Origin of the sequence: Corynebacterium spheniscorum (genome assembly GCF_900113445.1) — a bacterium.
Lineage (GTDB): Bacteria > Actinomycetota > Actinomycetes > Mycobacteriales > Mycobacteriaceae > Corynebacterium > Corynebacterium spheniscorum.
In genome coordinates this window covers 40,782-94,909 of the sequence record NZ_FOPJ01000010.1, presented here as the reverse complement: position 1 = coordinate 94,909, position 54,128 = coordinate 40,782, and the positions used below count along the sequence as shown (strand labels likewise).

Genomic DNA, 54,128 nt, shown 5'->3' with positions numbered 1-54,128 from the left:
AGGAGTGGAACGCCTGAAAATAATGGGCGTTAGTGGAGTCGGTGCGGTTGCGTGTGGTGGAGACACCACAGTTGGGGTCTTTGCACCGCCAGCGGGTGGTGCCTTTAGTGGTGGTGCCATTTCTTCTCATTTGCCCAGCGCATAGGGGGCATTGCGGTCGGTTTTTGATCACTGGGAAAGCACACCAAACCGCGCTTAGCACATGTGGGTGCCATTCCGGTGGATTTAACGTTGAAGTTGCGGATATAAGCCCCGGAACCTAATAAAACCCGGATTTACATACCCTGACCAGCTACAACGCCGAAATTTGAGCACACATTTTGCTACTTAACCCTATGCCGCGCCTTCTTTCACACTATGCGGGGGTAGCTAGGGGTACACCCAGCTGAATAACTCCTAAACCCACGTGGTCGAACTCTCATGCAATCCTCAAGCTTCAGCCCCAAACCCCGGGGTTTCTAGGCAAAACTCGTACTACCACACTACTTTTCCTAAGGGTTCGCTAAACGGCCCAGAATAGTGCTGCTGACCTGGGGTAACCTGAACAGGCATTTCCTAAACGCCCCTCATCACCATCCCGGAGTGTCGTAGCCCATGGATAACCAGAGTTTCCTCAACCCGCCGGAAGATTCCCACCTCCAAGATCCCCAGCATATCAGCGAACTTGCTGAGGATTTCGCTTACTCCGGCAGCGAGGAAGCACTGAGCGAACTCGTAGAAGCCCAACTTCAGGCCGGCTACTTTGATGCCGCCCGCGAGGCGATCGATAGCTACCTCGCCAACCACCCGGATTCAGCTTATTGGGCAGGGCGTCGCGCCATGACCTACGACTATGAAGGCCGCGGCCGCCAAGCCCTGGGGGCTGCCCGCCAGCTGCTTCGTGATTACCCCAACCACCCCGATGCAGAACACGCTGCCTCGGTGATTGTGCTGCGCGATATTCAGCACAACGCCAGCCGCAATGCGGCCGGCGAGTTGGCCTTTACCAACCAGCACCAGTGGAATTACGCCATGCGTCAACTTCAGATCGTGCAAAATATTCGCTGCGAACAAGATGACATTATCGATGGCTTCCGCAATATCAGGGCAGCCCTGGAATGGTCCCAACAAAAAGTCTGGCGCGGCCCCAAGGGAATCGCAGGTGTTATTAGCGCCATCCTGCTGTTAGCCATTGCCGGTGCCGCACTCTATTTCGCCTGGGACTACTACGAGTACATCGGTGTCGCCGTGGTCGCACTGGTGCTCATCTGGGCACTATGGGTAGCTATCGAGCATTTCTACCCCAAGGGCATGACGCTTGATGCCTACCGCTTCGGCGCCCAGGGCAGGGCCACCGGCATGCAAAGCGCCACACCACTTACGGCGTAATAGCCAACTAAAAAACCCGCAGCGCGGCTGGCGCACCAACCACGCGTGCCGCGCTGCGGGGGTTTTCTGCTTTCTACCCAGCTCTGATTAGTAGTCCAGATGCAATTCGCTCAAGCGAATCTCACCGGCCTCATCACTGGCATCCAAATCAATAATGCCGCTTAAGGCAAAGCCACGCTCATCCTTCGGGTCCTTCATAATCTGACGAACCTCCCAATGGCGCTTATCCGGGGTGTTCTGCTTCAAGATGAAGTACTCGGGGCCACGAGCAGCCGGGCCAGTATCCATATCGTCATACTCATCAAAATAAGCATCCATGGCCGCCGGGAAGTCCGGGATGTCCTCCAGGTATGCCAGCTCTTCTTCTAAGGTTTCTTCCTTCTCATAGGCAAAGAGCTGTACCAAACGGAACATGTAATTGCGGATCATGATGATAAAGGCACGGCGGTTCGCCGTTAGCGCATTCGGGTCTTCCACCCCGAAGGCCAATTCGCGTTCCACAATGTCCTTGGATACCGGGGCATCCGGGTCGGCCATGCGCATCCACTCATCCACCAAGGAGGAGTCCACCTGCTGGATAAGCTCACCGAGCCAGATGATAATGTCCTCAATCTCATCATTGAGGTACTCCGGGGGAATTGAGTGCCCCAGCGTGCGCCACGCATCCGTTAAGTAGCGCAGCACCACACCTTCAGAGCGCGAAAGCTTATAGGTGGCAATCAAATCCGAGAAGGTCATGCCATGTTCGATCATGTCGCGCACAACCGACTTCGGCGAAAGCTCAAATTCTTGTGCCCAAGGATGCCCCTCCACATAGGTTTCGTAGGCAGCTTCTAGCTCCTCGCGAAGCGGCATCGGCCAGGTGACTTCCTCAATCAGCGCCATCCGCTCGGTGTACTCCACACCATCAGCTTTTAAGGCCGCCAATTCCTCACCACGAGCATGGGACTGCTGGGCTAACAGTACTTGGCGTGGGTCATCCAAAATCGCCTCAAACACACTGACCACATCAAGGGCATAAGTATCAGATTCTTGATCCAATAGGCTCAACGCCGCCAAGGCAAAAGGCGCAAGCGGTTGGTTCAAAGCGAAGTCACGCTGCAGCTCCTCGGTCAGGTGATAGCTACCTTGGTCACTATCTTCATCGCGGGCAATAATCCCGGCGTTTAAAAGCCCGCGTACGAGCTCTAGGGTGCGCAGAATATCCTTATTCTGCTTCGCACGGGGATCATGATTGCTGCGCAGCAAATGCTTGAAATGCTCATAGGCATCCCCACCACGGGCCACCACATTAAGCACCATGGAGTTCGACACCTCAAAGTGAGATTTCAACGCCTCCGGTTCCTGGGTGGTGAGCTTTTCATAGGTCTTCTCACCCCAGGACACATCCCCAGGCCGTGCTGATTTCAGGCGTAACTTCTTCAGCCTCTTCGGATCCGTGCCGGCGCGTTCACGCAGCCGCCAATTCTCAATCTCATGTTCTGGGGCTTGAATCACCACCGTGCCCTTGGTGTCATAGCCAGCACGCCCAGCGCGCCCGGCGATCTGGTGGAACTCCCGGGAACGCAAAATACGTTGGCGGGTGCCATCGTATTTCGCCAAGCTCGTCATCAACACGGTACGAATCGGCACATTAATACCCACACCCAGGGTGTCGGTACCGCAAATAACCTTCAGCAACCCAGTCTGGGAAAGCTTTTCCACTAGCCGTCGATACTTCGGAAGCAGCCCCGCATGGTGCACACCGATGCCGCGACGCAGCAGCTTTGATAATTCCTTGCCGAAGGTGGTGCTAAACCGGAAATCCCCAATCTCCTCAGCAATCCGCGCCTTTTCTTCCTTGCTAATCAGCTTCAGCGAAGCCACCCCCGCAAGGGCTTGTGCCCGCTCAATGGCTTGGCGCTGGGAAGGATGCACCACATATACCGGGGCAAGATCCTTTTCCACTAATTCTTTAATGGTCTCTTCCACCGGGGTGTACACATAGGAAAACTCCAGTGGCACCGGGCGTTCACTACCAGCCACCAAGTTCGTCTCTCGGCCCGTGCGCTCACTTAAGTCCCGGGATAACGCAGTGGTATCACCCAAGGTGGCGGACATCAGCAGGAACTGTGCCTTGGGAAGTTCTAGTAGTGGTACCTGCCAGGCCCAGCCGCGGCTGGGATCAGAGTAGTAGTGGAACTCATCCATAATCACCTGATTAATATCGGCATCCGCCCCATTGCGAAGCGCAATATTGGCCACCACCTCAGCGGTAGCGCAAATAATCGGAGCCCCGCCATTGACGGTGGCATCACCGGTCATCATGCCCACGGATTCAGGGCCGAAGATATCGCAGAGCGCGAAAAACTTTTCGCTCACCAACGCCTTAATCGGCGCGGTATAGAAGCTGCGCTGGCCCCTGGCCATCGCAATAAAGTGCGCCGCAATGGCCACCATGGACTTACCTGAGCCGGTGGGGGTGGCGAGGATGACATTATCGCCGGCAAGGATTCCCAGCGCTGCTTCTTCCTGTGCTGGGTAGAGCTGGATACCTTTGGTTTTGGTCCAGTTCAGGAAGGAATCGAAGATGGATTCATCGAAGTAGTCTTCCGGTACTTCACTTAGGTCAGGCAGCATCTGGGTGAGGTTCACACCACCCGAGGGTACTAGGGCAGAAAGAAAAAAGGGCGGGGTGCCCCGTTCAAGGGCAACCCGCCTAGAACCTAGCTATCTTGGTTCGAGCCATTGTGATCATCGGAAGCTCCAGGATCCTCAGCATCACGAGGGCTATGCGCAGAAGACTCTGCTTCCGCATCATCCGCGGAGGTGGACTCCACATCAGATTTCTCAAAGCTCATCGTGGGATCCTCAGAGTCCACACCGGCGAGGAACTCCTCGAAAGCCTTACCAATCTCTTCTGCATCCGGAACATTGCGGTCCTCTGCAGCCAAAGCCTGCTGGCGGCGGTGGCGTTCGGCTTCCTCGTCATATTGCTGCTCTAAGGCATGCACCACATGTTGGATCTCGCGGGAGTCTTCCATTTGCTCCTGCATTTGCTGCGCCACGCTCTGGCAATCAACCTCCAGCACACTCAAAGGCAGGTTCAGGCCTGTGTGCTCCTTGACTGCCTCTAAGAGCCGCAGCGTGGCTTCTGGGTAGGGAGAAGCCGATACATAGTGCGGTACGTGCGCGGTATAGCCGGCAACCGAACGTTTCCGGTCATTGAGCCACTTCTCAATAAATAGCGAAGCCGAACCCGGCACCGTGAAATGCGAATCGAAGGTCGTTAGATCCTTCATCAACGCCGGATCGTTGCCGTGGGCGGAAATCACCATCGGACGGGTATGCGGCACCGTCATCGGTGCGGAGTACAAGCAGATCGTGCGCTGAACATTAAAACGCTCAATCAGATCACCCACCGCATCGGTAAAAGCCGACCAACGCAGGTCCGGTTCCGGGCCTGCCAGTAGCAGGAAGGGGGCACCATCAACATCGCGGACCACATGCAGCTCAAGGGAAATGGGGGAGATGTGCTTAACTCCGCCGATCTCCACCTGGGTGGCGGGGCGGCGCGAACGATAATCCACTAATTCGTCGTGGTTGAATACCGCCAGCGGACTATTATCCAGAGCCGCCAAAAGGTGGCTGCTACCTAAGTCAATGGCCTGCCCAGCATCTGCATAGCCTTGCATAGCGATAACTAGGGTAGGGCCCTGGGGCTTCGAGTCTTCGTGACCGTTAGCGGCTAGTGAGCGCACTTCGGGGACGGGGTACTCGAGTTCATACATGTTCCGGTGGTGGTCCTGCATGTCATCTCCTCCTGTCTCCATCAATCGGTGCAACAACGTTGGACTTCTAAATAATCCCACTCGAACGTGCCATAGCTACAACTTTCTTCACCACCCGCATAGCGAGCACTACGCTAAGCGGCGACCGCCTGCACACTGCAGTGTGCAAGTTGTATAAGATTGCTGGAGACCATAGCCGTAGGGGCCAAGTCTATCCTGTTTGCTCCACCAGGTTGTGAATAAAACAGTGTTGGCGAGCCAAAACACTGGTTTTATCCACAGGTGAGGCGGATTCTGGCGCCTAGGGCTGGTCCGAATCACCGATGTCCATAACTGTGGAGGTATGACAACAGCACAGATTTGTTCACCGGGTGGGGTGCTGGCCAATATTCCAGGAATATTGGGTTTTTACCCCACAGATTCCGTTTTGCTCGCAAGCTTCGCTAAGTTCCGCGGCTCTGAGGACAACCACGCCCTCACCTCCGTGGTTCGAGTAGATACTGGAGACATTCCGCGACTCGATCTCGCCTATGAATCCATTAGCTCTCAGCGGACCCCCGACTTGGTGCTCATTTATTTAATCTGCCCCACCTCGGAGCGGGATGCCTTGGCGAAGAGTCTTTGGCAGAAGCTACAAAGCTTGGATCTGCCTTCTCCAGCGATGTGGCATGTCGAAGAAATTAAATACGAGGAGCGTTATCAACTAATGCTCCCGCCCAATGAATCCTATGAGGCCTATTCCGACATTTGGCGTGGGGGAATACTTCCCCGAATCACTGAGTCGGCGACGATGAGGAACCTGATTATGGAAGACGAACTACCTGCAGTCAGCCGCGAAGAATTGCTTAAGATCTACTCCCAAGACCGCAGCATCGAAGGCTTTGATGAAGAACAAGCCGAGATGCGCGCCTATACCCTCGGGTGTTTGGTGGAGAACTTCCCGGAAGCCTTCTCAGTGCTGGACTATCTCATCCCGGTACCGGGCATCGGCATGGCGGTCAGCGCACCGCTGGATTGGGATGAAAAGAAAGACCGCAAACCAGATTTCGGGCCGCGGGCTAAAGAAGATGCCCATGTGCTCGCCCACGATATTTTCTCGGCTATTGATCGCGCCGAAAACGAAGACTTCGATAAATTCTGTGGCGATATCCAAGCCATGACGCTCGGCGCGCTGTGCTGCATGGACCATCGCTTAAGCAATGTGGTTCTCTTCGCCACGGATAATCACATTCGCGGTGTCGGGGATTGGATGCTGGCAGTAGCCAAAACCACCGGTGGGGCGATCCGCGCCCGCGCGCTGACCCTTTACGCGCATTCCTGCATTGGTCGTGGTCTTTCTTCCTTCGCGCTGTTTACGGTCAAACTGGCCTTGGAGTTAAACCCAGACGATATGTTGGCGCGTACCCTATGGAAGCTGCTCAACTTGGAAGATCGTGGCCAAACCATTGATCCTCGTTACCTAGGCGACTTCTAGTACGCGCCCTAGGAAAACGAGAAGCATCCTCGCTGCGGTGCCATGTGGGGGCATCGCGGTGAGGGTGCTTTTATTGTGCCTTACTTAAATACCCACAGCTTCTGAAGCAGGAAATTCACCACTGTTGCGACACCCTGTGACACCACCCAGGAGATTTGCAGATAGTACGCCCCGGTGTAGGTAGATCGGCAGGCCCAGTCAACGATCACGGCCAGGGTGAAGCACAGGGAATAAACAATAGACGCGCGGATGATCTCCCTACGTGACCTATTGCCATTAAAGGTGAACTTGCTATTGAGGATGTAGGCGAAGGTGCTGCCGGCGATATAGCTGCCTGCCCTACTGAGGCTGGGAAGTACGCCCAAGGAGAGCAAGACCCAGCGCGTCCCATAATCGACGATGGCGCCGCCTATGCCGATGAGGAAAAATCTTTTAATTTCTTCCAAGGCAGTCTAGAACCAACGAGTTTGATACCACCACTTGCCATCGTTATGGCGCTCGCAGGGAACCTTTAAGTTTATAAACATGAATGGATTGTCTTGGCCGGAAGCAAATGCGCAGGCAGGATAACTGTCGTACGGACCATGCCAGGAGCCGGCGGCGCTAGCAGTCGGCGAAGACATGGCGGATGTTGCAATAGCTGCAGCCACTATGATTGGTAGGTATAGTTTACGATTTTTCATCGTAGGCTCTCCTTGTCTTGGGAACTCAATACAGACGTGAGCATATCAAGCCACGGGCTCTTATACGATTCCGCACGGTCGCTGTTAGAGCAGCGAGGGGCAAGACACGGACGGGCAGGTGTGGCGGGAGCGCAGGAAAGGTGGCGCGGAATGCGCAATTGGCCGGGCAAGGGTGCTAAGACCGAGTGCGGAATGCGCCCAACCGCCTCCCCAACCAGGCCACCAACCAAAAACATCGCAACACCCCTTAGGCCTTAAGAAGTGTTGCGATGTTAAAGAAAGGTCAAGCCCTAGGCTTTGGCGGAATGTGCCTTATCGCCGAGGTTCTTGGTGAACTCCCAGGCATCAGCCACGATGGTGCTCAAATCGGTGCGCTCCGGGTTCCAACCCAGCTCCTTGATGGCTTTCTCACAAGAAGCAATCAACTGTGCTGGGTCACCGGCACGGCGCGGAGCGATCTCGGCCGGAATCTCATGGCCGGTGACCTTGCGGCAGGTATCCACCACTTCCTTCACGGAGTAGCCATCCCCGGAGCCAAGGTTGAAGATGCGGTGCGTGCCAGGCTTATTGCTTTCCAGGGCGAGGATATGTGCTTCGGCGAGATCCACAATGTGGATGTAGTCGCGAATGCAGGTGCCATCTGGGGTGGGCCAGTCATCGCCGTAGATGGAGATCTTCTCGCGGTGGCCTAAAGCCACCTGCAAGATAATCGGGATGAGGTGCGTTTCAATAACGCGGTTTTCACCTACCTGGCCATAGGCGCCGGCCACATTGAAATAGCGCAAGCTGGTGGCCCCAAAATCATGGGCCACGCAGTAGGAGCGGATAGCGTGGTCGATGGCAAGCTTGGTTGCCCCATAAGGGTTAGTCGGGGCAGTGGGGTGGGTCTCGGTGATCGGAACCTCATCGGGTTCCCCATAGGTGGCGGCGGTGGAGGAGAACACCAGGTTCTTCACCCCATGGGTGCGCATGGCTTCCAGGAGTGCCAAGGTGGCGCCCACATTATCGCGCCAATACTCTTCGGGCTTTTCTACGGATTCGCCGACCAGGGAGCGTGCGGCGAAGTGGATGACTGCATCAAACCCCCCTTCACCAAGAACCGTGCTGGCATCGGTGGCCACTTCACCTTCAATAAAGCGGGCTTGGGCAGGGACGGCGTCGCGATTACCGGTGGACAGGTTGTCCAAGATAGTGACGTCGTGGCCTCGTTCGATCAGGATGGTAGAGCACACGCTGCCGACATAGCCGGCACCGCCCGTTACGAGGAGTTTCACGATAGTCCTTCCAGGGCCGCTACTGCGGACCTGCGTCAGAGCAGCCCCATAAGTTGTGGGTGTAAAAGGGGGGTGGAACTATTTAGTTTTCAGGCGCAACGCGCACTGCGTGGCAGAGGTCGTAGCAGAGCTGGACCTCTTGATCGCCGCGGCGGAGCGCGATGCGGCCGTCATCATTAATCACGGTCACGGTTTCACCGACGGTCATCCCGGCGGCATAAAGCTCACGGAATTGTTCGGCGTCTACCTGAAGAATTTCATTAAGCTGCACGATGCGTGCCGGGGTTTCTCCCTCGGGAAGGTCAATCACACGCACACCGATCTCACCATCGGGGCGCTGGTCCACACCAAGTTCATCTAAGGCCGGAATCGGGTTACCGAAAGGCGAACGGGTGGCATCGCCTAAGAGCGCAACAACACGCTTTTCTACCGCATCGCTCATCACATGCTCCCAGCGGCAGGCTTCATCGTGAACCTGGTGGATATCCAGCTTCAGGATGTCGGTAAGCAGGCGCTCAGCCAGGCGGTGCTTGCGCATCACGGCGGTGGCTAGGTGGCGGCCCTGCGGAGTCATCTCGAGGCTACGATCTGGGCGCACGATAACAAGGCCATCGCGTTCCATCCGGGCTACGGTTTGGCTCACGGTAGGGCCCGACTGCTCCAGACGCTCAGCAATGCGGGCGCGCAGCGGAGTAATGCCTTCTTCTTCGAGCTCATAGATGGTACGGAGGTACATCTCCGTAGTATCGACCAGATCTTTCACGTGGGATCAACCTTTCATCCGAGATTCCGTGACCCCAGGTGGGCAAACCACCCAGGGGGTAAAACAACCGCGCGCAGTCCCTACTGCGCCAGCCGCCGATACCGCAGAATTGTATACGGTCGGCGGCTGCTTAGTGGCGAAAAACAATATCAATAGTCAGGGTGAGTGTTAGGTGAGTCCCAGGTCATGCTTGGGTACTGCTTCATGCGTGGCTAGTGCAGAGTATAGGCCCTAGAGGGCGTACTCACGAAGTTTATCTGCGCGAGCCCCGTCACGAAGCTTCGCCATCACTTCCCGTTCTATTTGGCGCACACGTTCACGGGAGAGCCCGAACTTACGGCCAATCTGATCCAAGGTGCGCGGCACCCCATCATCAAGGCCATAGCGCAAGCGGATGACATCCTGTTCGCGCTGCTCCAACGTCGCGAGCACCGCACGGATATCGGAGTGGCGAAGCGAAGCAACCACCGCGGTTTCCGCGTCGGTGGCTTCGGCATCTTCAATGAAGTCACCCAAGGGAGCTTCTTCATCCGCACCGACCGGCATATCCAAGCTCACCGGGTCGCGGGATTGGCGAAGGAGTAGCTCAATCTTGGATTCTTCGATCCCGGATTCTTCGGCGAGTTCCTCATTGGTGGCTTCGCGGCCGAGGTGTTGGTACATCTCGCGTTTAATGCGGGAAAGCTTATTGACCTGCTCCACCAGGTGCACAGGCAGGCGGATGGTGCGGGATTGATCCGCCATGCCGCGGGTAATGGCCTGCCGGATCCACCAGGTGGCGTAGGTGGAGAATTTAAAGCCCTTGGAGTAATCAAATTTCTCCATGGCGCGAATCAGCCCCAAGTTGCCTTCTTGGATAAGGTCCAAAAGCGGCATGCCGCGCCCGGTATAACGCTTCGCCAGGCTCACCACCAGGCGCAGGTTGGCTTCCAGTAGGTGCGAGCGGGCTTTGCGGCCCTGCTTGGCGAGGATCTTCAGGTCGCGTTTCTTAGCGCGGGTGAGTTTCACCTCGGGGTCTTCGAGCAGGTGGGCGGCGTATAACCCAACCTCAATTTGTTGGGCCAGTTCGACCTCGTCCTCAGCGCTTAGAAGCGCGGTTTTGCCGATCCCATTGAGATACACCCGCACCAAGTCGGCAGCGGGATTATCATTCGTGTGCCCACGGCGGGAGCCACGGTCACGTTCCTGGTCATCGGCGTCGAACTCTCGCGGGGACGGATTCGTCATGCTGGCCTCCTGGCTTGGGTTTCTCGCCTCTATCTACTGCTGCAACGCCGCATCTTGGCGATAAGTTCCCCAACCCCCACAGACCCCCACACCATCTCACCCCGAAAAGGGGGATTGGCTTAGCTCACTCGAGACCCTGGGCCCCACGGCGGGCACAAAAGCTTAAAGGTAAGCAGTGTGGGCCACGGTATGCCGCACCTGGTTTAGCACTCCACGAGTACCGTAAACGGACCCTCATTCACGCTCGCCACCTTCATCATGGCGCCGAATCGGCCCTGTTCCACCGGAATGCCGCGGGCTTTCAGCCCTTCGGCGATTTTCTGGATCACTGGTTCCGCAACCTCACCGGGAGCAGCATCCGACCAAGAGGGGCGTCGCCCCTTCGCGGTGCGCCCGTGCAAGGTGAACTGGCTTACCAACAGCACCGGGGCGTTAAGGTCGCTGACGGATTTTTCATCTTCCAAGACCCGCAGCTCGGCGATCTTCCGCACCATGGTCTCCCAGGCTTCCGGGGAGTCTTCGCGGCCAACCCCAACTAAGGCGAGTAGTCCATCGTGGATCTCGCCGACGATTTCTCCTTCTACTTCTACGGAAGCGGAACTCACGCGGGTTAAAACGGCCTTCATGCTTATCCTTCTAGTAGCTCGGCGGGGATGATCATGCCGTGGCGTAGTAAATCGGTGGCGGCGGCGCGCACCTGATCAGCCACGGCGTCTTCATCTGCCTTATGGCTTAGGCAGTACATGGAGACAATATCGCGCAGCGGTAGGCCCTGCGGGTGCATAGCGCTCAAGATGTCCTTTAAGGGGCGATCAATCTCGTGGCTAAAGCGTGGGCCTTCGGTGCGGGTAATCCGCAGCAGGGTTTCGCCAAAGCCCATGTGTTCGGGGTCGAATTCGCTAGATGGGGGATTGGCCATAAAGATTTCTTCTAAGGCCAGGCCGGGGCGAAGCTGGTAGGTGGCATCAAGGGGATCGTGGGTGCTCAGCCATTCGGAGCGTAGGAAGTACTCCTCGATTTCGGGGCCGAGTTCATCGGTGAAAGATTGGGGGAGTTCCTCGGCAAGTACGCGGGAGGGTTCATCATCGGCGAGGCGTTTCAGTGCCACATAGCCAAAACCAATGCCGCGGACCTCGGAGTTGTGGAAGTGCTCCAGCCAGCTTTGGGTGCGCACATCGGATTCGCCGGTGCGCGGGTCGAGGGATTCATCGCGTAACCAGGTGCCTACGTAGTGGGCGGGATCAGCGATATCGCGTTGCAGGATCCAGGCATCCACGCCGTGGTCCGGGATCCAGGAGGCAACGCGTTGGCGCCAGGGCTCATCGGTGTGGATCCAGGCGGCTAACAGGTGTGCGGTGCCGCCTTCGCGGAGGTGTTTCGGGGCTTGGGAGACCACCAGGCGGGACGCTTCATCGAGGTTAAGGCCGGAATCGCGGTAGATATGGCCGACTTCGGGAAGGCCCACCACAAAAGGTGGGTTGGCGAGGATGCGTTCGAAGGTGCGGTGTTGAACAGGTTCGAACCAGGGGCCACTGAGGATCTCAAGATCCGGGGGAGTATCGGCGGCAGCGAAGGTGGCGCGGGCTAGGGCTAGGGCACGTGGGTGAATATCGGTGGCTGTGATGTGCTGGGCGTTAGTCCATTGGCCAAGGGCTTGTACCCCAGAGCCGGTACCGAGATCCAGGACGGAGTCCACCTCGGAGGTGGGGGTGGAGCGCAGCAGGGATAGGCTGGCGGCCCCTACGCCAAGGACGTGGTCTGGGCCAGGGACGTGGCCGGCGACCATGGCGGCATCGGCGTCGGAGAAGATGAGGCGATCATGGCCATTAATAATGTGCGGGCGGATATCTAGGCGGACGCGGTATTCCTGGTCCACGCAGCGGCCACAGACGTGGTTGTCATCGCCGAGGGGTTCATCGGGGTTAATGGCGGCAGAAAGTAAAGCCTCGGCGAGCTCGTTGCCGAGGACGCGCTCAAAGTCGGCTTTGGGGGCCGGGTCGCGGATGAGGAAAAGCCGGATGAGGATATCTAGGTCGCTATCACCGGAGGCACCCCAGCGCACGGCAGCGGGTTCGCCGCGGTGAAGGGCACGGGTGAGTTCTGGGCCGAGGTGTTCGCGGATGGCATCGGAGGTGAAGTTGAGTTCTTTAAGGCGGGTGGCAAGGGGGCGGGCGAGGGCGGCGATATAGGTGGGTTTAGTCATCTTCTTCGTCGATAATTTCGGGTTCAGGGGAGGCAGAAATTACCCCGGCTACTCCCGATTCGAGCTGCTGGGTCATGCTCTCCTGCCATTCGCGATAAGCCGCAGGTTTGTAGACCGCTGGGGTACGCCGATCTCGGGGTTTGCCATGGCCATTGGCAATCACCACGGAAATCCAGGGCAAGGGGATGGAGATGATAAAGAAAATCATGGACAGCAGCCAGTTTTCCATCCACACATAAGCAATGGCGGAAAGCGCAAGGAAGGGAAGACGCAGCCCCTGGAGGATGGCGTAGACCTTCTCGCGGTGGTGGCGATCCTGGGCGGCGGTGACAGGAGCGTCCGTGATGAGGGCAGCGTTGCGGCGCTTTGACCCTGGTAACCAGTGACGTTCCTTACTCATGACTAACAAGGGTAGACCCCTAAGTGGTCGAGGTTCTATGTGTGGTGCATGATGGGGGGCGTGAATACGAGTACGAAGACTATCGAACGCCCCGATGTCCGCGAGGACCAAAGCACAGACAACGATGCCCCGAAGTTCTTCCACTACGTAAAGAAAGACAAGATCGTGGACTCCGCGATCTCCGGGAAAATGGTGGTGGCGCTTTGCGGCGAAACCTTCCCGGTGCGCAAGCAGGCGAAGCCGGGTTCGCCGGTGTGCCCGGATTGTGAGCGGCTGTATCGGAGCCTGCGCCGCAAGTGAGTAATCAACTTCGTGCGTGGCAGCGCAAAGCACTCACGAAGTTCTTGGTGAATAAACCGCAGGACTTCCTGGCCGTGGCTACCCCGGGTGCGGGTAAAACAACCTTCGCCCTGCGGGTAGCCACTGAACTGTGTGCCACCCGCACCGTGGATCGCGTGATTGTTGTCGTACCCACCGAGCACCTCAAAGTGCAGTGGGCGGAAGCCGCCGCGCGGGTGGGTTTGGCGCTGGACCACAATTTTTCTAACTCCTCGGCTTTTAATCCGGCCTATGACGGGATCGTGGTGACCTATGCGCAGGTGTCGCTGCATCCGTGGAAGCATCGGCAGGTAACGGATGCCAAACGCAGCCTGGTGATCTTGGATGAGATTCACCACGGTGGGGATACCAAGAGTTGGGGTGATGGGATTCGGGAAGCCTATGGGGATGCCACGCATCGCTTGGCCTTGACCGGTACCCCCTTTAGGTCTGATGATTCGGCGATTCCCTTTGTTCGCTATGAAGAAGATGGCGAAGGGCACCTGGTCAGCAAAGCCGATCACACCTATGGCTATGCCGATGCTTTAGCTGATGGTGTGGTGCGCCCGGTGGTGTTCTTGGCGTATTCCGGGGAGGCGCGGTGGCGCGATAGTGCCGGGGAGGAATATGCGGCACGCCTTGGGGAGCCGCTGAATGCGGAGCAAACCACGCGCGCCTGGAAAACCGCGTTGGATCCTCAGGGTGAGTGGATTCCGGCGGTGCTGGAAGCGGCGCATACGCGCTTGTTGCAACTACGGCGCAATATCCCGGATGCCGGTGGGCTGGTGATTGCGACTGATACCAAGACGGCGCGGGCCTATGCGCGGATTCTAAAGGAGCTTTCTTCCACCCCGGTGGCGGTGATCTTGTCTGATGAGCCGGGATCCTCGGAGCGGATTAAGGAGTTTTCTGCCTCCAAGGATGAGTGGATGGTGGCAGTCCGCATGGTGTCTGAAGGTGTGGACGTGCCGCGCTTGGCGGTAGGTGTGTATGCCACGAGTGCCTCGACGCCGCTGTTTTTTGCGCAAGCCATTGGGCGTTTTGTGCGTTCGCGGATGCCGGGGGAGACCGCGAGTGTGTTTTTGCCTTCGGTGCCGGTGCTTTTGGATTTGGCGGCGAAGTTGGAGACCAGCCGCGACCATGTGTTGGGGAAGCCGCATCGCGAAAAAGAAGGGTGGGATGATGAGGCGCTCGCAGAGGCGAATCGGGAGAAGAATGAGCCGGAGCTAGAGCGCGGCTATGAGTCTTTGGGGGCTGAGGCCGAGCTGGATTCGCTGATTTATGATGGCTCGACCTATGGGACCGCGACGATTGCGGGTTCTGAAGAAGAGGCGGACTATTTGGGGTTGCCGGGGCTGTTGGATGCCGAGCAGATGCGGGCGCTATTGAAGCGGCGGCAGACCGAGCAGCTGAATGCCCGCGAGGCGGAAGAGAAGAAGCGCCGGGAGGAAGAAGAGGCGCGGCGCAAATCTGAGGGGAATCAGGCTGCGGCGGCGCGCGTGGCCAGTGAAGAGATTCCGCAGTTGCGCAAAGAGCTCAATGCCTTGGTGTCGATTAATGCTTCGCGGACGGGGCGGCCGCATGGGGCGGTGCATATTGAGGTGCGCCAGGCCTGTGGGGGACCGCCGACGGCGCTATGTAGTGCGGAGCAGTTGCGCGAGCGGATTAATTATTTGCGGAAGTGGTAGGTGCGGGGTGCCGTGGTGCTGAGGCTGTGCGGGTGCGGGGTGCTGGGGCCTTGGGGTGCTGGGGTGCTGGGGCCCTGGGGCCTTGGGGCCTTGGAGCTAAGCGGCTGGGCTGTGAATCTGGGGCTGAAGCAGGTGGCTTGAACTATAAAGTGTTCAAAGTCACCTTTCTTAGTTTCAGGTTTGCGCGTTGCCCTAGCGCGGCGTGAAAACTATTTAGGGGAAATATAAGAATTTACTTTAGGTGCGAGCATGCTGCGGGTGGGTCAACGCCAGGGAGTATAAGAAAAGATGCCTCGGCTGGCCGCGCGATACTGAGGTTTTCTGTAAATAGGCCTGTGGCCTGGGAAAATATAGGCACTTTCGGGGGTTGAGGGGTGTCTAGTTGAGGTGCCTTGGAACGTGGTTGACCTTTATGCTTGCGCAGTGGGTTGAACTTTTGGTTGAGCTTTAAGTGCGAAATTCTGCTGTGTGTTTGAGCACATGGCTAAGAATATGAAGGCGCAATGTGCCCGGAAAATTACTCGCACTATTCGACCAAATGGCAACCCTGTGAATTTTATGACGCTACTGAAAGCAGATGTGTTCCTTGAATGCGAAGAAGAGGCCCCGGGAGTAGATGAGAAAGTCGAGAGACAACGAGTTAGAAGAGCTCGGGCGTTTCGAACCCGGGCAATTACCCAGTGATAACCCCAATCCGGATCTGCGCGGTCCCTTTAAGTTCGGTAGCCGTAGGCTCAAAGAGCCCAAGAACAGCGACCTGATGGGCGGTGTAGCCATCAGTGGCGCAGCGAATGGTGCTGGTGCTGCCGGTGCCGCCGGCGTTGGCGCTATGGGTAGTTACCCCGTAGGAACCGATGGTGTGGATGCCTCGGGAATGGCTGTTGATCCCATGGCGATGCAGCCTGGCTTTGACCCAGCTGCCGCAGGTTTTGATCAGCAAGCTCTAGCTCAAGCGGGTTTTGTTAACCAAGAGAACTTTGGGGCAGAGGGCGTTGATCCGCAGGCCGCAGGTGCGATGCCGCAAAGCTTTGATGCCCAAGCAGCAGCTGCGCAAGGTCTTGATCCGCAGTTCCTTGCGCCGCAAGGCATTGATCCGAATGCCTTCGCTGCGCAAAATCCTGCCGGCTTCGACCCGAATATGGCTGGGTATGACCCGAGCGTGGCTGGGTACGACCCGAATATGGCCGCCGCGATGATGAACCAGAACTTCGATCCCAGCATGTCTGGGTTTGATCCCGCTATGGCTGCTGCTGCCGCCCAAGGCATTAACCCAGATGGCGTTGACCCCAATGCTTGGGATGCATCAAATGCGGAGACGACTTCCTTTGAAGCTCCGGATCCGAACCTGGGTGAGGCTCCAGAGTCCAGTACTGAAACTGGCGCCGCAACTATCGAGGAAGATAGTGGGCTTAATGAAACCAACGTGGAGCTCCCCGTCGACGCGGCTGCAGAACACAACCCACCTAGTGAAACTTCAAACCCAGAACCACTTGAGGATTCTTCATCGCCGGAGATCATGCCGGAAGAGATGAATAACCCCACGGCAGGAATGCCGATTGACGCAATGTTGGAAGGACAGGACATGTCGGAGCAGAATACGGACCAAAATAATGAGACTACGCCTGCTGGCATGTCCGACCAGGCCATGGCAGATCCGAACCTCATGCAAGCCAATATGCCCAACGCCGGGATGATGCAGCCGAATATGCAGAACCCCGCGATGATGCAACAAGTCATGGCACAGCCGGGCATGGCACAGCCAGGCGTGACCAACCCCGGCATGATGCAGGCCGGTATGGTGCAGCCCGGGATGGCCCAGCCTGGGATGGCTCAGCCAAATATGGCACAAGCTGGCATGATGCAACCTGGCATGACGGGTGCCACCGGGATGCCGGGGGAAAAGAAGACTCAGAATATCTTCGGCCAATTAACTGAAGGCCTGAAGCGTTCCATCGGCAATAGCGAGGAGAACCAACAAGCAGAACCCTTCCTGGGTGGTCTGGCAACCCCTGGCTTCAATTCACTGCGGGTGTATATCGCCATCGGTCTTAGCCTTCTGATGTACGGCTACGCGTTCTATGCGGTCTTGTACGACGACTACGTCTCCCTGCGGTGGGGTGTGGCTACCTGGTTCTGCCTCGCGGCCTTCTTGGTGAATGCATATACGGCTTATCAGGTGCGCCAGCGCCACGAGTCACAGTTCGTACAAGGACTTGGCATCGCAGTCACGGTAATAGCAGCGGTCATCTTCATCCTCGTTTTGAATTCATACATGGCACTTGAAACCGACGAGGTCCTTTTGGAACGGATCCGAGCGACTCAGCGAGATATTGAGGATAGTTCCACTCTAAAACTCAAGCTGAAGTAGTCGCCGCGAACTAGGCCTGCAGGAACTCCACGATCTTCCGCTAAATCTTTCATAACCCTCAGTTTGACCATCACCGTGGTTGAGCTGAGGGTTTTCCCTATTTCCCCAACCACCACAAAAGAGGGTAGGGAAGTAGCCGCGCATTCCCATAGAGCGCACTGAAGAAACCCTGGTTTATCTCATAGCGCTGGCTCCGGGTAGTCCCTGAGAAGGACAAGAAACCAGGTGATCATCCAGCGCACAAAGAGGAATAATTTTCTACGACCTCAAGCAGGGTTACCCAAGCTCAAGCACAGGATTCTAAGGCCGGAGCGAAAGCCGATAGACCCCACTGAGGTACCCCTGAGATGGAGAGCTATTTCTAAAGGTCAGAGCGTAAAAAGTGCGAGTAAGCCGGTCGGTGAAGGCCATACAGTAGAGCACAGATGCTTAAGCGCAATCGCGCAACCTAAGCGCAATCGCGCAACCTGAAGATTTGAAAGAAGGTTCTTCGCCGTGACCACCTCCGGAGCTGCCGACACCTCTGGTTTCTCTCACACCCCTGGTGCAGATGCCTACGACTACAAGCCCAGCACCGCCGCCTTCCCACCGGTTACCGCCCCGAATCACTTCAACGCCGCCGGTGTCAATACCGGCTACCTGGTAACCACCAATGGTGAGGGCAATGGATACGCCATCAATACTGTCGAGGACAACAACTCCTGGGCTGTCTGGTCTTTCGGGCTGGCGCTAGTTGGTGCCGTTGCAGTTATCTCCCTTGGCTACGCTTACGTGGGCATTGCCTTGGCTGTGCTGGGAGCATTCGCTGGGTTCGGCGGATTGGTGAAGGGCGTGGCGATGCACTCTGGAAAACCCCGCTTCGGCCGATCAATGGCCGGACTTTTCCTCAGCATGATCGTCTTCTTCCTAGGCGTCGTGCTCATGCTCGTGGTCGACCAGATTTAAACACAATCACAATTGCTAAAAATCGTTTCTAGGTGGTCGTACATAACAAATCCGATACGATTCTAAGGCCTGACATGCAGCTGGGTGTAGATCACAGGTAGCCTGAACGCAGACTATTTTCAGCTTTTCCTGAGATTTCAGATAAGGACTACTTCTGTATGACGACTCCTGAAGGCCGGAACCCTTCCAACTCCAACCCCTTCGACAAGGACAACGGAAGCCTAAACAACAGCGACGCCTACCAGGGCGGTGCCCATGAGGCAGCACCGGAAGGGCACCTGCCCACTGAGGGCGTTCAGCCTACCGAACCTGGCTTCGATAGCCCGCGCTATGAAGAGCCGGTCTACCCGCAGTCCGAAGGCCCCGAGTACCCAAGTGCTAGCAGTGAGATCCCCGGTCGCCCCGGTGAAGGTGGCGCGCCGGGAAGTGCTGCCCCCTATACGGGTGCCGCTGCTGGTGCACCCGCAGCTGATGGTGCATACCCCGGTGGTGCTTACCCGGGTGGGGCATACCCTGAAGATGGCTACCCAGAGGGCGGTTACCCAGGTGCTGCTCCCGCTGGTGGTGGCTGGGGTCAACCCGAAGAAATCAATAAGGTTGCCCCCTGGGCTCTTGGTTTCGCCGTGGTCTCGGTTGTGGCCATGTTCTTGCTTGGGCCCCTGGTTGTGCCCTTCGCTATTGTCGGCGTGATTCTGGGCATCATTGGCGTGGTCAAGGCCCGCAAGATTGAGTTCGGTAAACGCCGCATGGGGATGTCGGTGGCCGCGATCATCATTGGTTTGATCACGGCAATTCTCATGGCTATCGGCGCAGCCGGCCTGTACTACTTCTTCAATGACGCTGACCTCCAAGAGTGCACGAAGCTTGAAGATAAAGAGGCTGTCCAAAAGTGCATCGAAGAAAAGGTTCAGGGCACCCTCGAGGAGAAGACCGGCGCCAACTAACTTCTTGTCTCCGCGGAAAGTGCCGGATGCATGGCTAGCTAGCGCTCATGGCGCAGCCACCCTCGCCCCCGGCACTTCTTTGTATCTTTTCGCTTTTCACCCACATATCCCATCAAAAAGTTAAGAGAACCCCACACTGCTATGAGCTATGCACAACAGGCGGAAAGAACTAACGCACGCCGCCGCCTCATCGCCCCGGACGCCGCCCGCGGCCTCACGCTTTTAGGCATTGCCTGCGCCAACGGCGTGACCACCTGGTTATCAGCAGACGGAGGTATCGGCGACCACGGCTACACCTCAACCTCAGTCTTAGGTGCGGTCGTCAACGACTCCATCATCGACAAAATCGCGATCGCTCTCACCGCGTTTTTCTTCAATGTTCGCGGCCTGCCGATGTTCACCACTTTGCTGGGCTATGGCTTAGGCATGATCAGCTTGTCGCTCATGCGGCGCTACTATCCGCGGTCCGCAGCGATGAAGACCATCGCCAAACGCTATGGCCTGCTTGCGGTGTTCGGCATTCTGCACATGGTCTTCCTCTATTTCGGCGACATCATGTTCTTCTACGGTGTCTTCGGCATGCTTTTGGCCCTTTTGATTGGGCTGAGAGATAAATGGCTGCTGTGGATCGCCGCCGGGTTGGCGGCACTATCGGTTGTGATCATGGTGGTGCTACCGATTGTCGGGATCTGGTTCGCCACGCAATCCGGTGAGGCCGGTGGCTTCGCTATGAGCGTGAATGCCAACGGCCCGAGCTTCTCAGCGAAAACCTACGGGGAACAGTTAGCGTGGTCGCCCCTAGTTGTGGCCTCGCAAGGTCTCGGAGTGTTCTTCGCTGCACCACAACTCTTCCCGCTAGTGCTTATCGGTTTTGTGGCAGCACGCCGCCGCATCATGGACAACGTTGACCAATACCGCAAGGTGCTCTGGGGTGCAGTCATTATCGCTGTGATTATCGGCATCGCCACCGGCGCAGCCGCGACCGCACTGTCGCTTAGCGGTGAAAACCTCATGGATCGGATGGCTTCCGGGGGTGCTGAGGCCTTCGTGCCTATGTCTCTTTTCTTCGTGGTGGAATGGGCAGGAACCTGGACCGGCCCCGGTATCCTCGCGGCTATTGTTCTTGCCGCCGAGCCTTTCCAGCGTCGCCTCAATCGCGCTGCCGAAGAAGGTGTTGATCCCCAAACTCTGATTCCCGGCTGGCTCAAACCCATTTGCGCTTTAGGGCGCCGCTCAATGACCGGCTATATTGCGCAGTCGATTCTCTTTAGCATCCTGGTCACCCGCTTTGGCCTCGGGCTTGGCCGCGACCAAGGTGCCGCGGTGGCATTGGCTTGGTCTGCGGGAGTGTGGGTGCTTACCTTGATTATTTGCTACGGCTTGGAGCTCGCGGGCAAGCCAGGGCCTTTCGAAGCACTGCATCGTCGCTTGTCCTATGGTAAGAAGGGACTCCAACAACGCTGGGAGCCCACCGAAAAGCAGTTAGAAAAGATGCGGAAGAAAGCTGCGAAGAGGAACCAGATTCCTTCGCAGCCCTATCCCGAACATGTTTCGGCACTGGAAGGGCAGCAACCCCCGCAGGGTCAGCAAGTCCCACTGGGTTCGCAGGATCCACACGGCCAACCCCACTACCCGGGACAAGAACCGTACTCCGGCCAGCAACACCCGCAGAGCCAGCAACCCCCGCAGGGCCAGCAGCCCCCGCAGGGCTACCAGCCTCCGAACCAGCCCTAACTAGGGCCACATAGCTAATCGCTCCCCACAGCGAGCTGCCGCCTTAACTTGAGGTGTGCTGCACGCTAGGGGAGCGCTTTCCTTATTCCCACGGGCTTCCCGGGCTAAGTAACAAAAAAGGGTGGGTTAAGTAGCAAAGGGCCCGGCACTTCCCACAACGGAAAACACCGGGCCCTCAAAGCCTCAGCCACAAGCCTCAACCACTAATCCAAGTAGTCGCGCAGAACCTGCGACCTCGAGGGGTGCCGCAGCTTCGACATGGTCTTGGACTCAATCTGGCGGATACGCTCACGGGTCACGCCATATACCTGCCCGATCTCATCCAAAGTGCGCGGCATGCCATCGGTCAAACCAAAGCGCAAGCGCACCACACCAGCCTCACGCTCAGAAAGGGTTTGCAGCACATCTTGTAGCTGATCCTGTAGCAGCGTAAAGCTCACCGCATCCACAGCCACTACGGCTTCGGAGTCTTCAATGAAGTCACCGAGCTGCGAGTCACCCTCATCACCAATGGTCTGGTCCAGGGAGATCGGCTCGCGGGCATATTGCTGGATCTCGAGGACCTTCTCCTCGGTGATATCCATTTCCTTCGCCAACTCCAGCGGGGTGGGCTCACGGCCCAAATCCTGCAGCAGCTCACGTTGGATGCGGCCCAGCTTATTAATGACCTCCACCATGTGCACCGGAATGCGGATGGTACGCGCCTGATCCGCCATGGCACGGGTAATCGCCTGACGAATCCACCAGGTCGCATAGGTAGAGAACTTATAGCCCTTGGTGTAGTCGAATTTCTCCACCGCACGGATCAGACCCAAGTTACCTTCCTGGATCAAATCCAAAAACGCCATGCCGCGACCGGTATAACGCTTCGCCAAAGACACCACCAGGCGCAGGTTCGCCTCGAGCAGGTGATTCTTCGCCTTACGCCCATCACGAGCAATTGCGCGTAAATCACGCTTCACCGCCGGAGTCAGACGAGCATCCTTATCGCCATTAGCGAAGGCCTCCTCCATCTGCTCCATCCGGTAGGTGGCATAAAGACCAGCCTCAATACGCTTCGCCAAGGACACTTCCTGCTCGGCATTCAGCAGCGCAACCTTACCGATCTGCTTCAAATAAGCACGAACGGAGTCAGCCGACGCGGTTAATTCCGCATCCTTACGGGCCTGGCGCAGTGCGGCGGATTCATCCTCATCCCACACACTGGAGCCATCGTCTTCGTCGTCCTCTTCGTCTTCGACATCATCATCGGCGACGGGGGCTACATCATCGGCGTCATCATCCGCGGCAAAATCCTCATCATCGGTTAGAACCGCAGAGTAGCCAGCTTCCTCATCATCCTCACCGATCACCACACTGGAATCGATCAAAGGATCATCGTCATCATCATCATCCAACGCGGCTGGCTCCGCCTGCTTCACCGCTGCCGGACGCGAAGCCTTCTTAGCGCTCTTCTTCGCCGGAGCCTTCTTCGCAGGGCGCTTCAAAGCCTCCGCGGCGGTTGCCAAAGCCTCCTCGGCTTCCGCTTCCGGATCCAGGATCGGCTCCTCATCCTTCGCGGTCTTCGCCGAAGCCTTCGCAGGTGCCTTCTTAGCTACCTTCCGCGCAGTCTTCTTCGCCGGAGCCTTCTTGGCGGGAGTCTTCTTAGCTGGCTTCTCCGCCTCTTCCGCAGCCTCAGCTTCAACCGCAGCTGCTTCAGTGGCAGCTTCCTTCGCAGGTGCCGCCTTCTTGGTCACCTTCCGAGCGGTTTTCTTGGCAACCTTCTTGGCGGTTTTCTTCGCTGGTGCTGCTTTCTTTGCGCTCTCCGAGACCGTGGGCTCAGCATTATCTGCTGCTGCGGCGTCAGCAGTGGCATCGCTAGACGTCGCTGCTTCTGCCTTGCCCGAATCCGCGGTGCTAGCGGCCTTCTTGGTTACCTTCCGTGCGGTTTTCTTCGCCGGGGCCTTCTTGGCAACCTTCTTCGCGGTGGTCTTCTTAGCGGTACCGGTGGCAGCGGTGGTGCTCGCGGTAGTGGTTGCCGGCTCTTCCGCCGCAGCCTTATCAGCCGCAGCCGCAACCTTCTTATCCGCAGCGCTAGCCGCAGCAGCGTCAGCCGTCGCTTCAGTCACCTCAGCAGCGGGTGTGCTGCTTGTCTTCGGAGTGGCTTTGCGCACCGCCTTCTTCACTGCCTTTTTTGCAGTCTTCTTGGCTACTGCCTTCTTGGCTACCTTCTTCACATTCGTGGAGGTCGCGGGGGTGTCGGCGGTAGTCTTCTCCGCCTCTTCACCAGCGGGTGCCTTGCCTGATGCTCCAGTGGCTGTCACGGACGCCCTTTCAGCTTCGCTTACACTTATCGACCATTGAGAACCACATACTGTTCTCGCTACTGGCGACCTCAACACCAAAATGATCCGCCTTATTCCCGCCAACCGGTTTCATGCCAAGAAAAATCTGGGCATAAGCTGCCACAAAGGCGCCAAAGAGACTCCCGCAGGAGTCACCGAAACCATTGCTTTTGGGGATAACGCAGACACTGGGTGAGTGATCGTCACGTAATCAACCGCCCAGTATAGGACAAGTTGCGCCCAAAGCGGGTGCCCGCCCTCTACCTAGCGTGAAGATTCCTCGCAGGTACACACGTACAATTCACCCACTTAGCGGCTATCAACCACCTTGTGGCTCACACTGTGCTACCCGCCTACACCCACCTCGGCGTGCCCCTATAGAGAGGCCCCTTAGGGCTGCAGGTGCCGTTGTACCGCCATCGCAGCACCCACAATGCCTGCGCGGTTCCGCAGCTGTGCTGGCACCACCGTGGTCGTGCAATCAAGAAGTGGAATCCACTTCTCATGCTTACGAGAAATGCCTCCACCCACGATAAATAGGGTGGGGAAGAAGAGCACCTCATAGGCCTTGAGCACCTTCGAGACGCGCTTGGCCCACTGCTTAAAGCTCAAGCCCTTGCGTTCCTTCACCGCTGAAGAAGCGCGGTGCTCAGCTTCCTTGCCGTCGATGACCATATGGCCCAATTCGGTATTGGGGAAGAGCTGACCATCTACCAAAAATGCCGAACCAATGCCGGTGCCAAAGGTGAGAAAAATGACATTGCCTTTTCTGGCCCGTTCATCGCCGTACACGGCTTCGGCAATGCCTGCGGCATCCGCATCATTTAATACGGTTACTTCGCGGCCATCTAGGTGCCGGGAGAAAAGCTCCTGCACATCGGTGCCAATCCAGCTGGGATCAATATTCGCAGCGGTATGCGCCACCTGCCCAGAGATCACCGCCGGCATGGTAATCCCCACTGGGCCATCCCATTCGGCTTGGTCCAAAATTTCTTTCACCGTGGCGGCCACGGCCTCCGGCACGGCAGGTTGCGGAGTATCAATGCGGATGCGTTCGCCAACAAACTCCCCGCTATCTAAATCCACCCGGGCACCTTTAATGCCCGACCCACCAATATCAATACCGAATCCGATGTTAGAAGACATGCAAAGTATCTTAACCCGGCACACGCCCCCTTAAAGGAAGAGGTCACCACCACACCACGCCTATGAGTTAAGTCACGTTTTGGCCACATTTTCTTGAAATAAGAGCGTTTTTATAGCCACTGAGGTAGAAATACTCTCCAAAGCTGTCTACTTTGGTAGCTTCCCAGCGCACAAAACCCGCATATTCACGCGATTTATGCCCGGTTTACCCTCCGTGACCTGCATATATGACAAGTTCACTTTCTTCGCTTAATATGCGCCTCGTTAGCGCGCTAACCCAGGAGTTCATCACGGCCCCGCCTATTAGGGCCGATTCCCGGATTTCGGAAAGGACGCACCCAGCTATGTCGACCGATTATGACACCCCCCGCACCCGCGCCGACGAAGAGTTGGAGACCGATTCCCTCGAGGGCTTAAAGGCCGCGGAAACTTCCTTCTCCGGCATGGATGAAGATGGCGAAATCGTCGAAGCTTTCGCCCCGCCAACTACCGACCTCTCCGGCGAAGAGCTCACCGTCACCTTCGTTCCGCGCCGCGAAAACGAATTCACCTGCTCCAGCTGCTACCTGGTGCAGCGCAAGAATCGTCTCTCGCACACCGAAGAAGACGGCTCCATGATCTGCATGGACTGCGCCTAAAGCTTTCCCCGAGACCCGCGTACCCCACGCGGTGAAATCTGCTGAAGGTCCACACCCCATGCGGGTCTGCCACGCCTATCTTGCGTCATGGGCCTGAGATTGCACATAAGAAAACCCCGCTGTAACTACCAGCGGGGTTCTTGCTATCTAATCCTCATCATGGAAGTGCGCAGTCGCCGCATCCACTTGATCAGGGAGGAAGGCGCCTAAGAGCTTCTCCGGGTTCTTCGATCCCACCAACCAATAAGGGGTGGGGTCCTCTGGATCATCAAGTACCAACATCACCATCTCTGGGATCCACCCATGCGAGACCACAAAGGCTGCCGGATCTAATTGCCTACCCATGGCATTGCGCTTCGCATTCGCCGGTACCGCCAAAGAACGGCTCACCACATCATGCGGTAATTGCGCTTGCCCGGTGAGCAACCAACGGGTGCCATCGGGGTCTTCTTCCACCGTGATGCGGGTAGAAGAAAGAGACAGCAAAATCCACACCGCCAAGAAGGCGAACACAAAGCCAGGGATATAGGTCCACCAAAGGGAACGGTTCGCACCCATCTGCGCGGTGAGAAGCGCCACCACAAAGGCCGCGAGCACCCACCAATAAATAGGAACCCATTGGCGCTCGCGATACAGCACCGTCGCGGCTTTCGCTGCTGCGGTGTTCGTGGTTTCTGCTTGAGCTTCGTCGTGGTTTGTCACAATGAACCACCTTATCTCAGTACGCAACCTAAAGGGAGGTATGCCAGCTAATCTCTTGCCAAGGCCAGAAACTTCGCCACACTGACGTAGGCTGGTTCAGGTGTACGAGCAAAATAAGCAACCAGACGTAGTGGTGCAGGTTCATCGCCTAGACCCCGAACTGCCCATGCCGCAGCGCGCGCACCCCGAAGACGCCGGGGCAGATCTCTACGCAACTGAGGACCTCACCCTCAACCCCGGCGAGCGGGCCCTCATGCCCACCGGTATTGCCATCGCACTACCTATAGGCACCGTAGGGTTAATCCACCCACGCTCTGGTTTAGCTGCCAAACATGGTTTATCCGTGGTTAACACCCCAGGCACCATTGATGCTGGCTACCGCGGGGAAATCAAAGTCTGCCTTATTAACCATGATCCGCACACCCCCATTGAAATCACCCGCGGCATGCGCATCGCCCAGCTCGTGGTCCAAAAAGTTGAGCTCTGCAGCTTCCAAGAAGTAGCAGAACTCGATGAGACCCAACGCGGCGCCGGCGGCTATGGCTCCACCGGAGTCCACTAATAACCCCATAAGCTTGAAACAGAAGAAAAAGATTTAAACACAGGAAGTGAGGCCAAGCCCTATGGCATGGCTATTTGGAAAGAACAAAGACGAAAAGCCCGAAGAGCACACCCCCGGCGGTGGCTTTAGCGGCGGCAGCTTCCCCGAAGCCGACAACCAAGAAGCCAATCAGGAAGCTGAAGCCCAGGACCCAGAGTTCCAGGCCGCATCACTGAACACCGCACCTGGGGTCACACCGGGCTATAACGCCGATACTTCCGAGAAGATCACCGGCCCCTTCGATGGTGACACTCTCGATATCGACGACTTCGACTTCTCTGACTTCGCACTCGGTATCTTGAACCTAGGGTCTATCCGCGTGCCACTTCCCACCGGCTCCCAAGTTCAGGTGGAAATGGGCGAACAAGGCCCCAAGATGCTCCACATCGTCACCACCTATGGGCGCATGACCCCGGTCGCCTTCGCCGCACCCTTGAGTTCCGGCCAATGGGAAGAAGCCATTCCCGAAATTGAAAAGGGTATGGTCCGTGACGGGCTGGAAACCGAAATCCAAGAAGGCTTCTTCGGCAAAGAAGTTGTTGGCCGCAATGAAAACGGCGTGGTTCGCATTATCGGTGCTGAAGGCCCCCGCTGGATGCTGCGCATCACCTGTGCCGCACCTTTAGATAAGGAAGAAGAAATGGCGGTGCTAGCCCGGGAAACCGCGGCCCGCACCTTCGTCTACCGCGGCCCAGACCCCGTTCTTGCCGGCAACTCCCTTCCCGTGGTGCTCCCAGAGCTGCTCTCTGAGCAGGTCTATAAAGCCATGGAAGAACGCGCCAAGAACAACCAAGGTGCTAGCGAACCCATCCAAACTCCGGTGGAAAGCGCCGAAGGCAATACCAACCCTGATTCAGCTGAGAAGAGCGAGTGAGTAGCCCCAACACCCCGAACACACCCGGCGCACCCAACCCCGAAGCCCAAGCGGCCACAGGGTTAGAAGCCACCGAGGTTGACGCGACTCAACTAGAAGCCACTGAGTCGGAACCCACCATGCTGGAACAAATGGGTGGGGTCTCCGGACTGGTGGCCTCCACCTTGCCCATCGTGGTGCTCGTCCCCGTTAATAACCTCTACGGACTAGGCCCAGCCCTTGCCGCCGCCCTCGGCGTCGCCCTATTGGTCTGCATCTGGCGGTTGGTGCGCAAAGAAAACCTCCAACCCGCGATCTCCGGAATCATCGGGGTAGCCATCGGTGCCTTCATTGCCTGGAAAACCGGCGACGCCAAAGGCTACTTCCTCTACGGCATCTGGGTATCCCTCGTCTTCGCCATCATCTCGGTTATCTCCGTCATCCTGCGCTGGCCGATTATCGGCGTGGTGTGGAAAGGCCTCAACGGTGAAGGTACCGAATGGCGAGAAGATAAAGCCGCGCGCCGCGCCTACTCCTGGGCCACCATCGCCTGGGCCATTGTTTTTGGGCTGCGCTTCTATATCCAACGCGGCCTCTATGACGCAGACGCCACCAACTCCCTTGCCATTACCCGCATCATCATGGGTTGGCCCCTGACCGCCTTGGTCACCATATTCACCATCTTCATGGTCCGCCGAGCAGGCCAAGTCCTGGAAGAACACGAAACACCCCACACCCCACAAGACGCTGATAACCCAGCGCACTCCTCAACAACCGTTGCTGAGGAACTAAAGGAGAATGACCCTCGGTGACCCAACCCGAAACCAGCACCACTGAACTCAACCGCGGCGATATCATCACCCTCGATATCACCCGCATGGCCCACGGCGGACGCGGCATCGGCCTATATGACGGCCGCGTCATCATGGCCGATAACGCCTTCCCCGGCGACACCGTCGAAGTCGAACTCACCAAAGTCAAAAAACGCTTCGCCGAAGCCACCACCCGCACTCTCCTTAACGCCGGGCCACTAAGGGACACCGAGGGCACTGTCTGTGCCGCCTACGAGCACAAAGCCGGCTGCTGCGATCTCTCCGCCTTAAGCGAAACCGGCGAACTCAAAATCAAAGAAACGGTCCTACGCGACCAACTCGAACGCCTCGGTGGGCTGAAGAACCTCCCGCCCATCCAGATCAAAGCCCTTCAACCCACCACCGGGTGGCGCACCCGTGCTCGTCTCGGGGTGGATGAACAAGGCCGCGCCGGGTTGCGCAAGGCTGCTTCTAATACGGTGATCCCAGAGATCACCTGCCAACAACTTTCCGAAGCGCTTACTGAAGGTGTTCTCGATGAGCACCCTAAGTACCGCTTCACCCCAGGCGCAGAAGTGATCCTCGCCTTGGATTCTGATAATCAACGCCACATCGTTGAGGTCAAAAAAGCTGCCCGCGGTCGCCGCATGGAACGTGTCCAACGCGTTCTCGAAGGCTCTGGTACCGCACACCAAGAAGTCTTAGGCTTCGACTTCGAAGTCCCGGCCGCCGCATTCTGGCAAGCCCACGTTGAGGCCCCGGCAGCCTATTCGCAGATCATTACTGAGCTGCTCCAAAAATACCGCGCAGATGAAGGCACTGAGCTTGGCGATTCCCGCAGCAAAGAAACCCTTGTTGGTTGGGACCTTTATGGCGGTGTCGGTGTCTTCGCCCCGGCCATTGCCCGCGGGCTAGGGGAGGACCACACCCAAATCCAGGTAGTGGAACGCTCTCATGCCGCTACTCGCCGCCACCAAGCCTGCCTTGATGCTCTTGATGTGCACTTCCTTGATGAGGCAGTGGAATCCGGTATTGCCCGGCTTTCTGCCCCCACCGCTGTGGTGCTCGACCCGCCACGTACCGGGGCAGGGGAGAAGGTTGTGAAAGCCATCGCCCAGGCACACCCGGCACATGTCATCCACATTGGTTGCGACCCGGCCACCTTAGCCCGCGACCTGAAGGCCTGGACCAGTGAAGACTGCGGCTACCAGCTCAAGGAACTGCATCTCTTTAATGCTTTCCCCGGTACCCATCACTTTGAGACCTTCGCCTACCTCGAGCCGCGTAGCTCCTAATCTGGCTTAACACTACATAAGCGCAGGTTCCCTCAACTGGGAATCTGTGCTTTTGCTTTATCCACTCTCATCCGGTCAAGTCTCTCGGGGTGTGGACCGCGCCTTCCACGGCACACTAACTCGCCCCTACGTAAACACCGCCTGGGCAGACACCCGCTCTCCACCCACTCTCCACCCGGGACACACCCACTGATCACCCACCCCTCATCCGGGCCACATCCACCTCACAGCAAGCACCCAGCCGGGTTAGTGCACCCTATGAGCAGCACGTCAACTAGGCTCACGTACACATGTACGAGCGTGCAGGCTGCGGTGTTGTATCCCCGCGGTACACAACTCCGGGGGCTCAACTCCGCCCCAGGACCCCAAAAAACCAAGGGCTCGCGGGTATGCTGTATCAAGACTGACCCACCTCAGTGCCACCACCTGTGGCATTGCTGGAAAAGATCGTGCCCTAACCCCGTGAAGTTGAACCTTCCTTAAAGCGCAAAGGAGCGAACCGGCCCATATGGGGATTTTGAAGCGCATTTCCTCGCCAGCAGATATTCGCCGGCTCAGCGACCAACAACTCGCTGAACTAGCCGATGAGATCCGCCAATTCCTGGTGGAAAAAGTTTCCGCCACCGGCGGGCACCTAGGACCAAACCTAGGGGTCGTGGAATTGACGCTCGCCCTACACCGCGTATTCGATTCCCCCTACGAGCCGATCATCTTCGACACCAGCCACCAATCCTATGTGCACAAGATCATCACCGGCCGTGCCGCCGGGTTTGATCAACTGCGCCAAAAAGGTGGTTTGTCCGGTTACACCTCCCGTAGCGAATCTGAGCACGACTGGACCGAATCTTCCCACGCTTCTGCAGCTTTGTCCTACGCCGATGGGCTCTCCAAGGCCTACTCCATCCAGGACAAGCTCAAGGCCAAAGAAGCTGAAGGCGAACAGACCGAAGCGCAAGACAACGCGGAAGATAATCGCCGCGCATCCTCCCGCGCTAAAGGTTCGGAGCGTTTCCGCCCCACCATCCCACTTCCGGGTCGCCTAGCCGCAGCCAATAACGATAAGCCTCAAGAACGCAACGTCGTTGCTGTCGTCGGCGATGGTGCCTTAACCGGCGGCATGTGCTGGGAAGCGCTCAATAATATCGCCGCCGGTGATCGCAATGTCGTCATCGTTGTTAATGACAACGGCCGCTCTTATTCACCCACCATCGGTGGTTTCGCCGAAAACCTCGCGCGCCTGCGCATGCAAAGCTTCTATGACCGCGTCATGGAACAAGGCAAATCCACCCTCAACTCCATGGGGTGGGTCGGCAAGCGCACCTTCGAAGCGCTCCATGCCTTCAAAGAAGGCGTAAAATCCACCGTCATCCCCACCGAAATGTTCCCCGAACTCGGGATGAAATACGTGGGCCCCGTCGATGGCCACGATCTTGAAGCCCTGCATGAGGCCTTCACCTACGCCCGCGACTATGACGGCCCCGTCATCGTCCACGCCGTCACCGAAAAAGGCCGCGGCTTCGCCCCTGCGGAAAACGACACCGCCGAACTCATGCACTCCACCGGGATCATCGACCCGGTCACCGGCAAACCCAAGTCCACCTCACGTCCCGGCTGGACGGCACTATTTTCCGAAGAACTCATCAAGGCCGGCGAAAAACGCGAAGATATTGTCGCCATCACCGCCGCCATGTCCGGTCCCACCGGGCTCGCACCCTTCGCCGAAAAATTCCCGGAGCGTTTCTTCGACGTCGGCATCGCCGAAGCCCACGCCCTTACCTCCGCTGCGGGCCTCGCCCTTGGTGGCATGCACCCCGTCGTGGCGCTCTATTCGACGTTCCTCAACCGCGCCTTCGACCAGCTCCTTATGGACGTTGCGCTGCTTGATCAACCCGTTACCCTGGTGCTGGATCGCTCCGGTGTCACCGGCTCTGACGGCGCCTCCCACAATGGCGTGTGGGACCTCTCCCTGGTCTCCACCGTCCCCGGTGCCCGCATCGCCGCCCCCCGCGACGGCGAACGCCTCTCCGAACTCTTCAACGAAGCCATCAACATCGAAGATGGCCCCACCGTCGTCCGCTTCCCCAAGGGCGACCGCCCCGACCCCATCCCCGCGATCGACACCCACGCCGGCCTGGACATCCTCCACCGCGCAACCGCCGAAGACGATGACGCCCCCAAGGTGCTCATCATCAGCATCGGTGCACTCAGCGAATCCTGTTTAAAGGCAGCCACCACGCTCGCCGAAGACTGTGCGGTCACCGTTGTCGACCCCCGCTGGGTCGCCCCCATCAACCCAGGCCTGATTGAACTTTCCGCCGACTTCGACCTCATCATCACCGTCGAAGACGGCGTCATCCGCGGCGGCATCGGCTCACTTATCGCCGAGGCACTCGCCGCCAGCGACCTCGACATCCCCATCCGCCACTGCGGCTTCCCCTCCTATTTCCCGGAACACGCCGGGCGCGGGGAGCTTTTATCCGAGATCGGGCTGACCCCCGAAGGCATTGTCGAGACGGTCCGCACGGCGCTGGAGGAGATCAGCGAGGCTCGCTAAAACACAGGAATCCCCAAAACTTTAGGGCCTTAGAACTCCTCGGCCAAAATAGGGCGCATCAAATCCTTTTGCCATGGCCGCATATCCCGGCCATCCATCAGCTCCTCCACGCCACCTTCGCCCTGGCTTAGCCGCCACACGATCATGGCCAAGGGCTTAGTGCCCAGAATCAGTGCCGGGTCAATGCCTAAGTCCTGTGCCAACTCATTGCGGCGTTCCGATACTTCCTGGAAGGCCTCATAGCTCTCAGGATCATCCTGCTGCCAATTCCGATTCTTCGGTGGATATGTCCCTGAGCCATAATCCACCGCCACCGGCCCAGGCCAGCTCTTAGAACCCGCCTTATAAGCACGCTCAATGGCTTCCCACCAGCGCCGTACCTGCGCCATATTCGGTACCGTCACATTCCGCCCGGGCCTACGCCCAGCAGGTTTCACAATCTTTTCAAACTCGCGATAGGTCTTCGGCGTAGCTTCAGCAACCTGCGCTAACACTCGATCCGACAAAATCCTGGTGGGGGCTACATCCCGGCTGCGGGCTTCTTCTTCACGATCCTCCCAGATCGCCTTAAACACCGCGCGCTGCTTGCCATGCCTAATCCGCGTATAACCCTTAGCCTGCTCCAAGGTCCGTGGGGTAGGGGAGTCAACATCGGCGAACATCAATCGCCGGTGCTCACACTCTTGCTCCAACCACTCCAAGCGGCCCTGGGAATCCAAGATCTCCTCTAAGATTCCCGCAATATCGAGCAGGTTATCCACATCCGCTGCGGCATAACGCAACCACGATTCCGGTATGGGGCGCACCGACCAATTCTCTGCCTGGTGATTCTTCGAGATCTCAATCCCTAAAAGATCCTCAGTCAACCCAATCAAAGAAAGCTTGCTCTGCCCGGCCAAAGCCGCAGCTAATTGAGTATCAAAAAGCTTCGCTGGATAAAGCCCCAACCATGCCAAACACGGCAGATCCCCCGTCGCATCATGAAGCACCCATTCGCGTTTATTAAACTCGCGACCCAATATTTCCCCCACCTGATCCCGGTGTGCATCCGGATCAACCAGCTGAGTCCCCAGCTCATCAGAGTTCACCTGAATCAAAAAGGCGCGATCATCATAATGAATCCCCGATGCGCGCTCGGTATCCACCGCTAAAGGTTCTGGCGGGGTGTTGGCTAAGTCGTGGGCAAAGCCTTGGAGTTCTTCTGGACTACGAAGAAGCTGATGCTGAGGTCGAGCCTGCTGGGAATCCATGAGACTCACTCTAGTGACTCAGCTGGGTCACACCCACCGGCGGCAACCCCGCCACATTAGCTAGCACCGTAGCAAAAGCCTCCACATGTGGCGCCAAATTAGCTCCCGATGCCGTCCACGAGGCCCGCATTTCCAATTGATAGGCCCTCGGTGGGCCACCAATTTCCCCGAAACGAACCGACGCCGTCGACGTCACCGTGCCACCAAGATTGGTGAACTGCGCATCTTCTTGAGCCAATCCCTCATTGAGCCATTGCCACGCCACATCTGGCAGGAGCGGATCGCCGGCAACCTCATCATCCATATCCGCTTGGATATAGGCCACCAGACGCATGGAACCTTCCCACGCATCCTCAGCCTTAGGATCATGCAGCAAAATCAGGCGGCCAAAAGCATCGCCTTCAGAGTCCTGCAAACTCCCATTACCCTCACTGCGGTCTACTTCTAGGCCAACAGCATGGCTAAAAGGCGCAAGGCGCTGTGGTGGGCGGATAGTTCCCAATGTGATCTCCGAACGCAACTGCGCAGCATGCATAGACTCCACCGCTTCAGAGAAGATCCGCGGAGTTCCTTCGCTGTCACCGGCCTTCGGCTCGTTATTGGCGGGCTTGGCGCTAGCGTCGTCGCTTAAGCGAAGCGCCCGCACATTGCCGGGGCGCTGATCACTGTTCGGGGCATCGGAATTGCTCACGAACATCAAGCTAACCCGCAAGCAACTCGCAGCGGTGGAGGCGCGCCGTCAAAACCTGTGCTAAGGCTTCCTGGCGACAACCCTTATCCACGACTTACCCTCACAGGTATCCACCCCTGGCTCCTCAAACCCGGCTTGCCGCAGCGTCGCACAAAGCTCATCGACGGTATAGATCCGCATGCCTTCAATCTGCTCGGCCCAGGACTCATGTTCTTTGGTCAGCCCATCCGTGGCATTAAAGATAAGGAATTTTCCGCCCGGGCGAAGCACCCTAAGTACCTCTTCGAAGTCTTGGGTTAGCTCTGGCCAGAAGTAGACGGTCTCAAAAGCCGTGACCAGATCAAAGTGGCTGTCCTCGAAGGGCAATTCGGAGACCGATCCTTGTGTCACCGTGCAGTCGCCACGTTCGACGGCTGACATATTGAACTTGGTGGTTTCTTCAACCGCAGTGGGGGAATAGTCCACCCCAGCGACGACACCACCATTGAACTTCTGACGCAGCAGGCTCATTGCTAAGCCACCACCGCACCCAATATCCAGAACCTGGGAATCGTCAGCGATATCTAGTGGGGCTAAGGCCCAGCGCGTTCCCTCATTGTGGGCCTCATTCATGTGGCTTAGTGCGGCTTTGCCGCCCTCGCCCTGAGGGAAGCGGGCGTTGGCAAACATGTCTTCGTGGCTTATTGGAGGCTCCTTACGTCGGGCACCGTAGGCAGAAGGAATTAAGCGTCTATTCGAAACACTACAAAGATTACACAGACGTTAGCGGGCGGGCCTTCTGATATTCGGCTGCCAAACAATAGTGAGTCGGACTGCCTCCAGCTGACCATAGACAGCATGCACACCAGCGGTGATGGGTTGAGGCATCAATCGGTTGGTGAAACCTGGGTGTTGACATCCGGGTTGTATGTCCGGCCGTGTCTCCTGGGTTGTAGGTCCGTGCGCTAGCAAATCGTTCGAAAGGTCATCTGAATTAATGACTACTGATACCACGGCATACTAGCTGAACAGAATCGTTATGAGTTGTCGGAATCCGGAGAAGCAGTCCTTCAAGAATGGCACTTTGTTAGTAAAGCTTTTCGATTCAGGGACTGCCTCATTTAGGGGGAGGTTGGTTGCATTGCTAATTGCCTTTGGGGATGTTCGTGCGGGCAGTCGTCAAAGTGATCGTTAACTAAGGTTGGAAAATCCAAGTTCGGCCAATAAGCCAGGTAGATGGAGTTTTGTGAACTGTCCGTTATCTCGGTTGCGATGGGGTTCGTGTTAGCTGGTTAGATCAGTGACGATCGGCGTGATCGAGCCAGCCAATTGACTTTGTTTCCTTATTTCTGAAACTCGAGGCCATCACCCTAGGTTGGGGGCATTTCGTCATAATTTTGTTCTCAAACCCTTGTGAACCGACCGGCACGTCGGTAGGCTCACGGCCAAATAAGTGATCTACACAACTCTGGAGGGAGTGTTGTGAGCGAGAAAATTTTGACATCAGAAAGTGGAGGCCCCATTGGAGGGGCCATTGAAGGTAAGGGGTTGGCCGCGGGAAAGATCGGCCTAGCGACCTCGACTGTCATCGGAATATCTTCGACCGCTCCCATGTACTCCTTGGCAGCGACTCTAGGATTCGTGGTCATCGCGGTTGGAGCCCAAGCACCCGTCGCATTCATCGCAGCATTTATTCCGATGCTGCTTACTGCCTTCGCATACAAGGAGTTGTCCACGGACGTACCTGACAGCGGTACGGCCTTCACTTGGGCTGCAAAAGCCTTTGGGCCTCGAACGGGTTGGATGGCAGGCTGGGGCGTCGTGGTAGCTGGCGTCGTAGTCATGGCGAACCAAACCGAAATCGCGGCAAAGTACCTGTGGCTATTAATTGGCGACGGCTCGCTGGCCGATAACGAGTTGTTGGTTACTGCAACTGGTGTGCTGATGATCGCCGCGATGACCTGGATATCGCTGAAGAATGTCGAGGCAGGCAATACCACGCAGTGGGTGCTGATTGCGATTCAATATTTCGCAGTTTTTGCTCTAGTTTTCGGTATCGGATGGCATCTGGTGCACAATCCTCCGGCTCTCGAATTCAGTTGGAACTGGTTCAACCCATTCGCGGTTTCAAGCTTGGACGGGTTTATTCAAGGTGTCCTGCTTTGCCTCTTTATTTACTGGGGCTGGGATACATGTCTATCCATGGCCGAGGAAACGAAAAACCCTCTTAAAACTCCGGGGCGCGCGGCAGTCCTATCCAGCTTCCTACTAGTAGCGACCTACGTCATCGTATCCGTGTTTGCGATCCTTTACGCCGGAGCAGGAGACGCTGGGATTGGACTCGCGAATCCTGAACACAGTGACGATGTGTTTTTCGCACTCCGCGAAGCAGCCCTAGGGCCACTTGGATGGCTCCTGGTGCTAGCAGTTGCTATTTCGGCACTTGCTACATGTCAGACGACAATTCTTCCGACGGCCCGTGGGACATTCGCAATGGCCGTTTACCGTGCACTGCCCAAGTCATTCAGCAATGTACATCCGAAATATAAGACACCCTCAGTGTCGACGCTTGCGATGGGGGCGGCATCCGCGGCTTTCTACGTCATTATGAAGACGTTCAGCGAATCGATGCTTGAAGACACGGTCGAGGCTACCAGCGTCGCAGTCGCCTCTTATTACGCGATCACCTCGTTCGCGTGCATCGTCTACTTCCGCAAGAGCATATTTGATTCAGCCCGCAATATCATTTTCCGGCTGGTTTTCCCGCTGGTCGGCGGGCTGATGATGACAGGCGTATTGCTGTACTCACTCTGGGCCATGCTTGATCCCGAATATGGTGCAACGAGTCTGTTTGGAGTCTCCGGCGTCTTTGTGACCGTTGTGATCGCCCTGTTAATCGGTGTCCTGGTCATGGTGGCGTGGGGCCTAAACCCACAAGCCAAACCGTACTTCCACCGTCAGTCACTGAATCGGGACACGGAGGTGAAAGTTCCAGAGTAAACACGAACCGGACACCGAACTTCGTAGTACCCCTCTCTTAACCCCCTCGAGTATGCAGATCACTGCGCGATTGAAAGCAGTTGGCATCGAGGAACGGGTCGACCTCCCGGAATGGAAAGGAAAATCATGAATATCTTGATTCTTGGTGCCGGTGGCGTCGGCACCGCTGCAGCTAAAATCGCTAGCCGCCGTAAATTCTTCAATACTCTGACGATCGCCGACTACGACCTAAGTCGTGCGAAAAAGGTTGTCGAAGAGCTCAACGATCCTCGGTACTCTGCGAGCGAGGTCGATGCGGGCAGCAAGGAGTCCATTAAAAAACTGATCGAATCAACCGGCGCTACGCATGTACTCAATGCCGTTGATCCGCGGTTTGTTATGCCCATCTTCGATGCTTGCTTCGAAGCCGGTGTGACTTATCTCGATATGGCTATGAGTCTATCCAAGCGTCATGAAGAGGTACCTTTTGAAAAGGTAAACGTCAAACTCGGCGACGATCAATTTGCGGTGGCCGACCAGTGGGAAAAACAGGGTTTACTCGCAGTAGTCGGAATTGGAGTCGAACCTGGGCTATCGGATGTGCTAGCACGCTATGCCCAAGACGTCGACTTTGATGAGATTGATGAACTTCGTGTCCTCGATGGTGCGAACCTGGAAGTTGAAGGGTACGACTTTGCCCCGTCCTTCTCAATCTGGACAACGATCGAGGAGTGCCTGAACCCGCCGATACTTTATGACCGTGAACGTGGTTGGTATGCAGTTGAACCGTTCAGCGACCCAGAAATCTTCGAGTTCCCCGAAGGAATCGGAGAGGTAGAGTGCGTCAATGTTGAACACGAAGAAGTATCACTTATGCCGCGTTGGATCAACGCAAAAAAGGTGGCCTTCAAGTACGGTCTCGGCGAGGAATTCATCAATGTATTGAAGACTCTGAATAAGCTGGGGCTCGATTCAACTGACCCTGTAAGCGTGAAGGGTGGAGACGTGTCGCCCCGTGATGTGGTAGCAGCGTGTTTGCCCGACCCTGCAACGCTTGGGCCAAAGATGAAAGGCAAGACCTGTGCAGGAGTTCTGGTCCGAGGTACCGCCAAGAACGGTGAGTTCGCGTCGAAATACTATTATCACGTGGCAGACAACGAGCACACGATGAATCTAGACGGCTGCCAAGCCGTTGTGTGGCAGACCGCAATCAATCCGGTCATTGCTCTCGAATTGCTTGCCGACGGTACTTGGTCGGGTGAAGGGGTGCTCGGGCCGGAGGCTTTCGATGCTCGGCCTTTCTTGGAGCTTTTGGAGGGTGATTACGGCTCCGCGTGGGGTGTTGTCGATCGCTAGCTAAAGCTTCTGGTAGAGGCCCGAGTTTCCTAAGCTCGGGTCTTTACCTGACGTTCGCTCAGTTCTGATAGGCGCTCTATTATCTCTTCTACACTGTGAGGGCTAACAAAAGGATCGTCCTCCTTGTTAGCGCACATTTCGATGTTGTAACTGAGGCCATCTCCAACCAGCATGGTCAAACGTACTAGCGTCGGATCATTAGTGTGGCTGAGCAGTGCTTCAAACCATTTTTCTCGAGCTTCTCGGAGAGCGAGCTTGGCGATATCGAGCCCACCACTAGCGAGTTTGGAAACCGCCGCGATCGTTCTTTCCACCGGATGGTTCAAATCCAGTGAGCTGGCAATGTAATAACCAAGAGGGCTTGTACTCGCGCGGTGCAGCTCTTCAATATCCTTATCAACCAGGTCGTTTAACCGCTCGATCAAGCCATCGATCAAGGCCTTACGGGAACAATAGTGATGCAGGAGACCGCTTCGCGATAACGAGACTGACTTCGCAACTGCATCCAGCGTAGCTGCCCGAGGACCGCATTCGAGCAAAATATCTTCGAAGGCATTGAGAATTCGGGTTTGCTGGTCAGCACTACGGCGCCTTTGCGTCACCAAGGCACTCCTTGACTGCTAGGGAGTTGGAAAGGATTTGTCTAACAGATATTAGCGCAGCCCTTTCATGGAAGCAGCGTGGGGTTGACCCATGTGAACGTCACTAGCAAGACGCTGAAATGGAGCCCGGCGTTGACAACATAGATTGTCGTAAGGCTGAGAGCGAACATGGAAACCCCTCTTTCGCCAATAGCCTATGGCCATAAGGGGTGGGCGGAGTTATCAGACCAATAGATTCAGCGATGACCGGTTGCTCGTGGCGTTCATGCCAGGTGACAGCGAACTTACTTGGGGTTTGGCAGCGAAACACTGAGCATGGATGGTCCTCGTTGTATCGATTTGACCACCAGGTGAACCGGCTAGTGAAATCGGGTCTACTGCACGTTTAGGTGACAGGACTATGCAGCAGACTCGCTTATCTGACTTGTAATCTGCCGATGCATTAATCGTGCTGGGCTGTCTGTGTGTGGAATTCCACGATTGATTTAACTGGCTTGTAAGCGCAAAATCGATGCGTTTCCTCACTATGTCCCAATCCACTGGGGCGCTGCTGGGGGTGACAGGCAGTTCTACGTTGCTGGGGGCACTGCTGGGGGTGGTGTTTTCTAGCTGTGGTGGTAGATCACAGTGTGGTGTGTTTTGGCTGCTGGCTCCATACAACACCGGTGCTCCTGAATTGTCCCTTAGTTAAGTACCAGCAGGTTCTTATTTGGGTGGGGGTGTGTTCTGGCACGATGGTGGTTATGAGTTCTTTTGATGAGGTTTATTCTGCGCTTCGTTCTCACGAGGATCATTCGACTCGGGGGACGTTGTTCGAGAAGTTGATGGTGCGGTATTTCAAGTTGCACCCAACCTTGAGTCAAGAATATGACAAGGTGTGCCGTTGGGCGGATTGGGAATATAACGGTAATACCGGAGATACCGGCATTGACTTAGTTGCCCGCCGTAAAGACGACGCAAGTTGGACGGCTATCCAGTGCAAGTTCTACGACCCCACTACCACTTTGCAAAAAAGTGGGATCGACTCTTTCTTGTCAGCTTCGGGTAGGACATTTCTTGTCGACGGCGAACCGAGGTCTTTTAGTAATCGGATTATTATTTCGACTACGGACCGGTGGGGGAAGAATGCGGAAGCCGCGATTGAAAACCAAACTATTCCGGTTCAGCGTTTCGGTGTAGCTGAGATTGCTGAGGCTCCAATTGAGTGGGATGTGGCGTATCCAGATGCGGATAATACCCCGATTATCAGCCTTGATTTACGAAAGCGTTTTGAGCCTCGACCGCACCAGCAACAGGCTATCGACAAGGTGATCAACGGGTTTAAAACCCATGATCGCGGCAAGTTAATTATGGCTTGTGGAACTGGAAAGACTTTCACTTCCTTAAAACTCGCGGAAAGTTATATAAAGGCCGCGGGGGGGGGGTAAAGGTAGGATATTATTCTGCGTTCCGTCGATTAGCTTATTATCCCAATCATTAAGAGAATGGGCTACCCATTGCGCGGTTGACCTTCGTGCATTCGCGGTCTGTTCTGATAATAAGGTTTCCCGCGCAGCAGAAGATATTGCCTCGTATGAGCTAGAAATCCCGGTCACCACCGATGGAAAACAGCTAGCGGAGAAGCTCCAATTCCGCCGCCGTGCCGCAGGTTTAACGGTGGTGTTTAGCACCTACCAGTCCTTGCCAGTTATTCACGAGGCCCAACGACAAGGTGCTGATCCTTTCGACCTCATAATCTGCGATGAGGCCCATCGCACCACCGGGGTTACCTTAGCGGGGGAGGATCCTTCCAACTTCGTTGCGATTCACGACAACGCATATATCGCCGGGGCTAAGCGCTTATATATGACAGCCACGCCCAGGCTTTTTGATGACCAGGTTAAAGGCCAAGCCGCGGAGCATTCCGCTGAGATCGCCTCGATGGATGATGAAGCGATCTACGGCCCAGAACTGCACCGGCTTGGTTTCTCCGAAGCTGTCGACAAAGGCCTGCTCACGGACTACAAGGTCGTCGTACTAAATGTGAATCAGGGGGCCGCAGTATCTACTACTAGGCGTGTCACTACCGAGAGCGGCTGCGAAGTCGCCCTTGATGATGTCTCCCGGCTTATTGGGTGTTGGAATGGGTTAGCAAAGCGATCAGGAAGCGCGCAAGATTCCCGTCAAGGTTTCGAAACTAATGCCAAGCCTATGCAGCGTGCGGTGGCATTCGCGAAAAATATCAATGCTTCTTTGCAGGTAGCGGATATGCTGCCGAAGATTTCCAAGGCCTTTACCGAAGAACTTCATGAAAAATCAGTGGTCAATGATCAGATCGATCAGTTGAACCTCGACTTATCGATTGCTGCTGATCATGTTGATGGTTCGATGAACGCCTTAGCTCGTGGTAAAGCGTTGCAATGGTTAAAAGCCCCCATCCCAGATAACGAGTGCCGCGTGCTTTCGAATGCGCGCTGTTTATCTGAAGGTGTGGACGTACCGGCGTTGGACGCGGTCATATTCCTGCATCCGCGTAACTCGGTGGTCGATGTCGTCCAATCAGTTGGCCGGGTGATGCGCAAATCCGAAGGTAAAGACTACGGGTACATTATTTTGCCGATCGGTGTACCCGCAGGGGTTCCAGCCGCAGCAGCGTTAGATGACAACCAGCGCTTCAAAGTCGTATGGCAAGTCATCAACGCACTGCGTGCTCACGATGACTCTTTCAACGCGATGATCCACGCAGCACAACTAGGCGCCCCACGAGGCAACACCGAAAGCTTACTACCAGACAACCCGTCCCAGTCATCGAATCAGCCGGGAGAAAACAACCGCAAGCGTCTTGAAGACAAGATCATTCCAGCAGTAGTTACTGACCCCTCAGTTGTAGTGGAGCCATCTGCTGAGCCCTATCAGTTACCACTGTTTGTTTTCGAAGAATGGCAAGAAACCCTCTATACCCGGATTGTCGATAAGGTTGGTGAGCGCACCTATTGGGAGGATTGGGCTGATGATGTCGCCGCCATGGCGCAAGCCCAGATCACGCGCATCAACGAACTGTTGGACAATGCTGATGAGAAGCTTCTAGCGGAGTTTGAGAAGTTCGTTGAGGGCCTTCGTGGGAATCTGAATGATTCGATCACCCGTGATGATGCGATCAGTATGTTATCCCAGCATATGATCACCGCTCCGGTATTCGACGCGCTATTTGCGGAGCATGATTTCGCAGCACACAACCCGGTGTCGGTGGTGATGCAGACCATGGTGGATGCGTTATCGGATAAGAAATTGGAATCCGAAACCGCCGGGTTGGAAAAGTTCTATGATTCGGTGCGGGTACGAGCCAGTGAAGTGACCTCTGCTGCTGGTAAGCAGCAAGTGATTCGGGAACTGTATGAGCGGTTCTTCCAAAAAGCGTTCCGTAAGCAAGCCGAGGCCCTAGGAATTGTGTACACCCCGGTAGAGATTGTGGACTATATTCTTCGGGCTGCGGATTTTGTATCCCGTAAGCACTTCGGTCGAGGATTAACCGATGAAAATGTTCATGTGCTTGATCCGTTTACGGGTACGGGCACGTTTATGGTGCGGTTGCTGCAATCTGGGTTGATTGAGCCGCATGATCTGGCTAGGAAATACGCTACTGAGTTGCATGCCACAGAGATTATGCTGCTGGCTTACTATGTGGCGGCGGTCAATATCGAAACCACCTACCACGCCCTAGAAAAGGAACGGACGCTGCGGGAGGAGCTGCCGGAGCCGGGGTATGTGCCGTTTGATGGTATTGCGTTGGCGGATACCTTCCAGGTGTATGAGGAAGACGATCAGCTCGATCTGGAGGTGTTTACCACCAACAATGAGCGGATCGAAAAACAAAAGAACACCCCGATCCACATCATCGTCGGCAACCCACCATATTCCGTCGGTCAAACCAGTGCCAACGACCTCAATGCCAACGTGAAATACCCCTCGCTGGACCACCGCATTGAAACCAGCTACGCCGATAAATCCACCGCAACCAACAAGAATTCCTTATATGACTCGTATCTACGAGCTTTCCGGTGGGCAACCGACAGGGTCACCGAAGGTGTCGTTGCATTCGTCACGAACAACGGCTGGTTAGACGGTAATACCGCTGATGGAGTGCGCTTAAGCTTTGCTGAGAACTACTCGGATATTTATGTTTTCAACCTACGAGGCAACTCGCGTACTGCAGGTGAAATGGCTAAACGCGAGGGAGGAAACGTATTTAATGTTCGGGTAGGGTCACAGATCTTTGTTGGCGTTCGTACCCCGGGTGCGACCGGATGCCGGATTCATTACCGGGATATCGGCGACTACCTAAGCGCTAAGGAGAAACTGGAGATCGTTGATAAATCAACAATCGACAACACCCCATGGGACACCATCACCCCAAACCAATACGGGGACTGGATCAACCAACGATCCGACAAATTCCACACCTGGCCGGTACTAGGAGACAAGAAAAACGACGCGGTGGCAAAGGTATTCCGACTGTACTCCGCAGGGCTGCAAACGAATCGTGACGCGTGGGTTTACAATTTTTCGCTGCCTGCACTCCATGCTTCGGTGGCGAGGCTGATCGTCCACTACGAAAAAGCCCGTGCAGCTTACCAAGCTAGCGACTACGCGGTAGACGGTAGCAAAGAACAGAACGTGACAGCATTCCTGAAAAGCCACACGGAACATGCCGACGAGCAAAAAATCAAATGGTCGAGGTCTCTGCGACAGTATGCAGCTAAGAATCTGCCTGTCGCCGAACACCTTGGAGGCTATCGTGACAGCCTCTACCGCCCGTTCTGTAAGCAAAATTCCTACTTTGACCGCGCCTTGAACCATGAACGCGGACAACTTCCGCGGATGTTCCCGACCCCGAAACACGACAACATAGGCTTTACCCTGACATCTTCAGCCTCGCATTATCCTTTTGCAGTGATTGGTAGCGATTTGCTACCTAATCTGCATACTTTGGACACCGGTCAGTTTTTTGCTCGTTGGACGTGGGAGCCGGCGGCTTCTGAGGATGGTGCTTTGGACCTATCCTCTGGAACGCCGACCAATGCTGGTGCTGGTTGCGAGGGTGAGGTGGTTGATGGGTATCGGCGGGTCGATAACATCACCGATGAGATCCACCAGGAATACCGCGAGACCCTCGGTACCGATGTGACCAAGGATGAGATCTTCTACTTCATCTACGGTCAACTCCACGACCCCGGTTACCGGGAAGCATATGCAGCAGATCTTAAGAAGATGCTGCCGCATATTGAAACCCCCACGGATATTGATCGCTTCCGATTGGTGTCGAACGCTGGGCGCGAGCTGATGGATCTTCATATCAACTATGAAGATGTCGAGCCCTGGCCAGTAGACGTGCAGCTTAAACCTGGTGTGGATGCATCCGATCGGCAGACCTGGCGGGTCACGAAGATGAAGTGGAATAAGGTTCGTGATCCAGAAACTAAGAAAATGGTGGAGGATCGCAGCACCATCATCTATAACCCGAAGGTCACCATCACCGAAATCCCCCTGGAAGCAGATGAATACCAACTGGGTTCACGTTCAGCGCTGGCGTGGATTATTGATCGCTACCGGTACACAAAGGATAAAAAGTCCGGGATCACTAATGACCCCAATGACTGGGCCGATGAGGTCGGCAACTCCCGCTACATCGTGGATCTGATCGCCAAGGTCACCCGCGTAGCAATGGAGACCAACCGCATCGTCAACACCATCGACAGCCGAAACTAACTGCCTCAAAGGAGGGACAGATCAATCTGTGCTTGAGGGCGTTTATTAAATGTGAGGCCCCGGTCATTTGTGCATTGCTCCAGAAAGCGAGAGGCCTGACCGGGGATCTATGTGGGCCACCATACCTCCAAATATTTTCGACGCAGTAGGCCTTGCGTTTCCTGCGAATATCGGTAACATGCCTCGTGGAGCCCCAGTGGAGCGCTATCTTCGGAGAAATCCGGAGGTATTCTCGCCGAGGCATTGACGTGCGCATCATCCGTCACCGCGGAGGCGTGATAGGCGTTCACGTGGATCAGCGGCGTATGGCTTTTCTTCAGCTGTCACCTGCGCGATAACTCTAACTAAGCCTAATGCTTGTTAAGCCCCTTCTGGGTACCTACCTTTTTGTGCAGTGGCCACGTGGGCATTGCAGTGACCTTTGCAGATTGACGCCAACCTGAAGATGCAAGGGCCGCCAGCCGTCTCCGCAAAGATCATGCTGGAATCTTCACCAGCAGTACTGAAAGAACCTTCGCTAGGGACATAGAAGAGAAAGCCGCTCAGATCTGCGAGCGGCTTCATCTTCTCGGGGCGGTTTAGTCGGTGGGGGCTTCAGAGGTTCCTTGGAGAATCTGTGAATCATGATGAGTCCACCTGGGAATTACCAATGGCGTGTGGGACTCGGGGTCATCGATCACTCGGCAGGGCATTCCATAGATCGCTTCGACGAGTTCTGCGTTGATAATCGCTTTGGGGTCGCCTTCGGCGATGACTGTGCCTTCTCGCATGGCGATGATGTGGTCGGCGTAGCGGCAGGCTTGGTTTACGTCATGAAGAACGGCGACGAGGGTGGTGCCGTCTTTGCGGTTGAGTTGGCGGCAGAGCTCCAGCATCTCGATCTGGTGCGCGGGATCTAAGAAGGTGGTGGGCTCATCCAAGAGCACAATATTGGTTTCCTGGGCTAGCGCCATAGCAAGCCATACGCGTTGACGTTGACCGCCGGAAAGCTCATCAACATGCCGGGCTGAAAGTTCGCTAACACCGGTGACCTTCATTGCGTGCGCGACGGCTTCTTCATCGGCTTTCGTCCATGGGCTGAAAAGGGTTTGGTGCGGGTAGCGGCCGCGGGCAACGAGGTCGGCAACGCGGATGCTATCTGGGGCAGTAGGGCCTTGGGGTAGGAATCCGAGTTCGCGGGCTACTTCGCGTGTGGGGCGCTGGTGGATGTCTTTGGCGTCTAAAAGGACGGTGCCTTCAATTGGTGGAAGCAGCCGGATGAGGGATTTCAGCAGTGTGGATTTACCGCAGGCGTTGGGTCCGAGGATGACGGTGAAGAGACCATCGGGGATCTCCAGGGTGGTGCTGGGGCAGATGACGTGGCCGTCGTAGCCGAGAGAGGCGTTTTGGGTTTGGAGTCGTGCGCTCACCTGGAGTTCCTTTCGCGTAGCAGGAGCCAGAGGAAGTAGAGGCCACCCACGAAGACGGTGACAAGACCAACGGGGAGGGGAGTTTGGCCGTGAATTCTTTGGGCGATGATGTCGGCGAGGATAAGCAGTGTTGCACCTACTGCCGCCGAAGCCGCGAAGGGGATTTCGGCTTGGCGGGTAAGTCGACGTGCGATCTGCGGAGCCGCTAGCGCAATGAAGGCGATGGGGCCAGTGGTGGCGGTGGCGATAGCGGTAAGTCCAATGCCGATCATGACCGCGCTGAGTTGGACTAGGCGTACGCGTTGGCCAAGCGCAGTGGCGGTATCCACACCGGTTTGAAGGGTATTAAGCGGCCTGGCTAGGAAGCTTGAGGCGATGAGGAACCCGGCACAGGCGCTGACTGCGGGGATGGTTTTCTCCCAGGTGGATCCAGATAGTGTGCCGGCTCCCCAGAGGCTGGCCATAAGGGCTTCTTCTACTTCGGCGCGAAGAAGTAGCCAGGTATTAAAGGAAGCTAGTGCGGCGGAGACACCAATACCGACAATGATGAGTCTGATAGGGGAGGAGCGCCCACGACGGATGGATAGGGCGAAAACAACCACTGCGGTGATCAGCCCGGAGAGCAGCGCTGCGGAACTTACCCACAAGGTGGAGGTGGAGCCGATAACCAGCATGACAATTAAGGCGCCGGTGTAAGCCCCGGTTTGGAACCCAATCACATCTGGGGAACCAAGCGGGTTGTTGGTGAGTGATTGGAAGACCGCACCGGCTACTGCGAGGCAAGCTCCGACACCGATGGCGACGATGACGCGGGGGAGGCGCCATTGGATGACCACCATTTCAACGGAGGGTTTAGCGTTTCCTTGGATGACGTCGAGAACATCGCTTGGGCCAATGGATCCGGTGCCGGTAAGGACACCGAGGATCGCGATAGCCAGGGTGATAGCCAGCAGGATGCAGGTGACGGTGAAGGCGCGGACGTCGATGCGGAAACGGCCGACGATCCACCAGGTGTGGCGGCCGAAGTCGATGGTGTTGCTCATGTGCTGATCACCCTCATGCGGCGGGCGATGAAGACCAGAAGTGGTGCGCCGAGGATCGGGGTGACCACACCGACGGGGATTTCACCTTCACTTAATACGCGGCCAAGGACGTCAGCAATGGCGAGGATTAGTGGTGCTGCGACTAGCGCGTAGGCGGTGATCCAGCCTTGGTGTGGGCCGATGATGGCTCTGGCTAGGTGTGCGGTAAGTAGCCCAACGAAGGCGATAGGTCCGGCTGCGGCGGTTGCACCACCAGCAAGAAGGGCGATGCAGCAGAGTGCTACCAGTCGGATACGCCCGGGGTTAAAACCAAGGGCGATGGCGGTGGGTTCACCAAGAGCCATGGCATCAAGGCCGCGCCAGGAAAGCGCAGCAAGAAGAAGACCCATGATGATCAGTGGGGCGACCTCTAGGGCGGCTTCGGTGGGGCGTTGTGCGGTGGTGCCGGCAGCCCAGCCGCGCATGGCGAAATACGCGGTGGAGTTGGTGAGCAACAAGATGGTGGTCATGCCAGTAAGGACGGCACCGAAAGCGACCCCGGTAAGCGTGAGACGGATGGGATCATCGCGGCGCCCGCCACGAGGGGAGTAGGAGCCAACGATGAAGACCACGAGCGAGGTAAGAAGCGCACCGATAAGGGCGAACCAGCGGTAGTCGCTAATGGCATTGGCGTTGAAGGCGACGATGCCAAGAACGACGGCGAAGGAGGCGCCGGAGTTCACGCCGAGAATGCCTGGGTCGGTGAGGGGATTGCGGGTAACCGCGTGCATCACTGCCCCGGAAACCCCCAGGGCTACGCCGGCTACCAGGATGATGAGGGTACGGGGGACTCGGGAGAGCCACACGGTGTTGTAGGCGGCGGATTCGGGGTCGCGGCTTAGAAGCGTGGTCCACAACTCGGTGCTGCTAACCGACCGGGAGCCGAAGGCAAGGGAGCTGTAGAGCGCAGCGATGCATAAAACAATGAGCAGGCCCAGGCCGAAGAGCCTGGGCGTGGTGAGGCTTCGCTGCGACACTACTACTTGAGCTTCTGGTAGGTGGTGAGGTCCTTGGCGGTGGCGTCTAGCCAGTCGGCGTAGGCGTCATAGGAGTAGATGAGTTTTTGATCCCAGGCGAAGACTTGGTTGGCCTTAACAGCTGGGTGTGCGCTCCAGAGGGCATTTTGGGAAAGATCCGGGGCGGAGGATTCCGGCAAGGTAGTGACCACATCGGCCTTGAATTCGGGGAATTCTTCCCAAGCGAGCTGGCCCCAGGGGTTGCCTTCGGCGGGGCGCGGCTTGCCGACAGTTTTCATGCCGAGTTCTTCGAAGAGATCGTTTTGGGGGAAACCTTGGGCGGTGTAGTAGACCTCTTCGGCAGGTGCGCCGAGGAGAACTTCGAGGTCTTTGCCCTCGACGGCATCCTTGACGTGCGTCTTGGCGGTTTCGAAGGCTTCCTTGGATTTCTTGATTTCGGTGGATTCAGGATCAGCGCCTAGGAAGGCGGCGATCTTGAGGTTATCGTCGATATTGGTTTCCACCGATTTGGTGGTGGCTAGCGGGATGAAGGGTGCGACATCCAGTAATTGTTTGTTGAGGTCTTCTTTGAACCAGGACCAGCCTTCTGGAGATCCGTGGCCGACGATGACATCAGGTTGGAGGTCGACGAGTTTTTCGACATTGATTTCATTGCCCTTGCCGAGGATCTCGGCCTTGTTGATGTCGAAGGCGGAGAGCACATCTTCGGAGTCGGATCCCCAACCGAAAACACCAACAGGTTCGATGCCATAGGAGGCAAGCACACCTGCGGCGTAGAAGTCGGCGACGACACGCTTGGGTGCTTCATCGAGGTTGATAGTCAGATCCTCGTATTGAGGGTGGGTGAAGCTGGCGGCGGCTTGGGTGTTGTCCTTGGGGGTGTCGCCTTCGGCGTTCTTATCGGAAGAACAGGAGGCTGCGCTAAGCCCGAGGCCTAGGGCGAGTGCCACCGAGAGGAAAGAGCGAGTCACGCGCATAGTGATGAGTACTCCTTGTGGTGCTTAAAAGGCAAGGCTTGGATTACTAAGCTAAGTACGTTAGCAAGGCGGCGGAGGGGGGTGTCTATACCCGTGAGCTATTTAATCTTGATGGATGTGGGGTTCTCAACCGATCGAGATACTCTGGGGATTCGGTGCTGAATCGGTAATTGGCGCAGGTAGTGTGCCTTTTGGGGTGGGGGTGGGATGGTGATGGAAATGATCGTAAATCAACATTTAGTGGGGGTGTTTGGCGGGGGTGTGTTGGCAAAAGTAGACAGAGCGGTCTATTCTGACCGTACCAAGTGGTTCGGATGAAAGGAATGAAGACATGAAAGAACCAGTATTTGGGGTCAAGGCTGGCAGTGGGCGAGCAGAAACGTTGATCACGCTGTATGCCAAGTTGGAGATCTTCAAAGCCAAGGCCTGTGAGCGCAAGATTGACCTGGAGGGCTACTACGAGGAGATTGAACGCCTCGACGGTCCGGAGATTGCTCAGCGCACCATCGATATGCTTCGCGAAGAAGTCCCGGCGATGGTGATGAGTAAGGAGGAATCGCAAGAAGCACGAATGCGGGCGCAGGAGCAGTCGGAGAAGAAGGCTAAGAAGGAAGCACAGGAGGAGGCGGAAAAGGAGGAGTAGAAGCTAGAAAGTTGTGAGGGTTGACACCTTTACTACTTGTGGAGCTGCGGGGTAGACGCCTTGGGAAAGGTGATCTTCCTGCAGCTCCTTGTGTGTTTTTGAAAAGTTATAGATACGTCCACATTGATTGGGTTTAGACACGGCGAGGGTGCGCTTCGTTGCAATACGCGCTATCCAACTTAAGATGGATCGCGACGCGTGAATGACCATCTACTCGCGTGTAGGGAGAACTAGGCGTATGTGCCTGGGAACCTCAGCCACCCGATCTCGGGGAAGCTAAAAAATGCACGCAGTTTTTGAAAGGACAGCCCCACACTTATGAGTAAAAAGAATTTTGATGAGCTTAACTCCATGCAGCGCTACCTGCAGTTCGCGGTGTTTGATGTGGATCGCAGTGCCCTAGAAGGGGAGCGGGAGGCGATTGCGGCGGATGCGCGGAAGTTCTTTGAGAACCTCAAGGAAGAAGGCAAGGTGCATGTCCGCGGCATCTATGATGTCTCTGGCATCCAGGCCAAGGGCGAGTACATGATTTGGTTCATCGCCGAGGAGTGGGAGTACATCACTGAGGCGCTGAACGCCTTCCGCTGCCAGACGATGCTGGGGCGCGCTTCCGAGCCGGCCTGGTTTGGTAATGGTGCGCACCGCCCCGCGGAGTTCAACCGTTCGCACCTGCCGAGCTTCATTATGGGTGAGGATCCGAACCCGTGGATCACGGTGTACCCGTTCGTGCGTTCCTATGACTGGTATGTGATGGATCCGCAGGAGCGTCGTCGCATTTTGATGGAGCACGGTAAGGCTGCTCGCGATTATCCGGATGTACGCGCCAATACGGTGGCGGCGTTTGTGATGGGCGATTATGAGTGGATGCTGTGCTTCGAGGGCCCGAATCTGGGTCGTTTGATTGACCTGATGCACACCATGCGTTATACCGATGCGCGCCTGCATGTGCGCCACGAGATCCCCTTCTACACGGGTCGCCGCGTAGATGATGTGGATGAGATTGTGGGCATGTTCTTCTAAAGGGTTTTTCCTGGTAGAGATACCCAAAGCGCCCCTTGTGCGGGCCTTCCTCCCCTGATGCTTATGAAAGCGTCGGGGTGTGGGGAGGTGCTGCTGGGGGCGCTTTTTGTGTGCCTGTGGGTGCGGGGCTTGGGGGCTGTTGTCGAGGGCTGTGTTTTTAGTCCTCGATGGGGCGTTCTTCGAGGGTGAGGCAAATGGAGTTAATGCAATAGCGAAGATCAGTAGGGGTATCGAAACCTTCGCCGGCAAACACGTGGCCTAAGTGCGAGCCGCACGCCGAGCAGAGCACCTCGGTGCGCACCATGCCGTGGCTGGTGTCGGTGCGCTCAGTAATACGATCACCAGCGAGTGGGGAGAAGAAGGCGGGCCAGCCGCAGCCGGCATCGAATTTCTCGGTGGAGCGGAAAAGCTCGGTGCCGCACGCCCGGCAGGAGTACACGCCTTCGGTAGTGGTGTCGGTGTACTCGCCCACCCCGGGAGCTTCGGTGCCGCCTTGGCGGAGCACGCGGTATTCCTCGCTGCTGAGTTTTTCTTTCCAGGTGGAATCGGGGATGAGGTGGAAGTCAGTCATACCCGGTGATTGTAGTGCCAGGTGCTAAGTAGGGAAGGGCGGGCGGTGTCGCGTTGTGTGCAGTTAGCCTGTGGTTAGCTCGTGGTAGGGGCTGGGTGGCGCAGCTGCGCTTTGGAGCGACTGTGCTTTAGCGCGACTGTGCTTTGGCGCGGCGTTGATCTTGCCAACACCAGGCAAGCGCGGAACCAGCGATCACCACGATGATCAGCGACCAGCCGAAGGTGGCTTGGAGATAACCAATCCAGCGACCCAGCATGGGGGCGCGCACACTCTTCCACAACATGGGTGTGAGATAGAAGAAGGCGGCCACCCAACCTAGGAACACGTGGAAGGGGCTACGTGGCAGCAGCACCGTGAACATCATGGGGAAAAGGAAGATGGAGTAATACATCTGCCCCAAAGATGAGAGCACAAATACCCCGGCAAAAAGTACTCCGGCAGTACAGCTTGCCCACAAGAAAGGCTCATTGATGCGCAGCCGAGCAAGGGCTAGTACCGCGATGATCGCGCAGAGCGCGAGGGTGAGATAAATGATCTGCTGCCAAAACGAAGGCATGCCGAAATAGGTGGCGTTGCCGGCTAGGGAACTATTGGCATAGTCGCGGACCTCAGCAAGGTAGGGCATGACTTTGGTGACATAGTCTGATGCCCCGGGAACCAGCGGCCAGGCCACCGCATTAAGGACTACTGGGACTGCTAGGGCACTGAGGATGGTTTGCCAATGCCCTAACACAAAGGGCAGGAATAATAGCGGGGCGAAGATGGGCTTAATGAGGATCCCTAAGCCTAAAAGCAGGCCCCCTACCCAGCGTGGCCAATGGTGATTATAGGAATGCAATAAACAGGCCAGGAAAAGCGCGAGCACTAAAAGCAGCACGCCATTGATATTGCTGAAAATTAAGGTATTGCAGACCGCCTCGGTAATAAACGCAACAGCCACGGATGCTGGCCACACCCAATCGCGCAAGCTGCGACCGCTTAGCCGGGTAAGCACCCCAAGGGCAATAACGATGCAAAGCGCATTAATCGCCACGAAGATCATGCGCGCGGGCCCTGGGTGCGGGAGCATGCCTAATGGGGAGAGCAATAAGGTAGCCCCGGGGGTGTAGAGATAGTGCGGATCAACCCAGTGGTAGACCTCGTTATACACCGGGACACCATCAAGGAAGCGGCGAAGCGCTGAGTGCACGGTGGTGAAGTCATCCGTGGTGGCGCCATTCATGGCGCGAATGAGAACGCGGTGGATGATGAAAAGAATCGCCACGCACCATAGCGCTGGGCTAAGCCAGCGTGAGTTTGGGTGCGGTGGGGTGCGCGAAATGATGCCGGGCCTACCGGTTGCGCCGGGGCCAACGGGCTCGCCGAGTCCTGGAGCGGATGCCAGGGGTGGGGAGACCCAGATGCGGGCGAGGCGTTGCTCAAGACTCGGGCGTGCAGCGGGGGCCGATTGTGGCGCAGTAGCTGCCTGTTGGCCCACTCCCTGGGGGGCCGGTACCGCAGTATCGATGGGTGCAGTAGCTGGCGTTGCCGCTGAAGTGGGCATTGCCGCGTCGGCGGCACGGGGCGCACCGGGGTCAAGAGGAGGTTCGTGGCGATTTGTCACGCGGACTAGCCTAGTTTCTTTGAGAAACAATGTGGCGTTGCCCCGCCTATAAACCAGCGCTAATAATCCCTCAATAACGCTAGGTTTTCTGACTGTTTCAACTTCCGCGTTGACCTAAAGAATTCGGTACCGGATAAACAGCATGGAATCTTCCCCGGCATAAGAAAACTCCATTTTCATTTCCTGGGAAATGGGTTCCGTTTCCGGCCAGGGGGTGACCAGCGGCTTAGGTACTGGCACCGTGAGATGCGGGTCGATGGTGAGATGCACGGCATCAATAAGCCCATTGGCGATGAGACCGCCATAAATACCGGGGCCACCTTCACAAACAATCCTGGCTAGCCCATGGGCATGGAGGGTGGCGATAATGCTGCGCGGGGAACCATCACCGGAATTAATTAGCACCGCACCGGCAGCTTTGAGGCGTTCTTGATCAGCTTCCTTAGCTGGGTCACGAAGAACCGCATCCGGAACCAGGAGGAAGGGTGGTTGTTGCGCATCATCGAAGATGCGGGCATCAGAACTAAGCGACAGGCTGCGGGTGGGAATAGCTAGCCGTGGGCAGGGGAGTTGGCCATCATTGAGGCGGGCTTGGCGGACCTCATCAGGGATAAGAACCGGGCCGTAATTTTCTTTGGTGACTGTGCGGGCACCGACTAGCACCACATCGGACCATTGGCGAAGATGCTGGAGCAGTGCGGCATCAAGATCATTGCCTAAGGCACCGGAGGTGTCATCACCTAAGGTGGTGGAGCCGCTGGCAGTCATGGCGGCGATCATTCGGGTTTCGCGTTTCCACACCGGTTGGGTGGGCCCTAGGAGTTGGTTGAGCAGCTCCCGGGAAGCAGTGGCGGATTCAGAATGATGGGTGTTGGCCATGGACATGCGTCATACGATAGCGCGAAGAAGTCTGCGATGTGGACTAATTGAAGGCAAGCCAAAACCCTGTGCTGTGAAGTTCCTCTTGGGGAACCTCCAACACAGGGCTTGGAAAGTGGAGCGGATGACGAGACTCGAACTCGCGACCCTCACCTTGGCAAGGTGATGCGCTACCAACTGCGCTACATCCGCATTGCTTCAACAATCTGAAGCGGTGCGCGATACTGGGATTGAACCAGTGACCTCTTCCGTGTCAGGGAAGCGCTCTCCCGCTGAGCTAA

At 56.5% G+C, this 54,128-nt stretch carries 42 protein-coding genes, 1 tRNA gene and 1 pseudogene; 19 read left to right on the top strand and 25 right to left on the bottom strand.

Translation table 11 applies throughout. The annotated features are described in order from the left end of the window. On the bottom strand, positions 1 to 172 hold a 172-nt coding region (locus BMZ01_RS11035), incomplete at its 3' end, for a transposase-like zinc-binding domain-containing protein (protein WP_425304780.1). Between the two features lie 422 nt (positions 173 to 594). Here BMZ01_RS11035 and BMZ01_RS08230 point away from each other — a divergent pair. Next, positions 595 to 1,368 carry a tetratricopeptide repeat protein gene (locus tag BMZ01_RS08230; protein ID WP_092286317.1) on the top strand — a complete coding sequence of 258 codons (774 nt, stop codon included), beginning with the start codon at positions 595 to 597 and terminating at the stop codon, positions 1,366 to 1,368. 87 nt (positions 1,369 to 1,455) lie between these two features. Here BMZ01_RS08230 and BMZ01_RS08225 read toward each other — a convergent pair whose 3' ends face one another. After that, on the bottom strand, positions 1,456 to 4,002 hold the full coding sequence (locus BMZ01_RS08225; protein ID WP_177180120.1) for a DEAD/DEAH box helicase: 2,547 nt from the start codon (positions 4,000 to 4,002) through the stop codon (positions 1,456 to 1,458). Between the two features lie 71 nt (positions 4,003 to 4,073). Then, positions 4,074 to 5,159 carry a PAC2 family protein gene (locus BMZ01_RS08220; protein ID WP_092286316.1) on the bottom strand — a complete coding sequence of 362 codons (1,086 nt, stop codon included), beginning with the start codon at positions 5,157 to 5,159 and terminating at the stop codon, positions 4,074 to 4,076. Positions 5,160 to 5,481: 322 nt separating this feature from the next. Here BMZ01_RS08220 and BMZ01_RS08215 point away from each other — a divergent pair, with 322 nt between their 5' ends. Further along, positions 5,482 to 6,612: a DUF4192 domain-containing protein gene (locus tag BMZ01_RS08215; protein ID WP_092286314.1), complete on the top strand. Its 1,131-nt coding sequence runs from the start codon at positions 5,482 to 5,484 to the stop codon at positions 6,610 to 6,612. Between the two features lie 80 nt (positions 6,613 to 6,692). On the opposite strand, the gene BMZ01_RS08210 is transcribed toward BMZ01_RS08215, so the two are convergent. From BMZ01_RS08210 to BMZ01_RS08180, 7 genes are all read right to left on the bottom strand, one after another. Further along, entirely contained in the window at positions 6,693 to 7,058 is a 366-nt protein-coding gene (locus tag BMZ01_RS08210; protein ID WP_092286312.1) for a GtrA family protein, read from the bottom strand. Positions 7,059 to 7,585: 527 nt separating this feature from the next. Further along, positions 7,586 to 8,569, bottom strand: coding sequence for a UDP-glucose 4-epimerase GalE (gene galE, locus BMZ01_RS08205; protein ID WP_092286310.1), 984 nt, complete (start codon positions 8,567 to 8,569; stop codon positions 7,586 to 7,588). Between the two features lie 82 nt (positions 8,570 to 8,651). Further along, complete coding sequence (locus BMZ01_RS08200; protein ID WP_092286308.1) at positions 8,652 to 9,332, bottom strand: metal-dependent transcriptional regulator; 681 nt, start codon at positions 9,330 to 9,332, stop codon at positions 8,652 to 8,654. Positions 9,333 to 9,563: 231 nt separating this feature from the next. Then, complete coding sequence (locus BMZ01_RS08195; protein WP_092286306.1) at positions 9,564 to 10,559, bottom strand: sigma-70 family RNA polymerase sigma factor; 996 nt, start codon at positions 10,557 to 10,559, stop codon at positions 9,564 to 9,566. 203 nt (positions 10,560 to 10,762) lie between these two features. Further along, positions 10,763 to 11,185, bottom strand: a complete 423-nt coding sequence (dtd, locus tag BMZ01_RS08190; protein ID WP_092286304.1) for a D-aminoacyl-tRNA deacylase — start codon at positions 11,183 to 11,185, stop codon at positions 10,763 to 10,765. Between the two features lie 2 nt (positions 11,186 to 11,187). Continuing rightward, positions 11,188 to 12,762, bottom strand: coding sequence for a DUF7782 domain-containing protein (locus BMZ01_RS08185; protein ID WP_092286302.1), 1,575 nt, complete (start codon positions 12,760 to 12,762; stop codon positions 11,188 to 11,190). After that, positions 12,755 to 13,162 carry a DUF3099 domain-containing protein gene (locus tag BMZ01_RS08180; RefSeq protein WP_092286300.1) on the bottom strand — a complete coding sequence of 136 codons (408 nt, stop codon included), beginning with the start codon at positions 13,160 to 13,162 and terminating at the stop codon, positions 12,755 to 12,757. The genes BMZ01_RS08185 and BMZ01_RS08180 overlap by 8 nt, the downstream gene beginning before the upstream one ends. A 48-nt stretch (positions 13,163 to 13,210) precedes the next feature. Here BMZ01_RS08180 and BMZ01_RS08175 point away from each other — a divergent pair, with 48 nt between their 5' ends. The 6 genes from BMZ01_RS08175 to BMZ01_RS11215 all read left to right on the top strand — a co-directional run bounded on the left by BMZ01_RS08175 (position 13,211) and on the right by BMZ01_RS11215 (position 21,159). Beyond that, a complete protein-coding gene (locus tag BMZ01_RS08175; RefSeq protein WP_092286298.1) occupies positions 13,211 to 13,462 on the top strand; it encodes a DUF3039 domain-containing protein in 252 nt (83 codons plus the stop codon). After that, positions 13,459 to 15,168 carry a DEAD/DEAH box helicase gene (locus BMZ01_RS08170; protein WP_092286296.1) on the top strand — a complete coding sequence of 570 codons (1,710 nt, stop codon included), beginning with the start codon at positions 13,459 to 13,461 and terminating at the stop codon, positions 15,166 to 15,168. Before BMZ01_RS08175 ends, BMZ01_RS08170 begins: the two co-directional genes overlap by 4 nt. A 616-nt stretch (positions 15,169 to 15,784) precedes the next feature. Next, positions 15,785 to 17,536 (top strand): hypothetical protein, encoded by a 1,752-nt coding sequence (locus tag BMZ01_RS08165; protein WP_092286294.1) that lies wholly within the window; start codon positions 15,785 to 15,787, stop codon positions 17,534 to 17,536. A 495-nt stretch (positions 17,537 to 18,031) separates the two neighbouring features. Next, positions 18,032 to 18,481, top strand: a complete 450-nt coding sequence (locus BMZ01_RS08160) for a hypothetical protein (protein WP_092286292.1) — start codon at positions 18,032 to 18,034, stop codon at positions 18,479 to 18,481. Positions 18,482 to 18,639: 158 nt separating this feature from the next. Then, a complete protein-coding gene (locus BMZ01_RS08155) occupies positions 18,640 to 19,425 on the top strand; it encodes a DUF4190 domain-containing protein (RefSeq protein ID WP_092286290.1) in 786 nt (261 codons plus the stop codon). 141 nt (positions 19,426 to 19,566) lie between these two features. Continuing rightward, a complete protein-coding gene (locus BMZ01_RS11215; protein ID WP_092286288.1) occupies positions 19,567 to 21,159 on the top strand; it encodes a DUF418 domain-containing protein in 1,593 nt (530 codons plus the stop codon). A gap of 203 nt (positions 21,160 to 21,362) precedes the next feature. Here the strand turns inward: BMZ01_RS11215 and BMZ01_RS08145 are convergent, their stop codons facing one another. Together BMZ01_RS08145 and ppgK are read right to left on the bottom strand one after the other, a co-directional pair. Beyond that, positions 21,363 to 23,462 (bottom strand): RNA polymerase sigma factor, encoded by a 2,100-nt coding sequence (locus tag BMZ01_RS08145; protein ID WP_223845891.1) that lies wholly within the window; start codon positions 23,460 to 23,462, stop codon positions 21,363 to 21,365. Between the two features lie 411 nt (positions 23,463 to 23,873). Beyond that, a complete protein-coding gene (gene ppgK / locus BMZ01_RS08140; protein ID WP_092286286.1) occupies positions 23,874 to 24,629 on the bottom strand; it encodes a polyphosphate--glucose phosphotransferase in 756 nt (251 codons plus the stop codon). A 344-nt stretch (positions 24,630 to 24,973) separates the two neighbouring features. Between ppgK and BMZ01_RS08135 the strand changes: the two genes are divergently transcribed. After that, the gene (locus BMZ01_RS08135; protein ID WP_092286284.1) at positions 24,974 to 25,267 is read left to right on the top strand and encodes a DUF4193 domain-containing protein; all 294 of its coding nucleotides are present in this window, start codon (positions 24,974 to 24,976) and stop codon (positions 25,265 to 25,267) included. A gap of 147 nt (positions 25,268 to 25,414) precedes the next feature. Here the strand turns inward: BMZ01_RS08135 and BMZ01_RS08130 are convergent, their stop codons facing one another. Beyond that, a complete protein-coding gene (locus tag BMZ01_RS08130) occupies positions 25,415 to 25,969 on the bottom strand; it encodes a DUF3093 domain-containing protein (protein WP_190960498.1) in 555 nt (184 codons plus the stop codon). Between the two features lie 100 nt (positions 25,970 to 26,069). Here BMZ01_RS08130 and dut point away from each other — a divergent pair, with 100 nt between their 5' ends. The 5 genes from dut (at position 26,070) to BMZ01_RS08105 (ending at position 32,084) form a co-directional block, all read left to right on the top strand. After that, positions 26,070 to 26,531, top strand: coding sequence for a dUTP diphosphatase (dut, locus tag BMZ01_RS08125; protein WP_223845890.1), 462 nt, complete (start codon positions 26,070 to 26,072; stop codon positions 26,529 to 26,531). Between the two features lie 61 nt (positions 26,532 to 26,592). Next, positions 26,593 to 27,444 (top strand): DUF3710 domain-containing protein, encoded by an 852-nt coding sequence (locus BMZ01_RS08120; RefSeq protein ID WP_092286280.1) that lies wholly within the window; start codon positions 26,593 to 26,595, stop codon positions 27,442 to 27,444. Between the two features lie 119 nt (positions 27,445 to 27,563). Continuing rightward, positions 27,564 to 28,235, top strand: a complete 672-nt coding sequence (locus BMZ01_RS08115; protein ID WP_092286337.1) for a DUF3159 domain-containing protein — start codon at positions 27,564 to 27,566, stop codon at positions 28,233 to 28,235. Further along, positions 28,232 to 29,530 carry a class I SAM-dependent RNA methyltransferase gene (locus BMZ01_RS08110; RefSeq protein WP_223845889.1) on the top strand — a complete coding sequence of 433 codons (1,299 nt, stop codon included), beginning with the start codon at positions 28,232 to 28,234 and terminating at the stop codon, positions 29,528 to 29,530. The genes BMZ01_RS08115 and BMZ01_RS08110 overlap by 4 nt, the downstream gene beginning before the upstream one ends. Positions 29,531 to 30,038: 508 nt before the next feature. Then, positions 30,039 to 32,084, top strand: a complete 2,046-nt coding sequence (locus tag BMZ01_RS08105) for a 1-deoxy-D-xylulose-5-phosphate synthase (RefSeq protein WP_092286278.1) — start codon at positions 30,039 to 30,041, stop codon at positions 32,082 to 32,084. 29 nt (positions 32,085 to 32,113) lie between these two features. On the opposite strand, the gene BMZ01_RS08100 is transcribed toward BMZ01_RS08105, so the two are convergent. From BMZ01_RS08100 to BMZ01_RS08090, 3 genes are all read right to left on the bottom strand, one after another. Beyond that, positions 32,114 to 33,334, bottom strand: a complete 1,221-nt coding sequence (locus BMZ01_RS08100; protein WP_092286276.1) for an HRDC domain-containing protein — start codon at positions 33,332 to 33,334, stop codon at positions 32,114 to 32,116. Positions 33,335 to 33,344: 10 nt separating this feature from the next. Then, positions 33,345 to 33,980 (bottom strand): DUF3000 domain-containing protein, encoded by a 636-nt coding sequence (locus tag BMZ01_RS08095; protein WP_223845892.1) that lies wholly within the window; start codon positions 33,978 to 33,980, stop codon positions 33,345 to 33,347. A 105-nt stretch (positions 33,981 to 34,085) separates the two neighbouring features. Continuing rightward, positions 34,086 to 34,694: a class I SAM-dependent methyltransferase gene (locus tag BMZ01_RS08090; protein ID WP_092286272.1), complete on the bottom strand. Its 609-nt coding sequence runs from the start codon at positions 34,692 to 34,694 to the stop codon at positions 34,086 to 34,088. Between the two features lie 792 nt (positions 34,695 to 35,486). On the opposite strand from BMZ01_RS08090, the gene BMZ01_RS08085 reads away from it, so the two are divergent. Together BMZ01_RS08085 and BMZ01_RS08080 are read left to right on the top strand one after the other, a co-directional pair. After that, positions 35,487 to 37,004 carry an APC family permease gene (locus BMZ01_RS08085; protein ID WP_218140943.1) on the top strand — a complete coding sequence of 506 codons (1,518 nt, stop codon included), beginning with the start codon at positions 35,487 to 35,489 and terminating at the stop codon, positions 37,002 to 37,004. Positions 37,005 to 37,130: 126 nt separating this feature from the next. Then, positions 37,131 to 38,339 carry a saccharopine dehydrogenase family protein gene (locus tag BMZ01_RS08080; protein WP_092286331.1) on the top strand — a complete coding sequence of 403 codons (1,209 nt, stop codon included), beginning with the start codon at positions 37,131 to 37,133 and terminating at the stop codon, positions 38,337 to 38,339. A gap of 29 nt (positions 38,340 to 38,368) precedes the next feature. On the opposite strand, the gene BMZ01_RS08075 is transcribed toward BMZ01_RS08080, so the two are convergent. Continuing rightward, positions 38,369 to 38,941 (bottom strand): TetR/AcrR family transcriptional regulator, encoded by a 573-nt coding sequence (locus BMZ01_RS08075; protein WP_092286270.1) that lies wholly within the window; start codon positions 38,939 to 38,941, stop codon positions 38,369 to 38,371. 743 nt (positions 38,942 to 39,684) lie between these two features. On the opposite strand from BMZ01_RS08075, the pseudogene BMZ01_RS08070 reads away from it, so the two are divergent. Continuing rightward, positions 39,685 to 44,686, top strand: a pseudogene (locus tag BMZ01_RS08070) (DEAD/DEAH box helicase). 578 nt (positions 44,687 to 45,264) lie between these two features. Here the strand turns inward: BMZ01_RS08070 and BMZ01_RS08065 are convergent. From BMZ01_RS08065 to BMZ01_RS08050, 4 genes are read right to left on the bottom strand one after another with little or no spacing between them, the layout of a single operon-like run. Then, positions 45,265 to 46,095 carry an ABC transporter ATP-binding protein gene (locus BMZ01_RS08065; protein WP_092286268.1) on the bottom strand — a complete coding sequence of 277 codons (831 nt, stop codon included), beginning with the start codon at positions 46,093 to 46,095 and terminating at the stop codon, positions 45,265 to 45,267. Then, positions 46,092 to 47,138 (bottom strand): FecCD family ABC transporter permease, encoded by a 1,047-nt coding sequence (locus BMZ01_RS08060; protein ID WP_092286266.1) that lies wholly within the window; start codon positions 47,136 to 47,138, stop codon positions 46,092 to 46,094. Before BMZ01_RS08060 ends, BMZ01_RS08065 begins: the two co-directional genes overlap by 4 nt. After that, positions 47,135 to 48,154 carry a FecCD family ABC transporter permease gene (locus BMZ01_RS08055; protein WP_092286264.1) on the bottom strand — a complete coding sequence of 340 codons (1,020 nt, stop codon included), beginning with the start codon at positions 48,152 to 48,154 and terminating at the stop codon, positions 47,135 to 47,137. Before BMZ01_RS08055 ends, BMZ01_RS08060 begins: the two co-directional genes overlap by 4 nt. Before the next feature lie 2 nt (positions 48,155 to 48,156). After that, a complete protein-coding gene (locus tag BMZ01_RS08050; protein ID WP_092286262.1) occupies positions 48,157 to 49,131 on the bottom strand; it encodes an ABC transporter substrate-binding protein in 975 nt (324 codons plus the stop codon). Between the two features lie 331 nt (positions 49,132 to 49,462). Here BMZ01_RS08050 and BMZ01_RS08045 point away from each other — a divergent pair, with 331 nt between their 5' ends. Together BMZ01_RS08045 and hemQ are read left to right on the top strand one after the other, a co-directional pair. After that, complete coding sequence (locus BMZ01_RS08045; protein ID WP_092286260.1) at positions 49,463 to 49,774, top strand: hypothetical protein; 312 nt, start codon at positions 49,463 to 49,465, stop codon at positions 49,772 to 49,774. A gap of 318 nt (positions 49,775 to 50,092) precedes the next feature. Beyond that, a complete protein-coding gene (hemQ, locus tag BMZ01_RS08040; protein ID WP_092286258.1) occupies positions 50,093 to 50,794 on the top strand; it encodes a hydrogen peroxide-dependent heme synthase in 702 nt (233 codons plus the stop codon). A gap of 157 nt (positions 50,795 to 50,951) precedes the next feature. Here the strand turns inward: hemQ and msrB are convergent, their stop codons facing one another. From msrB to BMZ01_RS08020, 4 genes are all read right to left on the bottom strand, one after another. Further along, entirely contained in the window at positions 50,952 to 51,365 is a 414-nt protein-coding gene (gene msrB, locus BMZ01_RS08035) for a peptide-methionine (R)-S-oxide reductase MsrB (RefSeq protein WP_092286256.1), read from the bottom strand. 127 nt (positions 51,366 to 51,492) lie between these two features. Beyond that, on the bottom strand, positions 51,493 to 52,968 hold the full coding sequence (locus BMZ01_RS08030) for a glycosyltransferase family 87 protein (protein WP_092286254.1): 1,476 nt from the start codon (positions 52,966 to 52,968) through the stop codon (positions 51,493 to 51,495). A gap of 114 nt (positions 52,969 to 53,082) precedes the next feature. Continuing rightward, positions 53,083 to 53,853, bottom strand: a complete 771-nt coding sequence (locus tag BMZ01_RS08025) for a pyrimidine reductase family protein (RefSeq protein ID WP_092286253.1) — start codon at positions 53,851 to 53,853, stop codon at positions 53,083 to 53,085. Between the two features lie 110 nt (positions 53,854 to 53,963). Beyond that, positions 53,964 to 54,039 (bottom strand) — tRNA-Gly (locus tag BMZ01_RS08020). Positions 54,040 to 54,128 lie beyond the last annotated feature (89 nt).

What these genes read in the sequence shown, in the direction of transcription:
- BMZ01_RS08230 (WP_092286317.1), top strand. Translation starts at nt 595, where the DNA reads ATGGATAACCAGAGTTTCCTCAACCCGCCGGAAGATTCCCACCTCCAA.
- BMZ01_RS08220 (WP_092286316.1), bottom strand. Translation starts at nt 5,159, where the DNA reads ATGCAGGACCACCACCGGAACATGTATGAACTCGAGTACCCCGTCCCC.
- BMZ01_RS08215 (WP_092286314.1), top strand. Translation starts at nt 5,482, where the DNA reads ATGACAACAGCACAGATTTGTTCACCGGGTGGGGTGCTGGCCAATATT.
- BMZ01_RS08195 (WP_092286306.1), bottom strand. Translation starts at nt 10,559, where the DNA reads ATGACGAATCCGTCCCCGCGAGAGTTCGACGCCGATGACCAGGAACGT.
- dtd (WP_092286304.1), bottom strand. Translation starts at nt 11,185, where the DNA reads ATGAAGGCCGTTTTAACCCGCGTGAGTTCCGCTTCCGTAGAAGTAGAA.
- BMZ01_RS08185 (WP_092286302.1), bottom strand. Translation starts at nt 12,762, where the DNA reads ATGACTAAACCCACCTATATCGCCGCCCTCGCCCGCCCCCTTGCCACC.
- BMZ01_RS08180 (WP_092286300.1), bottom strand. Translation starts at nt 13,162, where the DNA reads ATGAGTAAGGAACGTCACTGGTTACCAGGGTCAAAGCGCCGCAACGCT.
- BMZ01_RS08175 (WP_092286298.1), top strand. Translation starts at nt 13,211, where the DNA reads ATGATGGGGGGCGTGAATACGAGTACGAAGACTATCGAACGCCCCGAT.
- BMZ01_RS08165 (WP_092286294.1), top strand. Translation starts at nt 15,785, where the DNA reads ATGAGAAAGTCGAGAGACAACGAGTTAGAAGAGCTCGGGCGTTTCGAA.
- BMZ01_RS08155 (WP_092286290.1), top strand. Translation starts at nt 18,640, where the DNA reads ATGACGACTCCTGAAGGCCGGAACCCTTCCAACTCCAACCCCTTCGAC.
- BMZ01_RS11215 (WP_092286288.1), top strand. Translation starts at nt 19,567, where the DNA reads ATGAGCTATGCACAACAGGCGGAAAGAACTAACGCACGCCGCCGCCTC.
- ppgK (WP_092286286.1), bottom strand. Translation starts at nt 24,629, where the DNA reads ATGTCTTCTAACATCGGATTCGGTATTGATATTGGTGGGTCGGGCATT.
- BMZ01_RS08135 (WP_092286284.1), top strand. Translation starts at nt 24,974, where the DNA reads ATGTCGACCGATTATGACACCCCCCGCACCCGCGCCGACGAAGAGTTG.
- BMZ01_RS08120 (WP_092286280.1), top strand. Translation starts at nt 26,593, where the DNA reads ATGGCATGGCTATTTGGAAAGAACAAAGACGAAAAGCCCGAAGAGCAC.
- BMZ01_RS08115 (WP_092286337.1), top strand. Translation starts at nt 27,564, where the DNA reads ATGCTGGAACAAATGGGTGGGGTCTCCGGACTGGTGGCCTCCACCTTG.
- BMZ01_RS08105 (WP_092286278.1), top strand. Translation starts at nt 30,039, where the DNA reads ATGGGGATTTTGAAGCGCATTTCCTCGCCAGCAGATATTCGCCGGCTC.
- BMZ01_RS08100 (WP_092286276.1), bottom strand. Translation starts at nt 33,334, where the DNA reads ATGGATTCCCAGCAGGCTCGACCTCAGCATCAGCTTCTTCGTAGTCCA.
- BMZ01_RS08090 (WP_092286272.1), bottom strand. Translation starts at nt 34,694, where the DNA reads ATGTTTGCCAACGCCCGCTTCCCTCAGGGCGAGGGCGGCAAAGCCGCA.
- BMZ01_RS08080 (WP_092286331.1), top strand. Translation starts at nt 37,131, where the DNA reads ATGAATATCTTGATTCTTGGTGCCGGTGGCGTCGGCACCGCTGCAGCT.
- BMZ01_RS08060 (WP_092286266.1), bottom strand. Translation starts at nt 47,138, where the DNA reads ATGAGCAACACCATCGACTTCGGCCGCCACACCTGGTGGATCGTCGGC.
- BMZ01_RS08050 (WP_092286262.1), bottom strand. Translation starts at nt 49,131, where the DNA reads ATGCGCGTGACTCGCTCTTTCCTCTCGGTGGCACTCGCCCTAGGCCTC.
- BMZ01_RS08045 (WP_092286260.1), top strand. Translation starts at nt 49,463, where the DNA reads ATGAAAGAACCAGTATTTGGGGTCAAGGCTGGCAGTGGGCGAGCAGAA.
- hemQ (WP_092286258.1), top strand. Translation starts at nt 50,093, where the DNA reads ATGAGTAAAAAGAATTTTGATGAGCTTAACTCCATGCAGCGCTACCTG.
- msrB (WP_092286256.1), bottom strand. Translation starts at nt 51,365, where the DNA reads ATGACTGACTTCCACCTCATCCCCGATTCCACCTGGAAAGAAAAACTC.
- BMZ01_RS08025 (WP_092286253.1), bottom strand. Translation starts at nt 53,853, where the DNA reads ATGTCCATGGCCAACACCCATCATTCTGAATCCGCCACTGCTTCCCGG.